Genomic DNA, 53,608 nt, shown 5'->3' on the forward strand with positions numbered 1-53,608 from the left:
CTGGATGCGGCCGGCGGGGACGGTGAAGGCGGCGGTGATCGGGGCGGGGGTCGGGAAGGTGTTCATCGTGTTCTCCTTGCGGCGTGTTGTTTCCGACAACGCAAAAGCTACGTTGCGTTCAAGGATCAGGCAACACATTCGTTGCGTCCGAACAGCATCACCGCAGGTGAATCCACGAAAATCATTGCAACAGCTCGAGAAGTAATGCAACGTCGCATCCGTGGTTCGTTGCGTTGATGTCGGGTGAACGCTATTCTGGCGGCATCGGAGGAACACGAAGGAGATCGCGATGCCCGGAGGCAGGCTCACCCAGCAGGACCGCCAGCAGATCGCGCTGGGGCTGGCCGACGGCCTCGCCTACGCCGAGATCGCCCGGCGCCTCGACCGCCCCACCTCCACGATCACCCGCGAGGTGATGCGCAACGGCGGCCCCGCCGGTTACCGCGCCGACCTGGCCCACCGCGCCACCGAACGCCGCGCGCACCGCCGCAGGCAGGCCGCGCCCCGGGACCCGGAGGCGGTCCCGCAGGTCGCCGGGCGCGACCCGGAGGCCGTGCGCGAGTTCGAGGAGACGTTCACCACCGTCTTCATGGCCGCGGGCACGCCGAAGATGATGTCCCGGGTGATGGCCTGCCTCTACACCACCGACTCCGGGAGCCTCACCGCGCCGGAACTGGCCCGGCACCTCCAGGTCAGCCCGGCGTCGGTGTCCAAGGCGATCACGTTCCTGGAGGAGCAGGGCCTCGTCCGCCGGGAGCGCGGCGAGAACCGGCGCGAGCGCTACGTCGTCGACGACGACGTCTGGTACCAGTCGCTGATCGCCAGTGCCCAGGCCCTCGTCCAGGTCACCGAGGCCGCACGGCAGGGCGTCACCGCGCTCGGGCCCGGCACCCCCGCCGCCGCCCGCCTGGAGGCCGCCGCCCGCTTCCTCGACTACGTCAGCGAGAGCCTGGCCCGCGCCGCCGAGCAGGCCCGCGAGGTCCTCTACACCACCACTGCAGCGACCTCGGACGGCACTGCCAGCGCCTAGGCATCTGAGTAGATGAGGCAGGCCGGATGAGCACGGACGTGGCACAGGCCACGCCGTTCGTCCTGGCCGGCGTCACGCTCGTGAGCTGGGTCGCGCGGCTGGGGCCGGTGGTGTCGCCGGCCGCGTGGTTCTTCGCGCGCCCGTCCCGCGGCGCGGCCCGGTCGCCCGCCCTCCGAAAAGCGATCATTGATCGGTTTTGGTGTTAGGGTCGGGCGGGCCCGGCCGGTGGGGGGAAGGGACGGCCGGGCGTCGCTCACTCCGCTCGCCGGGAGGCCCACGATGACCGCCGGTCCTCGCACCGCACCGCTGCCCGTCCGCCCGGCCCGCGCCGGCGACCCGGACGAGGTCCGCCGGATCTACGACATCTGCCTGCGGACGGCGGCCCTCGGCCGGGACGCGACCGGCCTGGTGGCCGACCCTCGGTTGCTCGGTGACGTCTTCGCCGGGCCTTACCTGGCCCACGCGCCCGACCTCGCCTGGGTCCTCGCCCCGGCGGAGTCGCCGCCGGTCGGCTACATCCTCGCCGTCGCCGACACCGTGTCCTTCGAACGCGAACTCGACCGCACCTGGTGGCCGCGCGTGCGCGCGCGGGCGGCGGACCGTCCCGCCGAGCCCGGCAGTCCCGACGCGTGGCTGCGCTCCTACGCCGACGAGCCGCCCCGCACCTCGGCGGAGCTCACCGACCGCTACCCCGCCCACTTCCACGTGGACCTGCTGCCCGAGGCGCAGGGCGGTGGAAACGGGCGGCGCCTGATCGCGACCGTCGTCGAGGCCCTTCGCGACCGCGGAGTGCCCGGCGTCCACCTCGGTGTCAACGCTCGCAACACGAACGCCCTGGGCTTCTACCTCCACATGGGCTTCGACATCCTGGACGACGGTCCGCAGACGAAGTTCCTTGGCATGCGCCTGGCCCCGCGTCCCCGATAGTCCGGCTTCGGGTGGCGCCGGCGGACGCGGCGCAGACGCACGCGATCGCGAACCACTGCGTCCAGGCGAGGTGCTCGCCGAGCAGGACGAGGCCGGCGACGGCGCCGGCGGCGGGTTCGAGGCTGACCATGACGGCGACCGTGCGCTCGGGGAGCCGGCGCAGCGCGGCCTGGTCGAGCGACCACGGCAGGACGGCCGACAGCACGGCGAGGCCGAGCCCCGCGGCGAGGACGCCGGGATGCGCGAGCGTGCCGCCGGCGGACGGCGCGAGAGGCAGCACGATCAGCGCCGCGACGGCCACTCCCCAGGCCAGCGGCGACCCCGGTTCCGCGCCGGCGCGCTTGTTGAGGACGAGGTAGGCCGCCATGGACGCGCCCGACCCGACCGCCAGGGCGATGCCGGACGCGGAGACGGGCGCGCCGCCCGGGCCGTCCATGAGGAAGACCCCGGCTCCGGCGAGGGCCGCCCACAGCAGGTCCACCGGCCGCCGCGCCTTGACCAGCGCGAGCGTGAGCGGGCCGAGGAACTGGAACGCCGACGCGACGCCCACCGGCAGCCGCTGCATCGCCGGGTAGATGAGGTGCATTCCGGCGATCGCCGCGCCCAGGGCGATGGTCAGCCCGAGCGAGCCGCGCGGGAACGGCGGGCGCCGCAGCAGGAGCAGGACGGCCGCCGCGAACCCCAGCCGCAGGACGACCACGCCCGCGGTGCCGGCGATCGCGAACATCCCCTTCCCGCAGGCCTGACCGGCCTGGATCGAGACGACGCTGCCCAGGACGAGCAGCGGGGCGGGGACGGGACGGCGCTCGGTTCCGGAGGTCATGCGGCCAGTTTGCGATCACTCCGATCGTGCGGGTCAATCGGAAGTTTCCGTGCGGAACCATGTTGAATGGCCGAATGATCGACCACCGGTTGCAGACCCTGCGCGTGCTGCGCGAGCGCGGTACCGTCACCGCCGCCGCCGAGGCGCTGCACCTGACGCCGTCGACGGTGTCGCAGCAGCTCAAGCAGCTCGCCCGCGATCTCGGCGTCGACCTTCTGGAGGCGCAGGGGCGCCGGGTGCGGCTCACCCCGGCGGCGCGCACTGTGCTGCGGCACGCCGACGTCCTGTCCGCGCAGTGGGAGCGGGCCCGCGCCGATCTCGCCGAGCACCGGTCGGGGACGTCCGGCCAGGTGCGGTTCTGCAGCGTGTCCAGCGCGCTGGCGGCGCTCGTCGCGCCCGCGGCGGCGCGGCTGCGCACCGAGCACCCCGGGCTGGCCGTCCACATGTCCGAGCAGGAGAGCGAGGACGCCGCGCACCTGCTCCTGTCGCACCGCGCCGACATCGCCGTGGTGATCCCGAGCGAGGAGGTCCCCGGCCCGGACGACGCGCGGTTCACCCGGACGACCCTGCTGGACGAGCCGCAGGACCTGCTGGTGCCGGCCGGGCACCGGCTCGCGGGGCGCGCCGCGGCCCGGCTCGCCGACGCGGCGGGGGAGGCGTGGATCGGGTATCCCGCCCGGCGCGACCAGCACCAGCTGCTGCTCGCCGCCTGCGCCGCCGCCGGGTTCGCCCCGCGCGTCGCGCACGAGGCGAACGAGTGGTTCGCGGTGTCGGCGCTGGTCGCGCACGGGTTCGGCGTCGCGCTGGTGCCCCGGCTCGCGCCGCTGCCGCCGGAGGACGAGGCCGTCCGGGTCGCGCTGCGCGGGGACGTGGTCCCGAAGCGGCGCCTCGTCGCCTGCGTCCGGCGGGGCAGCGAGCGGCAGCCGCCGATCGCGCGGGGCCTTGCGGCGCTCCGGAGCGCCGCCGCCGATCGGTGATCCGAGATGGCGACAAAAGGCCCATGTGCGCGTTTGAGGAACATGGAGGTCATGTCGGCCGTTTGCGTTGATCGTTGACTCTCCGTGTGCCAGTCTTGCCTGTGCTCTTTCCGGCAGCGGGCGGCCGGCCGCGGTCGAAGCGCCCGCGTCGCCGCTGCCGCGATGTCCGGTGCCGAATTCAGGTGGAGAAGGCTGCTGTGACGAAACGCCGGATGACCCGCGGCGCGCAACTGCCGGCGGCGGACGCCGGGGTTCGCCGGTGAGGTGGTGGAGGAGCGCACGGCCGGCCCCGCACCAGCCGCCGGCGCCGCAGCGGCCGCCCGTGCAGGAGCACGTCCACCAGCCCGTCCAGATGCCGGTGCAGCAGCCGGTCCAGGCGCACGGCCGGGCACCGGTTCAGCAGCCGGTGCAACAGCAGCCGGTGCAACAGCAGCCGGTGCACCAGCCGCCGATGCAGCAGCAGCCGCAACAGCAGCCGGTCCAGCACCCGATGGGCGTCCCCGCCCGGCATGCCGAGCAGGCGCCGGCTCCGGGAGTGGCGGGCCCGGGCCGGGTGAGCGACGCGGACGTGTGGCCGGAGCTGTGCGAGCGCTTCTGCCTGCAGTTCCTCGTCCTGGCGGAGAAGATGCGCCCGGCGATGGACCTGCTGGAGCGGCAGGAGGAGGACCCGGACCGGCTCGAAGCCCTCTACGAGATCGACCATGGGGTGACGCGAATGCGGCGGGCCGCGCGCGATCTGCGGGTGCTCGCGGGCCGGGGCGGTGAGGAGGCGTCGGGGGGCGACACGTCCCTGCTCGACGTCGTCCGGATGGCCGAGTCGTCCATCGAGCAGTACCGGCACGTGTCGATCCTGCGCGTGGTGGAGCTCGCGGTCCCGGCGTACGCGGCGGAGGACCTGGCGTCCCTGGTCGCGGCGCTGCTGGACAACGCCACCCGGTACTCGCCGGCGCGGGTGACCGTGAGCGCGCACCTGCTCGACAACGGCGCCGTGATGCTCCGCATCGAGGACGCGGGCATCGGCATGACCCCCGGGCAGCTGGACGGCCTCAACGCGGCGCTGGCCGGGCCGGTGCCGCCGATGACGGAGGAGACGTCCCGGCAGACGGGCTTCCCCGTGGTGCACCGGCTGGCCCGCAGGCACGGCATCGGCGTGCGGCTCGCGGGGCGGACGGGCGGGACGGTCGCCATGGTGACGATCCCGCCGTCGCTGCTCTGCGAGATCCCGGCGGGCGAGCCGCGCGCCGCCGGGGTCGCCGAGGGGGTCCCGGGGATGGCGCACCTGGCCATGGCGCACCGGGCGGAACGTCCGGCCGCGCCCGCCGCGTCCGCCGCCGCCGCGAGGACCCCGGCGGCGCCCGGCCGGGAGCCCCGGACCGAACCCGATCTCGGCGGCCTGCCGCGCCGCGAGCGGACGAGCCTGCGCCCTGTCGCCTCGCCCGTGTCGCCCGTCGCGCCCGTCGCATCAGCCGCGCCCGAGCCGGCGGACGCGCCGCAGGCGGACGATTCCGGGTCCGGGTCGTCCTTCGCGGCCGACCTGGACGCCTTCACGGCGGGAACCCGCCTGCCCACCCGCGACCCCGCCGCGGGGGCCGGCGGGACCGGCGGAACGGACGCGCCGGACGCGGCGGGCGGGACCGATGAGCACGACCGCGAGGAAGGACGGCAGTGAGCATCGCCTCCACGGGGCCGACCGGCCCCCAGGACTTCGGCTGGCTGCTCCGGCAGTTCGCCACGTCCACCCCCGGCGTGACGTTCGCGCTGATCGTGTCGTCGGACGGGCTGGCGCTCGTCGAGTCGGCCCCCATGCCGTCGGAGTTCGTCGACCCGATGGCCGCGCTGACCAGCGGGATGATCAGCCTGGGCAACAACATCGCCAAGCACGTCGGGGCCGGCGGCTGCGACCAGGTCATGCTGAAGTTCGGGTCCGGGCACCTGCTGTTCATGGGCATCGGGCAGCTCGCCGGGCTGGTGGTGCTGGTCGGGGAGGGCGCGAACCTCGGCGCGGTCGCGCACGAGATGACGAAGTTCGTGCACGGGGCGGGGCACGTCCTCACCCCGCAGATGCGCGACGACCTGCGTCGCATGTCCGAGCAGGCGATGCCGTGAGCACCGCCGCCGTGACCGCCGCCGCGGCGGCGACGGGCCTGCCGGGAGGTGGACCATGACGGCCAACCCGTGGGTGCGGCCGTACGTGCTGACCGGCGGCCGGACCCGGGGCCGGCGGCACCTGTTCGTGCACACCGTGGTGTCCGGCGCCGGCTACGACGCGGCGTTCGCCGAGCGGCTGCTGCCCGAGGCCAGGAAGCTGTACGAGCGGGCGCACGCCGCGAGCGAGTCGGTCGCCGAACTGTCCGCCCACTGCGGGGTGTCGCTCGGGGTCACCCGCGTCCTGCTCGCCGACCTGGCCGCCGGCGACCGGATCGTGATCGCCGCGGAGGGCGCCTCGCCGTACGACCCGCACGTCCTGGAGAGAGTGATCGATGGTCTACGCGAGCTCGCCTGACCCGGGGCCGGGGCCGGGGCGCGAACCCTGGCGCGGTGCGGCGCCCGGCGGCCGACCGGCCGCGCCCCGCACCTCGGTCAAGATCGTCGTCGCGGGCGGGTTCGGCGTCGGCAAGACGACGCTGGTGGAGGCCATCTCGGAGATCCCGGCGGTGAACACCGAGGCGTGGATGACGCAGGCGGCCAAGACGGTCGACCCGCTCGCGGACGCCGGCGCCAAGACGACCACGACCGTCGCGATGGACTTCGGCCGCGTCACCCTGGCCTCGGACCTGGTGCTGTACCTGTTCGGCACGCCGGGCCAGCCGCGGTTCTGGCCGATGTGGGACGACCTGTGCCGGGGCGCGAGCGGCGCGCTGGTCCTGGTGGACACGCGCCGGCTGGACGTGTCGTTCGCCGCCGTCAACTACTTCGAGAACGACTCCGACGTGCCGTTCATCGTGGCGGTGAACCTGTTCGACGGGCAGCAGACCCATCGGCTGGAGCAGGTCGCGGAGGCGCTGCGGCTGGACGCGGACGTCCCAATCGTCGCGTGCGACGCCCGCGACCGGCGCTCGGTCGTGCGGACGCTGACGACGACGCTCGGCCACACGCTCGACACGACCTCGGGCCGCGGGACCTTGGCGGCCCGGTGAACCCGGCCCCCTGACGGGGCCGTCGACCGCCCCGCACAAGGAGGAAGCTTTGCGAAGGATCCTGATCGTCGGAGCGGGGCAGGCGGGCCTGCAGCTGGCCCTCAGCCTCCAGTCGGCGGGCTACGAGGTCACGGTCATGTCGGCGCGGACGCCGGACGAGATCCGGAACGGCCGGATCATGTCGACGCAGTGCATCTTCTGGCCGCAGCTGCAGATCGAGCGCGACCGCGGGCTGAACCTGTGGGAGGACCGGGCTCCGGAGATCGTGGCGCAGCGGGTCACGGTGGCGGCGCCGCCCGGCACCCGCGCGTTCCAGACGCTGGGCCGCTGGGACCGCTACGCGCAGTCCGTCGACCAGCGGGTGAAGATGTCCGGCTGGCTGGAGCTGTTCGAGGAGCGCGGCGGCAACGTCGTCTACCACAGTGTGATGACGTCCGACCTGGAAGGGCTCAGCGCGCTGTACGACCTGACGCTCATCGCGGCGGGCAAGGGCGAGCTGGTGGAGCTGTTCGACCGCGACGCGGACCGTTCGCCCTACGACCGTCCGCAGCGGAAGCTGTCGTGCATCTACGTGCACGGGATGACGCCGTGGCCCGACCACCCCGAGCCGCATGTGCGGATCACCGCGACGCCAGGCGTGGGGGAGCTGTTCTTCATGCCGGGCTACACCAACACCGGGGCCTGCGACATCCTGCTCTGGGAGGCGGTGCCGGGCGGTCCGTTCGACGTCTGGGACGACCGTCCGGACCCGGCGGGGCACCTCGCGCGCACGCTGGACATGATGCGGCAGTACGCGCCGTGGGAGTACGAGCGCACCGTCGACGCGCAGCCGACCGACGCGCGCTGCACGCTGTACGGGGGTTACGCGCCGGTCGTCCGGCATCCCGTGGGGCGGTTGTCGGCCACTTCGCTGGTCCTCGGCATGGGCGACGTGGTGGTCGCCAACGACCCGGTGACGGGGCAGGGCTCCAACAACGCCACGCGCTGCGCCGAGATCTACTTCCAGGAGATCCTGCGGCACGGCGAGCGGCCGTTCGACGCCGAGTGGATGCAGCGGACGTTCGACGCGTACTGGGAGTACGCGAAGCACCCGACCGCCTACACCAACATGATGCTGGGGCCGCTGCCCGAGCACGTCCAGAAGGTGCTGGCGATCGCGGCGCAGAACGAGGAAGTCGCGTACCGGTTCGCCTACGGCTACGCCAATCCGGGCGATTTCTCGAACTGGCTGCTCGACCCGGCCAAGACCGAGGAGTACCTGGCGACCGTCGCCGGCTGACGTCGCGTTCTAGCGTGATCCGGGCCGTCCGTCCTGCGGGGCGGGCGGCCTTCCGCGTGCCGCTGTGCGCTGGAACACCGTCCCGGGTGTTGCATGGTCATGCAATGGGGTGCATACTTCTACTCATGTCCAAGGTGCTCACCTCTCTGCCTGTCGGCCAGCGCGTCGGGATCGCCTTCTCCGGCGGCCTCGACACCTCGGTAGCGGTCGCGTGGATGCGCGAGAAGGGCGCGGTGCCCTGCACCTACACCGCCGACATCGGCCAGTACGACGAGCCCGACATCGGCTCGGTGCCGGGCCGCGCCACCGCCTACGGCGCGGAGGTCGCCCGGCTGGTCGACTGCCGGGAGGCCCTGGTGGAGGAGGGGATCGCGGCGCTGGCGTGCGGAGCGTTCCACATCCGCTCCGCCGGCCGCGCCTACTTCAACACCACCCCGCTCGGCCGCGCCGTCACCGGCACCCTGCTGGTCCGCGCGATGCTCGAGGACGACGTCCAGATCTGGGGCGACGGCTCCACCTACAAGGGCAACGACATCGAGCGGTTCTACCGCTACGGCCTGCTCGCCAACCCGTCCCTGCGGATCTACAAGCCGTGGCTGGACGCCGACTTCGTGGGCGAGCTCGGCGGCCGGACGGAGATGTCGCAGTGGCTGCAGGAGCGCGGGCTGCCCTACCGCGACAGCACCGAGAAGGCCTACTCCACCGACGCCAACATCTGGGGCGCCACCCACGAGGCCAAGGCCCTGGAGCACCTCGACGCCGGCATCGAGATCGTCGACCCGATCATGGGCGTCCGGTTCTGGGACCCCGAGGTGGAGATCCTCGCCGAGGACGTCACCATCGGCTTCGCGCAGGGCCGCCCGGTGACGATCAACGGCAAGGAGTTCGCCTCCGCCGTCGACCTGGTGCTGGAGGCCAACGCCATCGGCGGCCGGCACGGCATGGGCATGTCCGACCAGATCGAGAACCGGGTCATCGAGGCCAAGAGCCGCGGCATCTACGAGGCGCCCGGCATGGCGCTGCTGCACGCCGCCTACGAGCGGCTCGTCAACGCCATCCACAACGAGGACACCCTCGCCACCTACCAGAGCGAGGGCCGCCGCCTCGGCCGGCTGATGTACGAGGGCCGCTGGCTCGACCCGCAGGCGCTGATGCTCCGCGAGTCGCTCCAGCGCTGGGTCGGCACCGCCGTCACCGGCGAGGTGACGCTGCGGCTGCGGCGCGGCGAGGACTACTCGATCCTCGACACGTCCGGCGCCTCGTTCAGCTACCACCCGGACAAGCTGTCCATGGAGCGCACCGAGGACTCCGCGTTCGGGCCCGTCGACCGCATCGGCCAGCTCACCATGCGGAACCTCGACATCGCCGACTCCCGCGCCCGGCTGGAGCAGTACGCGGGGCTCGGCATGGTCGGGGACGCCGCGCACCCGGCGCTGATCGGCGCCGCGCAGGCCGCCTCGACCGGCCTGATCGGCGCGATGCCCGCCGGCGGCGCGCAGGCGATCGCGTCCCGCGGCGAGACGTCCGGCGCCGACGAACTCCTCGACGCCGCGGCGATGGAGTTCGGCACCGACTGACGCAGATGCACGAAGCCCGTCCGGTTCACGCCGGACGGGCTTCGCGTGCGCGTGTCAGGACCTCGCCTTGGCGGTCTTGCGGTTGTTGGCCTTCTCGATGGCCTTGACGAGTTCCTTCTTGCTCATGGTGGAGCGGCCCGAGACGTCCAGCCGCTTGGCGACGTCGTAGAGGTGCTTCTTGGACGCGTTGGCGTCCACACCGCCCGCGGTCTTCCGCGAGGTGCCGACGCCGCCCTCGGCCTGCTTGTCCGACGGTCCCTTGGCGCGCTTCGCCTTCGGCTCCCAGTGGTCCCCGACCTTCTCGTGGGTGTGCTTGAGCGCGGAGTAGGCGACGCGGTGCGCCCGCTGTCCCTCCCCGTACTCCTTCGCGGCCGAGTCGTGGGCCTTGGCGAAGGTGCGCTGCGCCTTGGCGTCCGAGCGCTTGATGGTGTCGGGCAGCTCCTCCTTCTTGGCCTTGCCCTTGCTGGTGGTCTTCGGCATGGTGCTGCTCCTCCGTACGCGTTTCGCGTCCTTGCGCACGGCGTACCCACCCAGAGCGAACATCCACATGTGAGGACGGTCTCCGGCGACGCCGTCGGCCGAGGCCGGGACCCCTCCCGTGACCGCGCGGTTAGCGTGGCCTCCGTAACACGCGGAAAGGACAGGGGACATGACGCTGACGGCGCAGAACCCGGCGAGCAGGGTGCAGATCCTCCCCAGGGAGACCGGGAGCCTCGCCGCGGGGATCCCGCCGGCGCAGCCCGGCACGCTGTTCGTCATGGGCCCGGAGGGCGGGATGCGCGTCGCGCCCGACGCCGGGTTCGAGGTGGTGTTCGGCCGCTGCGAGCCGGACGTCCACGTCTGCGTCGGCGGCTCCGACACGCACGTGAGCCGCCGGCACGGCCGCATCGTCCGCGAGCAGTCGCGATGGGTGCTGTACAACTCCGGGCGGCTCGCGATCCGGATGAGCGGGGCGCCGCTGCTGCTCGGCGGGCACCGCACCGAGCTGCCGGTGTCGTACACGGCGCTGTTCATCGTCGCGCCGCGCCAGGAGCATTTGATGGAGGTGCGGATCGCGGCCGGACCGGGCGAGGGGCAGGGACGGTACGAGGATCCGACGCACGACCCCGACCTGTTCGAGCTGGACGAGGTGGAGCGGCTGGTGCTGGCCTGCCTCGGGCAGCGCTACCTGCGGCGGGAGCCCTGGCCGCAGCCGCTGACCTGGGAGCAGGCGGCCGACGAGCTGCGCCGGCTGCGCCCGCGCGAACGCTGGAACGCCAAGCGCGCCGCGCGCGTCGTGGAGAAGGTCCGCAAGCAGCTCAGCCCGGCGGTCGACGGGATCCTGGAGCGGGACGTGCCGCCGCCGCTCGGCAACACGATCAACCACAACCTGATCACCGCGCTGCTGCTCGGCACCGCCCTGACCGTCGACGACCTGGAGCTCCTGGACGGCCCGTCCCGGTGAACCGGGCCGCCGGACGGGTCAGGCGTCGTGCGGCAGGGCGGCGGCGGCCGTGCCGGCGAGGTCCGTCCCCAGCGAGCAGAGCCGCCGCATCGTCAGCTGCCCCTGGACCACCAGGTGCACCACCTCGGCGATGTCGTCGCCGTGCGGGCCGGGATAGGTCCGGTGGACGATCAGTACGAGGCACGACCGCTCCTCGCCGCCGTCGCCGTCCGGCTGGACGAAGGCGGGGCGGCCGTCCAGCCGGGTGGGGCGGCCGTCCCGGGCGTCGAGCGGGCCGCCCTGGTCGAACCGCAGCTTGACCTGGACGTCCCGGGTGGTGCTGTGCCATTCGCACCGCCACCGGCCGAACCCGACGTCGGGGTCTTCGGCGTCGATGCCCGGCACGGCGTCGAGGGCGCGGGCGTCCAGCATCAGGCAGGCGTCGCGCTGCGCCAGCGAGTTCGCGGGCAGCGGCGGCGAGCGGCGGGCGATCGGGCCGCGGTGCAGGACGGCGGCGGCGCTCGCGGCGGCGGTGTCGGCGACGGCGCACAGCGGCGCGGTCCCGCCGTCCTGCCCGGCGGTGATGTAGACGCTGGTGCCCTGGTCGGGGGCGGGCAGCAGCAGCGTGCGGGCGCAGGAGTCGTGCTCGGCGGGCTCCTGGACGACGCCGATGCCCTGCACGTACGTCACCGGCCCGGTCGCCTCGGGGGCCGATGCCGTGTCGAGCTCCACCTTCACGTCGATGTAGTCCTCGTGGCTCCCGCGCGACACCAGCACGTCGCACCGGTTGAAGTTGCCGTAGTGCGCGTCGAGCCGGGGCTCGCCGAACCGGCCGAGCGCGGCGGGCGCGGTCAGCGCGCAGGGGTCGGCGCTCCGCTGGTCGCCGATGCGGGCGGCGGGGGTCGTGGACGAGACGGCCGGCCGCTCCTTGCCCGGCGACGGCGTCAGCACGAGCGCGAGCACCACGGCGGCGGCCACGACGAGGGCGCCGAGCGCGCTGAGCCCGCGGTGGGCGCTGACGAAGCCCAGCGTTCCCCGGATCAGGGAGGCGCGCGCCTCGTCCGGCGCCGTGTCGGGGGCGCCGAGCGTCGGGGCCGCGTAGTCCGGCAGCTCCACGCGCGCCGTGCCGGCCGCCTCGTCGAGCCGCCGCCGCACTTGCTCAGGCGGCGGCCGGGCCGCCGGATCGTCCCGGAGCATCGAGGTCAGCAGGTCGTGGAGTGGGGCGGCCTCGGCGGCGAGGCCGGCGCCCCGCTGCGGCGGTGCCCCGCTGATCAGCGCGTGCAGGGTGGCGCCGAGGGAGTACACGTCCGACGCGGGCTCGGGCCGGCCCAGCGGAACCTCGGGCGCGGCGTAGGCGGGGGTGTGGGCGACGCCACCCGGGCGCATCGCCGCCCCCTCGGTGCGGAACGCGGCGCCGAAGTCGGCCAGCTTCGCGGTCCTGTCCTCGGCGACGACGATGTTGCCCGGCTTGACGTCGCAGTGCACGATCCCGGCGGCGTGCAGGGCCTCCAGCGCGCCGGCGATCTGCGCGCCGATGCGGGCCGCGACCGCCGGCTCGACCGGCCGCCATTTCGCCAGGCTGCCGCCCGGCACGTACTCCATCACCAGCCAGGGCGTCACACGGCCGCGCTTGCGCACCGGGACCACGTCGTACAGCGTGACCACGTTCGGATGGTTGAACGCCGCGAGCGCCCGCGCCTCGGCCCGGACCCGGCCGAACGCGGCCGTGCGCCCGTCCGTCAGCGCCCGCTTCAGCACCACCTGCCGGTGGAGTTCGGTGTCCTCGGCGAGCCAGACCTCGCTCGTCCCGCCGCGCGCGGGTCCATGGACGAGCCGGTACCGTCCGGCGATCCTCGCTCCCCACCGCACCGTGCTTCCTCCCGCCAGACCGAAAGCCGCGGAAAGAACAACCTATTGCGTGACCCATCGGTCACACACCGTTTCTCCGGATGCCGATCGGGATTCGCAGGCACTACCGCAGTTGGTCGCGGCGGCGGGTCAGGTAGGCGGTCTCGGCGGTGTTGCCCGCCAGTTCGATGGCTTTGTCGTAGGCGGCGCGTGCCTGCCGGCTGTGGCCGAGGCGGCGTAGGAGGTCGGCGCGGGTGGCGTGGTAGGCGTGGTAGTCGGCGAGGGTGTCCTGGAGCTGGTCGATGGCCGTGAGTGCGGCGTCGGGGCCGTGGAGTTCGGCGATGGCGATGGCGCGGTTGAGGGTGATGATGGGTGAGGGGTCCAGGTGGAGGAGTTGGTCGTAGAGGGCGACGATCTGTGACCAGTCGGTGTCGGCTGCGTCGCGGGCGGAGGTGTGCACGGCGTTGATCGCGGCGAGGATCTGGTAGCGGCCGGGGGCCGTGCCGGTGGCGGCTGCGGCGAGACGTTCGCGCACCAGCCGGTGCCCTTCGGTGATCAGGGCGGTGTCCCAGGTTGCGCGGTCTTGTTCGGCGAGGGTGACCAGTTCGCCGTCGGGTGAGATGCGGGCGGTGCGGCGGGCTTCGGTGAGCAGCATCAGCGCCAGCAGTCCGGCTACTTCGCCGTCGTGGGGGAGGAGGGCGCGGATGAGGCGGGTGAGGCGGATCGCCTCGGCGGTCAGGTCGTGGCGTAGCGGGTCGGTGTCGGGGCCGGTGGCCAGGTAGCCCTCGTTGAACACCAGGTACAGCACGGCGAGGACGCCGGTGACGCGTGCGGGGAGGTCTTCTGCGGAGGGCATCCGGTAAGGGATGCGGGCTGCTTTGATTTTGGCTTTGGCGCGGGTGATCCGCTGTTCCATGGCGGTTTCGCGGACCAGGAAGGCGCGGGCGATCTCGGGGACGGTCAGGCCGCCGAGCATGCGCAGGGTCAGTGCCAGGCGGGCTTGCATGGCCAGGGCGGGGTGGCAGCAGGTGAAGATCAGCCGGAGCCGGTCGTCGTCGATGGCGCCGGCAGGCTCGGGCGGGGCGTCGTCGTGCACCATCTGAGCCTCCCTGTGCTTGTCGTCGCGTTTGCTCTCCCGCCGGATCCGGTCGATGGCCTTGCGGTTGGCGGTGGTGGTCAGCCAGGCACCGGGGTTGGGCGGCACGCCGTCGGCCGGCCACCGCTCGACGGCGGTCGCGAACGCCTCGGCCGCCGCCTCCTCGGCGATGCCGAGGTCACCGAAACGCCTGGTCAGGGAGGCGACCACCCGCGCCCACTCCGCGCGGTGGACGCGGGTCACCGCCTCTTCGGCGTCGCTCACAGGAACGGCCGCACCTCGATCTTCCGATCGCAGACCTTCGACGCCTCGGCGGCGAGCTTGAGCGCCACGTCCAGGTCGGGGGCCTCCCACACCCAGACGCCGGCGAGGTACTCCTTCGACTCCACGAAGGGGCCGTCGCTGAACACCGCCTGCTCGCCCCGGTTGTCGATGACCGTGGCCGTCTCGGTGTCCGCGAGCCCGCCCGCGAAGACCCAGTGGCCCTCGGCGATCAGCCGTTCGTTGAACGCGCTGATGGCGGGCTGCCTGTCCGTGCTGCCGGGATCGGCCTTGTCGTCGATCACGGATACCAGGTAACGCATCTGACGATCATCCCCTGTGCTGGAGAGCCTGCGTGCGGAAACAACGTGGTTCGGTGGTACCACTGACGGCCCGCCGCGCGTTCCCGCTTTGGGGGGAGATGCCCGACAATGGCGGTGATCGCCGTTGATTCGGCTGGAAAGAGGTTCGCGATGGACGGCTCCGGGACGGCGCGGCCGCCGGCCGCGGTGGACACGACCACGCCGAGCGTGGCCCGCATGTACGACTACTTCCTCGGCGGCAAGGACAACTACGAGTGCGACCGCGTCGCCGCCGATCAGGTCAGGCAGGCGCTGCCGACGGTCGAGGGCGTCGCGCGGGCGAACCGGGCCTTCCTGCAGCGGGCGGTCCGGTTCGTCGCCGGAACCGGCATCGACCAGTTCCTCGACCTCGGCACCGGGCTGCCGACGCAGGGCAACGTGCACGAGGTCGCCCGCGCGGTGCGGCCCGGCGCGCGGGTCGCCTACGTCGACAACGACCCGATGGTGGCCGCGCACGCGCGGGCGCTGCTCGCCGCCGACGACCGGACCGCCGTCGTCCAGGCCGACCTGCGCGAACCCGGCACGGTGCTGGACGATCCGCAGGTGCGGGAGCTGATCGACTTCGGCCGGCCGGTGTGCGTGCTGTTCGTCGCCGTCCTGCACTTCTTCCCCGACGAGGGGAATCCGGCGGGGATCGTCCGGCGTTTCACCGATGCGCTGCCGGCCGGCAGCCACGTGATCCTGTCGCACGCGGCGGTGGAGGAGCGGCGCAACGTGAACGTCGGGGAGACCTACCGTTCGCAGTCGGCGAACGCCGCCCTGATCGCCCGGACGCGCGGCGAGGTGGCGGGGCTGCTGGACGGCCTGACGATCCTGGAGCCCGGCGTGGTGCCGCTGCACGAATGGCGGCCCGACGGCGGCGAGTACGTCACCGGCGCCGGCTGGACCGCCGTGGCCCGCAAGGAGGCCTGACCGGCGCGTCCGGGGTGGCCGGTGGTGCTTTTCCCAGGCTCGCCTCGTAGCGTGAACTGGACACCGGAACCCACTGGCAGGAGACACATGAGCCGTCGACCCGCCGCCGCGCCCCTGCCGGGTGCGGGCGAGGCAGCGCAGGAACCGGAGCCGAGCGGGGGGCCCGCCTTCACCCGCGGGGCTCTCGTGAAGCTGCTGGTCCTCGGTGCGGCGCTGCTCGGCGTCGGGGTGCTGGTGGCGGTGGCCGGCGGCGCGGTGTGGGGCGACGTCAGCGCGTGGGTCGACTCGCTCGGCTGGTGGGGCCCGATCGTCTTCGCCGTCTGCTACGCGCTGGCGGTGACGGCGCTGGTGCCGGGTTCGGTGCTGAACGCCTCCGCCGGGGCGCTGTTCGGCGTCGCGGTGGGCGTGGGCTCGGTGCTGGTCGGGGCCACCGCGGGCGCCGCGCTCGCGTTCGTGATGGCCAGGGCGCTGGGACGTCCCGCGGTGGCCCGGTACGCCGGGTCCGGGCGGCTGGCGCGGCTGGACGCCTACCTGTCGCGCCGCGCGTTCGAGTCGATCCTGGTGCTGCGGATGGTCGGGCTGTTCCCGTTCGGCGTGGTGAACTACGGCGCCGGCGTGGCGGGCGTCCGGTTCGGGCCCTACATCGCGGGCACCTTCGTCGGGATCGTCCCCGGCACCCTCGTCTACACCGGGCTCGGCAAGGCGCTGCGCGAGCCCGGTTCCCCCATGGTGTGGATAGCGCCGGTCGGGCTGGTCCTGCTCAGCGGGTTCAGCTGGTGGCTGTCGCGGTACGTCCGGTCTCGGGCCGAGCGCGCCGAGGCGGCCGGCGTGCGCGCCCTGGCCGAGGCCGACGACTAGCGCTTGACCTTCACACCAGTGTGAGGGTCTAGCGTCGTGGCCGACGAAGGGGGAGGACATGCCGGGAGCAGTGGTCATCGGGGCGGGGCCGGGGATCGGCCGGGCCGTCGCGCGGCGGTTCGCCCGCGAGGGGATGCCGATCGCCCTCATCGGACGGAACGCCGGGAAGCTCGCCGAGATCGAGGACGCCGCGGCGCCCGTCGTCCGGCTGGCCGCCGACGCCGCCGACGAGACGGCGCTGCGCGGCGCCCTCGACGCGGCGGCGGCCGAGTTCGGCGTCCCGGACGCCGTGGTCTACAACGCGGCGCTCGTCCGGCCGGACCGGGTCGGCGAGCTGTCCGCCCGCGAGCAGCTGGACGCCTGGGCGGTCAACGTCGGCGGGGCGCTGACGGCCGCCGCCCGCGTCGCGCCGGACATGGCGCGGCGCGGGAGCGGCACGTTCATCGTCACCGGCGGCATGCCGGAGCCGAAGCCGGAGTACGCCAGCCTCTCGCTCGGCAAGGCCGGGGTGCGGACGCTGGTGACCCTGCTCGACCAGGAGTACGGGCCGTCCGGCGTCCACGCGGCGAGCGTGACCGTGGACGGTCCCGTCGCCGCGGGGACCTTCTTCGACCCCGACCGCATCGCCGAGCACTACTGGCGCCTGCACGTCCAGCCGCGCGGCGAGTGGCAGCGGGAGATCGTCCACACCCCGGGCTAGGTCACCAGGGGAGGCGGCCCTCGGCGTCGAAGTAGCCGCCGGTCGGCCCGTCCGGCGCCACCCGGGCCATCCGGACGATGATCTCGGCGCCCTCCTCGACGGTCTGCGTGCCGGTGCGCCCGTTCAGGTCCGTCTTGGTGAACCCGGGCTCGACCGCGTTGATCCGCATCTCCGGGAACGCCTTCGCGAACTGCACCGTGATCATGTTGACGGCGGCCTTGGACGCCGGGTAGGCGACGCCCGGGTAGGCGTACGCGGGCGAGGCCGGGTCGGTGACCCGTGCCAGCGAGGCGAGCCCGCTGGACACGTTCACGATGACCGGGCCCTCCGACTTGCGCAGCAGCGGCAGGAACGCGTGCGTGACGCGCACCACGCCGAACACGTTGGTCTCGAAGGACGTCCGCATCAGGTCGGCCGTGACCTCGGCGGCGCCGGGCACGCCGTTGTCGGGCAGCCGGGCCTCGATCCCGGCGTTGTTGACCAGCACGTCGAGCCCGCCGTCGGCCTCGATGGCCTTCGCGGCGGCCTCGACGGACGCGTCGTCGGTCACGTCGAGGACGACGAGCCGCGCGCCCAGCTCGTCGGCGGCGCGGCGGCCCCGCTCGGCGTCCCGGCTGCCGATGTAGACGGTGTGGCCCGCCGCGATGAGCCGCCGCGCGGTCTCGTGGCCCAGGCCCTTGTTCGCTCCGGTGATCAGTGTTGTCGTCATGTGTCCAGGTTGCGGCGCGGCGGCGCGGTCAGCCAGTCGTCCCCTCTTCCTGGGAACGGCGGTACCAGGCAGGCGCGCGGTGCGGGCGGGCAGACTGGTGGCATGGCACCCGGGAAGTTCGGCAGGACGCTGCACCGCTGGCGCGACCGCGTCGCGCCCGAGGCGGCCGGCCTGCCCGCCGGCGGGCACCGCCGCACGGCCGGGCTGCGCCGGGAGGAGCTGGCGCAGCTGGCCGGGATCTCCGTCGACTACGTGACGCGCCTGGAGCAGGGCCGCGCGTCCAACCCGTCGCCGCAGGTCGTCGAGGCGCTGGCGCGGGCCCTGCGGCTGTCACCGGCCGAGCGCGAGCACATGTTCCACCTGGCCGGGCTGGTGCCGCCGGGGCCGGACGCGGTGCCCGCGTACATCACCCCGAGCGTCCAGCGGCTGCTGGACCGGCTGGCCGGCACGCCCGTCGCGGTCTACGACGCGGCCTGGACGCTGCTGCTGGCCAACCCCATGTACACGGCGCTGATGGGCGAGACGTCCGGGTGGCGGGGGTTCGAGCGCAACGGCGTGTGGCGCAACTTCCTCGGACCGGAGAACCGCGTCCGGTACACGCCGGAGGAGCTGCGCGAGCAGCAGGCCGCGCTGGTCGGCGACCTGCGCGCGTCCGCCGGCCGCTACCACGCCGACCGGGGGCTGCAACGGCTGATCGCGGAGCTGCACGCGACGAGCGAGCGGTTCGCCGAGCTGTGGGACTCCGGCACCGTCGGCCGGCACGACGCGTCCCGCAAGACCATCGACCATCCCCGGGTGGGGACGCTCACGCTGGACTGCGACGTGCTGAACGTGACCGGCAGCGACCTGCGGATCATGATCTACACGGCGGAGCCGGGCACCCCGGACGCCGAGCGCCTCGCGCTCCTCAGCGTCCTCGGCACCCAGTCCCTGGTCGGCTGACCGCCCTCGGACGGCGGTGAGCGGGCCTCGGAGGAGCTTGGAGGGCTATCCGGCGGCCTGGTCCGGGTCGGCCCTGGCGATGCCGCCGGACTGCCGTTCCAGGCTGGTCATGGCGGTCGTCGCGGACCCGGCGGCAGGACTCTTCGCGGAGCCGTTCGCCGAACCGTTCGCGGAGCCGTTCGCCGAGCCGTTGGCCGAGCCCGAGCCGTTCGCGGAGCTCTTCGCCGAGCTCCCCGCATGCTCCGGCTCGGCGGGGGCCTCGCCGTCCGCCGCGTCCGGGCTCCCGTCCACCTCGGCACCGGCGTCGGGCGCGGAGGCGGGCCGATTCCGCCGGATCAGCTGGCCGCCCGCGTAGACCGTCCCGTTGCCGGCCCAGACGAGGCCGGTCCCCAGGAGGGTGCCCATGGCCACCACGACCCCGGCCACGACGTCCAGCACGTAGTGGTTGGCGGTCACCACGACGACGATCGCGGTGGCGATCGGGTGCAGCACCGCGAGCCAGCGCGCGCGGTACCGCCACAGCAGCGCCATGATCACGGCCGCCACCCAGACGGCCCATCCCATGTGCAGGGACGGCATGGCGGCGAACTGGTCGGCCTTCACCCCGCCGGGGCTGTGGACGGTGCCGAAGCCGGCCATGGCCACCGAGTCGACGAAGCCCTCGTCCGGCAGCAGCCGCGGCGGCATCACCGGCAGGAGGAAGAACACCACCAGCCCGACGAGGTTCATCAGGACCAGGGAGTTGCGCGCGGGCCGGTAGACGCCGGGGCCCGCGAGGTAGCACAGCAGCAGGACGCCCATGGTGAAGCCCGTGTGCATGTGCTGGTAGATCCAGACGGCGACCTCTGACAGATCGTGATGTCTGGTCAACCATCGGTTAACGTGAAGTTCGACGTCCAGGCCGAGGTGGTCCTCTATGCTCAGCACGTCCCGGCCATGGGCGAGCGCCGGCCCGTACCGGGTGTCGGCCAGCGACCGGACGTAGCCGTAGACCTCGAGCAGCACGAAGACGATCGCCAGCTCGCCGATCAGCCACGGCCGTTTGCGGCGCGGCCGGCGGACGCCGGTGTCACGGCCGGTGCGACGCCCCTCGGGGCGCAGGAGTAGCGCGCGGACGGCTCAGCCCTCTTTCCCACGGACGGCCCGGCGGGACCCTGCGCGAGCCGCTCAACGGCCGACCGTACATGCCTTCCGCCCCTCGTGGCACACCGGGGTCCGATCATCGCCCGCGGTCCGCCCGCGTTACGGCCTTCCCCCGGCCGGTCACCGGACGGGCGAGACACGGTCACGAAGTGCTGAAAGCCAGGTCAAATAGGGTGCACAGGGCGCTTCCCGTCGATCCGGGCCACCGCCCGCCGGTCAAAACCGTATAACGATCGGTTTTCTCGTCCGTAAGCATTGACGTACAGAAACCGATCAGATTACGGTTTTCGTTCAGCGGCGGGCGCCGCCGCGACCCCGCGCGGCGCCGTCCCGCGGACAGTCCCGCCGGTGACGCCGGTCCCGGCCCTCCAGACGGAGAGATCATGAAGAGGTACTCCCCCCGGATCGCGGCCGCGGCGGCCTGCGCCGCGGCCGCGCTGGCGCTGACGGGCTGCGGAGGCGGCGGCTCGGCGAGCGGCGGCGCGTCCGAACTGGACATCGCCACGCTGACCAGCGCGCAGAGTCTGGACCCGGCCGACGCGATCGGCAGCGCGCTGCCCTACTTCCAGGCCGTCTACGACACGCTGATCAAGCGGGACGCCGACGGCTCGTACAAGCCGATGCTCGCCACCCGGTGGTCCTACGACGCGGCCAGGACCAACCTCTCGATGACCCTGCGCAGCGGCGTGAAGTTCAGCGACGGGACGGCCTTCGACGCGGCGGCGGTCAAGGCCAACATCGACCACTTCAAGAACGGCGGCGGGGGCGGCGCCAAGTACGCGAAGACGATCAAGGACGTCAAGGTCGTCGACCCGGCGCACGTGGTGCTGGAGCTGTCCCGGCCCGACCCCGGGCTGCTGTTCTACCTCAGCGACGCGGCGGGCCTCATGGCGAGCCCCGCCAAGCTCAAGGACGGCAGCCTGAAGACGGCCCCGGTCGGCACCGGCCCCTACGTGCTGGACAAGTCCAAGACCGCGGTCGGGACCAAGTACGTCTTCGACGGCAAGAAGGACTACTGGGGCGAGAAGGCGAAGTTCGACACGCTGACGATCAGCGTGTTCGACAACGAGACGGCCGTCGTCAACGGGCTGAAGACCGGGCAGATCGACAGCGCGGTGCTCCAGGACGCCGGCCAGCAGCAGGCCGTCTCCTCCGACGGCAGGCTGACCAGGACGCCGTTCACCTTCGACTTCCAGGGGCTGCTGCTGTTCGACCGGGGCGGCGCCCGCACCCCGGCGCTCAAGAAGCCCGAGGTGCGGCAGGCGATCAACTACGCGCTGGACCGCAAGACGATGCTCGACAAGATCCGGCAGGGCGGCGGCGAGATCACCGACCAGGTGTTCGGCCCGGAGACCAAGGCCTACGACAAGGCCCTCGACACCGCCTACCCGCACGACCCGGCCAAGGCCAAGCAGTTGCTCGCCGACGCCGGATACGGGGGCGGGTTCACGCTGAAGCTGCCGCGCGTGCCGTCGATGAGCGACGCCCTGACCTCCTCGATCCAGACCGACCTCGGCGCCGTCGGGATCAAGGTCTCCTGGGACCAGCTGGACGCCGCCGGCGCCGTGCAGAAGGTCTACCGCGACCGCGCCTACTCGGCCATGGTCATGAGCATCGGGCAGTCGTCCGTCGACTGGCTGACCGTCCAGGACCTGGTGACGCCCGGCGCGTTCAACATGTTCGGCACGACCGACCCGACGGTCCAGAAGCTGCTGGGGCAGGCGCAGGCGGGCGACGACACCACCGCCGGAACGGCGCTGCGCGAGCTCAACAAGCACCTGGTCGACGAGGCCTGGTTCGCGCCCTTCTACCGGATGCGGTACCTGCTGGTGTCGGGGAGCGGCGTCAAGGCGGTGACGCAGTCCGGGATGGCCGTGCCGTCGATCTACGACTACTCGCCGGCCTCGTGACGGGCGCGGCGTCCGTCCACCGGCGCTGACATGGCGAAACGGGGGCCGTACGAGAAGGGCCAGGCCAAGCGCAAGGAGATCCTCATGGCCGCGCTGGAGGTGTTCGCGGCGGAGGGCTACCGGGGGACCTCCCTGCGCAAGGTCGCGGACCGGTGCGGCCTCAGCCTGCCCGGCCTGATGCACTACTTCGAGTCCAAGGAGGACCTCCTCACGCAGGTGCTGCGGATGCGGGACGAGACGGCCCGGCTGCGGCACCCGGACCACACCCCGGAGACCTACCGGCGGATCGTCCGGGAGGGGACGGCCACCCCCGGGCTCGTGGAGCTGTTCGTGTCCATGGCGGCGGCGGCCGGCGACCCCCGGCATCCGGCCCACGTCCACTTCGCGGAGCGCTACCCGGCGATCCGCGAGCAGGTCGCCGCGTTCCTGCGGCGCTGCATGGACGAGGGATGGATGCGCTCGGACGTCCCGCCCGACCGGCTCGCGGCGCTGTTCGTCGCGGTCGCCGACGGCATCCAGATGCAGTGGCTGGTGGATCGCTCCATGGACATGGAGCAGCCGATCGGGGACGTGATGCGGCTGCTCAAGGCCGCCGGGCCCCCAGCGGAAGGAGGAGGCCGATGCTGAGGTTCGTGGCGCGGAGGCTCGTGTCGGGAGCGGTGCTCCTGCTCGTGATCTCCCTGCTGTCCTACCTGCTGCTGTCGATCCCCGACAACGACGTCGGGCGCCAGCTGCTCGGGCAGGGCGCCGAGCAGTCGGCGGTCGAGGCCAAGAACGCCTCGCTCGGGCTCGACCGGCCCGTGCCGGCGCAGTACGCCGACTGGCTGTCGCACGCCGTCCGCGGCGACCTCGGCACGTCCTGGTTCACCAGCGAGGACGTGACGCAGACGATCGCCAACCGGCTGCCGGTGACCATCAGCCTGATGCTCGGCGTCACGCTGGTGACGGCCGCCGTGTCGTTCCTGCTCGGCGTGTGGGCGGGGGTGCGGCGCGGCGTCGCCGACCGGTTCGTGCAGGTGCTGGGCGTCGCCGGGTACGCGCTGCCGGGCTTCCTGGTGACGCTGGTGCTGGTCCTGGTGTTCGCGGTCAAGCTCGACTGGTTTCCGGCGATCGGCTACACCCCCATCGACGAGTCGCCGGGCGGGTGGCTGTCCACGATCACGCTGCCGGTGGCGTCGCTGTCGGTCGCGTCGGTCGCGGGCGTGTCGCAGCAGGTGCGGGGCGCGGTCATCGAGGTCCTGCGCCAGGACTACATCCGGACGCTGCGCGCCCGCGGGCTGTCGGCGCCGCGGATCGTGTTCAAGCACGTGCTGCGCAACGCCTCCGCGCCCGCGCTGGTCCTGCTCGGCCTGCAGTTCATCGGGCTGCTCGGCGGCGCCGTGCTGGTCGAGCAGATCTTCGGGTTGCCCGGCATCGGCAGCATGACCGTCTCCTACACCGCGCGCGGCGACATCCCGGTGGTCATGGCGCTGGTCATGCTCACGGTCATCGGGGTCGTCCTGATCAACCTGGTGACCGACATCCTGATCGGCTGGCTGAACCCGAAGGCGAGAGCGTCATGAGCGAAGCGAACCGGGGGGTGTGGGGGGTCGACCCCCCACAAGAGGCACGCATGAGCGGGATTGTCGAGGTCGGGACCGCGGGCGGGGGCGTCGCGGTGCGGCGGCGGGGCGTCCTGCGCCGGCTGCTGACCAACCCGCTCGGCGCCGTGTCCCTCGTCCTGCTGGCGCTGCTGGTGCTGGCCGTGGCGCTGGCGCCGCTGCTCGCCCCGCAGGGCCCGCAGACCGCCTCGCTCGGCGACGCGTTCGCCGGGGCGAGCGGCGCGCACCCGCTCGGGATGGACTCGGCGGGCCGCGACATCCTGTCCCGCGTCCTGTACGGCGGGCGCAACACGCTCGGTGGCGCCGTCCTCAGCGTGGCGATCGCGCTGCTGCTGGGCGTGCCGTCCGGACTGTTCGCCGGCTACTACGCGGGGGCGTTCGACTCGGCCGCCACCTGGGTCGCCAACCTCGTGATGGCGCTGCCCGCGATGGTGGTGCTGCTGGCGTCCCGCGCGATCCTCGGCTCCAACCCGTGGGTCCTGATGATCGTGCTCGGGTTCCTCGTCGCCCCGCAGTTCTTCCGCATGGTGCGCGGGATCGTCGCGGACGTGCGGGGCGAGGCGTACGTGGACGCGGCGCGGGTGTCCGGGCTGTCGGACACCCGGATCGTCGTCCGGCACGTCCTGACGGTGGTGCGCGGGCCCGTCATCATCCAGGTCGCCCTGGTCGCCGGCCTCGCCATCGGCCTGCAGGCCGGGCTGGAGTTCCTCGGCGTGGGCAGCGGCTCCACCGCGACCTGGGGCGCGATGCTCAACGAGGCGTTCCAGAACATCCAGCGCGCCCCGATCCTGATGCTGTGGCCGGGGCTGGCGCTCGGCGTGACCAGCGGCGCGCTCGTCCTGCTGGCGACCGCCCTGCGGGACGCCCTGGAGGACCGCGCCGGGACCCCGGCGCGTCCCCGCCGGCGCCGCGCCGCCACCGCACCCGCTACTGAAAGCGCGAGCGGCGGCGACCGGGCCGAGCTGCTGTCGATCCGCGGGCTGGCCGTCGCGTATGCCCGCCCCGACGGCACCGAGGCGGAGGTCGTCCACGGCATCGACCTGGACGTGCGTCCGGGCGAGATCGTCGGGCTGGTCGGCGAGTCGGGCTCCGGGAAGACGCAGACCGCGTTCTCGGTGCTCGGGATCCTGCCGGACGGCGGGCGCGTCAGCCGCGGCAGCGTCATCGTCGCAGGCCAGGAGGTCGCCGGGCTGCCCGAGCGGCGGCACCGCGCGCTGCGCGGGACGACCGTCGCGTACGTGCCGCAGGAGCCGATGAGCAACCTCGACCCGGCGTTCACCATCGGCAGCCAGCTCACCGAGCCGATGCGGCACGTCCTGGGCCTGTCCCGCAGGCAGGCCGCCGAGCGCGCCCTGGACCTGCTCCGCATGGTCGACATCCCGGACCCCGAGCAGGTGCTGCGCCGCTACCCGCACCAGATCTCGGGCGGCATGGCGCAGCGGGTCCTCATCGCCGGGGCGATGTCCTGCGACCCGGAGCTGCTCATCGCCGACGAGCCCACCACCGCGCTGGACGTCCGCGTCCAGGCCGAGATCCTCGACCTGCTGCGCCGCCTCCAGGCCGAACGCGGCCTCGGCGTCCTGCTCGTCACCCACAACCTCGGCGTCGTCGCCGACCTGTGCGACCGCGTCGCGGTGATGAACGCCGGGCGGATCGTGGAGACCGGCGCCACCGACCGGGTCCTGCGCGACCCGCGGGACCCCTATACCCGCCGGCTGCTGGACGCCGTCCTGGACGACGCGCCCCCGCGCGCGCCCTGGCGGCCCGCCGAAGCGAGGAGCGAGACCGCGTGAACACCGCATCCCCGAACGGCGAGGCGCTGCTGTCGCTGCGCGACGTCCGCGTGTCCTTCCCCGGCAAGCGGCGCCGCGCCCGCACCGAGGTGCTGAAGGGCGTCGACCTGGACGTCCGGCCCGCCGAGACGCTCGGCCTGGTCGGCGAGTCCGGGTCCGGGAAGACGACGATCGGCCGGGCGATCCTCGGCCTGGTCCCCGTCGCGTCCGGCACGATCACCTTCGGCGGCGAGCGCATCGACACCGCGTCCGCCGCCCGCCGGCGGGCCCTCAGCCGCGACCTCCAGGTGATCTTCCAGGACCCCTACACGTCCCTGAACCCGTCGCTGACCATCGGCGACACCCTCGCCGAACCCCTCATCGCCCAGGGCGGCGACGCCCGCGGCACCCGCGCCCGCATCGCCGCGCTGCTGGACCGCGTCCACCTGCCCGCCGACGCCGCCGGCCGCCTCCCGCGCGAGTTCTCCGGCGGCCAGCGCCAGCGGATCGCGATCGCCCGCGCGCTGGCGCTCCGGCCCCGGCTGATCGTCTGCGACGAGCCCGTCTCCGCGCTGGACCTCACCACCCAGCGCACCATCCTCGACCTCCTGCTGGAGATCCAGGACGACACCGCCGTCGCCTACCTGTTCATCTCGCACGACCTCTCCGTCGTGCGCGCCATGAGCCACCGCGTCGCCGTCATCCACCACGGCCTGATCGTGGAGACGGGCGACTCCGCCCAGGTCACCACGGCCCCCGAACACCCCTACACCCGCACGCTCCTCCTCTCGGCCCCGGTGGCGGACGTCGCCGAGCAGCGCCGCCGCCGCGAGCGCCGCGCCGCCTCGGCGCCGTCTCCGGATCGTTAGAACGTGTTCTTGTCTTGCGCGGGCGGAGCGGTCAGGCTGGGGCGCATGGACCTGGAAGCCCTGGAAGAGATCCGCCGGCTCAAGCACCGCTACCTGCGCTGCGTCGACCTCAAGCAGTGGGACGAGTTCGCCGGCCTGTTCGCCGCCGACGCCGTCGCCGAGTACGACACCCCGGTGCTCGGCAAGACCCTGCGCCTGGAGGGACGGGCCGCGATCGTCGACTACATGCGCGCCAACCTGGGGCCGGACAAGATCAGCGCGCACACCGCGGGCAGCCCGGAGATCGACCTGGACGGGGACCGCGCGACCGGCGTCTGGTCGCTCGACGACACCATCATCATCCCCGGGCACCGGCTGCTCATCCGCGGCGCCGCGTTCTACCACGACGTCTACCGGCGCGGCGACGACGGCCACTGGCTGGTCGAGAAGACCGGGCACAAGCGCACCTACGAGTACATGGTGTCGCTGGACGACGTCCCGAGCCTGAAGTTCACGACCCCCGCCGACGGCTCCCGGTGATCGGGACCGTCCGTTGACCCGGACGTAGAACGCGTTCTAGCGTCCGTCTCCAGCACCGCCCGCCGCCCGTGCCGGCGCGCGCCCATGAACTCGCGTCCCCAGGAGAGCCCCGTGGCCACCGACGCAACAGACCGTTCCGACGCCGCGACGCGCCCGTTCGCCGACGCGGTCCTCGAGGCCGAGCAGATCATCCGCAACGCGCCGCACGTCAAGACCGACCAGGACCTCGCCGAGGGGCTGGACTACCTCGCCGGCAGCATCAAGGCGTGCCTGCACATGGTCGGCGCCTTCCAGCACGACCACCCGTTCTTCGCCTCGTCCACCGGCCCGTACACCAAGCTGGGCCTCGACAACCCCGACACGCTGTACTTCCACGCCTACATCAGGGACGACGCCGAGTACGTCGTCACCGGGCGCCGCGGCACCACCGCCGACCTCAGCTTCCAGATCATGAACGGCGACTACTCGCCGACGCAGTCGCCCGACAGCCTCACCGCGTTCGACGACCGGAAGCTGGACATCGCCGCGGACGGCTCGTTCCGGCTGACGTTCGGGCCGCCGAAGGACGGCGCCGGGGACGACTACGTCGCGTTCGCCCCCGGGTCCGCGATGCTGATCGTCCGCGAGGTGTTCAGCGACTGGGAGAACGAGAAGACGGGCGAGATCCGCATCCACCGGGCCGACACGCTCGGCACGTCCCCGGAGCCCGTCCCGTCCGACCGGATGGCGCGGCGGTACGCGGTCGCGGGGAAGATGCTGGTGTCCAGGATCAAGACGTTCCTGGCCTTTCCCGAATGGCACTACCTGCAGTTGCCGGTCAACACCCTGACCGAGCCGCGGTCGACGCCCGGCGGGCTCTCGACGCAGTTCTCGTCCGTCGGCCATTACGACCTGGACGACGACGAGGTCATGGTCATCACCGCGCCCGCCGCCGACCCGGCGGTGGCGCCGTACATGGGCTTCCAGCTCGGCAGCATGTGGTACATCTCGCTGGATTACATCAACCACCAGACGAGCCTCACCCGCGACCAGGCGCGCGTGGACGAGGACGGGAAGATCCGCTACATCGTCAGCGAGCGCGATCCCGGCCTCGCCAACTGGATCGAGCGGACCGGTCACCGCCGCGGCTATCTGCAGTTCCGCTGGCAGCGGCTCACCCGCGACCTTTCACCGGACGACGGCCCGACCGCGGAAATCGTCAAGTTCGACGAACTGCCCCGCGTTCTCCCGTACTACGAGAAGCAGCGCGTCACCGCGGAGGAATGGGCCGAGCGCATTGCCGCCCGCCAGGTCGCCGTCGCGCGAAGGATGCTCGGCTGATGGCCTCGGAACTGCTCAAGGACAAGGTCGTCGTCGTTTCCGGTATCGGCCCCGGACTGGGACGCGGCCTCGCCTTGCAATGCGCCAAGGCCGGCGCGGACATCGTGCTCGCGGCCCGCAACGAGACACGGCTCGCCGAGGTCGCCAAGGAGGTCGATGACCTCGGCCGCCGCGCCGTCACCGTGCCGACCGACATCAACGACCCGGCGGCCTGCGAAAGGCTCGTGGAAACGGCGCGGACGTCGTTCGGACGCGTCGACGGGCTCGTCAACAACGCCTTCGCGACCCCGCCGCTGCGCGATCTGATGAAGGTCGACATCGACGCCGTCCGCGCCGGGTTCGAGACGAACGTCCTCGCCGCCCTCCGCCTGACCAGGCTGCTCGTCCCCGACCTGGAAGAGCGCGGCGGCTCCGTCGTGATGATCAACTCGGCGGTGCTGCGGCATTCACGGCGCACCTTCGGCGCCTACAAGATGGCCAAGGCCGCGCTTCTGGCGATGACGCAGAACCTCTCCACCGAACTGGGGCCGCGCGGCATCCGGGTCAACACGATCGCGCCCGGCTACATCTGGGCCGACAACCTCCAGTGGTACTTCAACCATCTCGCCGAGAAGCGCGGCGTCCCGATGCAGCAGGTGTACGACGAGAACGCGGCCACCACCGACCTGCGCAAACTGCCGGAACCCGACGAGGTCGCCGACGCCGTGGTGTTCATGCTGTCGCCGCTGGCCCGCGCGGTCACCGGGCAATGCCTGGACGTCAACTCCGGCGAATGGCACCACTGAGGAAGGCCCCGTGTTGGGAAGGCCCCGTGTTGAGGAAGGCACAGCGATGAGCGCAGGCCGCGACAGCGTCGGCACGGTCGAGGACCTTCACGCGTCCGCGAGCAAGGTCACCGGCATGACGGAGTTCGGCGACGACGACTACCTCGACGGGCTGAAAGTCCTGCTGGACTCGATGACGAGGGACGCCGGGCTCACCCCGGCCGGCAACAAGGCGCAGCGGGCGATGCTGCGCGGCGCGCTCGCCGCCCGGCAGTTCTCCGAAGCGGCCTGGAAACGGCACCCCGAACACGCGGACGTGCCGATCGAGCGGCCGGTCTTCGTCACCGGCCTGCCCCGAACCGGTACCACGGCCCTGCACCGCCTCCTGACCGCCGACCCGGCCCACCAGGGACTCGACCTGTGGCTCGCGGAAGTCCCGCAGCCCCGGCCGCCCCGCGAGAAATGGGCGGACGACCCCGTCTTCCAGGCGATCGACGCCGGATACCGCCGGCACCACATCGAGAACCCCGAATTCATGGGCGTCCATTACATCTCGGCGGACTCGGTCGAGGAATGCTGGCAGCTCCTGCGGCAGAACATGCTGTCGATCTCGTTCGAATGCCTCGCGCACCTGCCGACGTACTCGTCCTGGCTCGCCGGGCAGGACTGGACTCCCGCCTACGTCCGGCACCGCCGCAACCTCCAGCTCATCGGCCTGAACGACGCCGGCCGCCGCTGGGTGCTGAAGAACCCGAGCCACCTGTTCGCGCTGGACGCGCTCATGGACGTCTACCCCGACGCCCTCATCATCCAGACGCACCGGACGCCGCGCACCGCGATGGCGTCCATGTGCAGCCTCGCCGCGCACGCCACCGACGGCTGGTCCGAGGTGTTCACCGGCGCCACGATCGGCCGCGACCAGCTCGACCTGTGGAGCCGCGGCCTGGACGCGTTCCGCGCCGAACGCGCGAAGCACGACCCCGCGCAGTTCGCGGACGTCCACTACGACGACTTCGTCCGCGACCCGATCGGCACCGTCGAATCCGTCTACGCGCGCTTCGGCCTGCCGTTCACCGACCAGGCCCGCGCGGCGATGGCGGACCTGCACAACGAGAGCACCACCAGCGCCGCCAAGCCGGCGCACCGCTACTCCCTGGAGGACTTCGGCCTGTCCGCCGCCGAGGTCGACGCCCGCTTCGCCGACTACATGAGCGACCTGCGCGCCTGACGACGCCTGCGCACGACGGGCCCGCCGGGAACCATCCCTCAATTACTACAGTTGTAGGAACGAGTGCGGACGGTCCGCACGGCGACGTGAGGGAAACGATGGCTCTCTGGAACAGGCTCCGCGAATCCACCCAGACGATGCAGGCGCAGCTGCTCACCAAGAAGAACGAACTGACGAGCGGAGCGTTCCGTGACGCGAGCATGGCCATGTGCGCGCTGGTCGCGGCGGCCGACGGCGGCGTCGACGCGGCCGAGCGGCAGCGGACGGCCTCGCTGATCATGGGCAACGAGGTGCTGCAGAACTTCCCGGCCGACGACCTGCAGCGCCGCTTCGACGACTACGTCGCGAAGCTGACCGCCGACTTCGACTTCGGCAAGGTCGCGGTGCTGCAGGACATCGGCAAGGTGAAGAAGAAGCCCGCCGAGGCCCGCGCCGTCATCCAGATCGGCATCGTCATCGGCGGCGCGGACGGCGACTTCGACGACGCCGAGAAGGCGATCGTCCGCGAGGCGTGCTTCGCCGTCGGCCTCCCGCCCGCCGAATTCGAGCTGTAGTCACCGCCCGGCCGGCCGGGGCGCGGCGAACGTGGCGGCCCACGGCTCGTTCCGGATCTCCAGGGCGTTGATCAGCTGGCCGATCATCCGGTACCACCCGGCGAGAACCAGCAGCTCCAGCAGCTGGGGCTCGTCGTAGGACGCGGCGAGCCCGTCCCACGTCTCCGGTGACAGCCGGGCGGAGTCATGCAGCTCGTCGACGGCCCGCACGAGCGCCCGCTCCCGCGCCGACCACGGGGCGGGGTCTCCCGTCACGGTCGCGTCGATCTGCTCCGCCGTCAGCCCGGCCGCCTCTCCGAACGTCGCGACGTGCACGCCCCACTCGTACTCGCACCCGGCCCGCGCGCACGTCCGGTCGATGACGATCTCGCGGTCCCGCGCGGGCAGCCGCCCGTGCGCGAGCAGGCCCGCGCCGAGGACCCGCATGCGCGACGCCAGCTCCGGATTGCGGTGCAGGACGCGGAACAGCGCCAGCGGTTCATGCGCCGCGCCGGGCGGCATCCACTTGCGCAGTGCCTGGTCGATCTCCGGTGCGTACGGGGGTTCGAGCGGTGCGATGCGCGCCATGGCGCCTCCCTGGAGTGCTTCGTTTTCAGAAGCATCATTGCGCTTCGAAAACAGAAGCACAAGACCTCGGCGTCACTCCAGCTCCGCGGCCCACCGCTCGGACCAGCGCGACAGGGGCCCGAGCGCCTCCCGCGCGTCCGCGCCGAGCGGGGTGAGCTCGTACCGCCCGTCATCGGCCTGCCGCACGAGCCCCACCTCGGCCAGCTCGACCAGCCGCTGCCGCAGCACGCTCGACGACATCCCGTCGCAGCGCTGCTGCAGCGGCCGGAACCCGAGCGGCCCCTCGTGCAGCTCCCACACGATCCGCAGCGTCCACCGCCGCCCGAACAGATCGAGCGCCGCCATGATCGGCCGCCCCGACGCCGACCCCCGCACGGGCCTGCCCGGCCTCGCCATGCCCCGCCCCCTCATTTCGGTTTCCGAAACGCTACCGCCCACGGAGCCGAAGCTCGCCGACCTGGTGATCCTGGACGCCGACCCGCTCGCGGACATCCGTAACACCAGGCGCATTCACACACTCGTCGTCAACGGGCGCCTGATCACTCAGCAAGAGCGGGCCGGCCTCCTAGGGGAGGTCGAGAAGGCGGCCGGCTCCGAACAGCCCCCGGCGAAGGGCACGGCGATGGCCCATGGTTGCGGCTGCCTGGGAAAGCCTCTGTGACGGGACATAACCGGCCCGTGGCCCGCGGACTCAGGTTGGTATTTCCCACGGGGCGGGGCGCGGGGCGGGCACTGTTCAGGAATCGTTCCACCATTCCAGATTCGCGGCCGCATGGGCCACCGGCTCGATGTTCTCCCAGCATTCGGCGATCAGCCCGTCCTCGATCCGCCAGATGTCGACGACGGCGATCTCCGGGCCGCCGTCGGGAAGGCGCCGCCGGGAGTGCAGCACGACGTGGTCGCCGTCGGCCAGCAGGTGCTGGACCTCGACCTGCATGCGGGCGAGCGGCCCGATGAGCGTCGTCTGCACGGCGGCGAGCCATTCCGCCTTGGTCGAGGACGTCGCGTCCGGACGGTGGTGGACGAAGCCGTCGCTCAGCAACGGTTCGAGCGTTTCCACGCCGCCCGTCTCGATCAGTTCCGCCAGTGCCCGCTGAATGATGCCCTTGTTGTCGTCGGTCATGGGTGCAGTCTTTCCGCGGCCTCGGGAATTGTCGATGAAATCGCATTTCATGGCGTCCGGCGCCACGATGAGTACGCTTCGGGACCATGCACACGGTCGGGGAACTCCTGCGGCAGTGGCGGCACCGCCGCCGGCTCAGCCAGCTCGACCTGGCGATCGCGGCGGACGTCTCGCCCCGCCACGTCAGCCTGGTCGAGACGGGCAAGTCCAACCCGAGCGCCGACATGGTCGTCCGCCTCGCGGACCAGCTCGACGTGCCGCTGCGCGACCGCAACCGGCTGCTGCTCGCGGCCGGCTTCGCGCCCCGGTACCCCGAGCGGCCGCTCGACGACGGTGCGCTGACGGCGGCCCGGAACGCGGTCGAGCGGGTCCTCCGCGCGCATGAGCCGTACCCGGCGCTGGCCTTCGACCGCCGATGGAACATCGTGACGACCAACCGCGCGCTCGAACCGTTCCTCGCGGACGTCGATCCTGAGCTGCTGCGTCCGCCGGTCAACCTGGTGCGGCTCGGCCTCGACCCGCGCGGCCTCGCCGCCCTGGTCGTCAACCTGACCGACGTGCGCGCGGTGTTCCGCTCGCGGGTCAGGCGGCAGCTCGCCGCCGCCCCCGACCTCGAACTCACCGCCCTCTACGAGGAACTGCTGGCGCCCGGCCCCGAGGACGGCCCGCCGCCCGAGTCCGACGTCATGATCCCTATGATCGTCCGCTTCGGCGGGCGGGAACTGCGGCTGTTCTCGACCATCACCACGTTCGGCACCCCGATGGACATCACGCTGGACGAGGTCGCGATCGAGTCCTACTATCCGGCGGACGCCGAGACCGCCGCCTACTTCGAAGCGCCCACTGGCGGTGCCCGCCGGGCTACTGCTTTCTGACCTGCGGTGATGTCGGCCCGGGGGGCGGGGGAGTCCAGCCGCGGGCGAGGATCCCGAAGATCGTTTCCACGGCGGCGCGGCGGTCCCCGCGGCCGCGGGTGAGGGACGGGATCTCCAGGACGAACCGGGCGAGCGTCGCGCAGGCCAGGTCGTCGTGGGGGACGCCGCACTCCTCGGCGATGGCCGCGGTGAGGGCGTCGGTGTACCGGGTCCACATGCGTTCCGAGTAGGCGCGCAGCGCCGGGGTCGAGTCGACCAGGTCGACGAAGCCGGCCCGTTGCGGGTGCTCCGCGATCGGCGGCCAGGTGGCGAGGACGTGCCGGCGGAGGGCGTCGAGGACGCTCTCGCCGTCGCGGCGCCGCCGGACCGCGCCGACCAGCTCGGACTCATGGTCCTCGTCCTGGTCGAAGACCAGCGCCTCCTTGCCGCTGAAGTGCTTGAACACCGTGGACGGGGAGACGTCCGCCGCTTCCGCGACGTCGTGGACGCTCACCTGGTCGTAGCTGCGCTCGAGGAAGAGGCGCAGCGCGGCGTCGGCGATCGCCTGCCGGGTGGCGGCCTTCTTGCGCTCGCGGCGGCCCGCGGGGGACGTGGTCATGAGGCGAGTGTATCCGATGATGTAGCGAGTCGATTAGTTGACTCGATGCACTTTTATACTTAGTCTCCGTTCTGAGCGAGTCCCAGGAACGACGGAAGGAACAGCCATGAACTCTCCCGAACCCGCCCGTGCCAGGATCAGCGTCATCGGCGCGGGTCCCGGCGGCCTGACCTGCGCGCGCATCCTCCAGCGGCGCGGCATCGCGGTCACCGTGCACGACCGCGACGAAGGCCCCGACGCGCGTGACCAGGGCGGCACCCTCGACCTGCACGCCGACAACGGCCAGATCGCCCTGCGCGAAGCCGGCCTCCTCGACGCGTTCTTCGCGCTGGCGCGTCCCGAGGGGCAGGAGATGCGCCAGTTGGACCCGTCCGGCGTGCTCAGGTCCCATCACGTCCCGGAGGCCGGTGAGCTCTTCAAGCCGGAGATCGACCGCGGCGACCTGCGTGCCCTCCTGCTCGACTCTCTGGAGCCGGGCACCGTCCAGTGGGGCCGCGCCCTCGAAAGCGTCAGCGGCCCCGCCGGCGGACCGCGGCGACTGCACTTCGGCGACGGCACCACCGTCGAGGCCGACCTGGTCATCGGCGCCGACGGCGCCTTCTCCCGGGTGCGCCGGGCCGTGTCGGCCGCCGTCCCCGAGTACAGCGGCGTGAGCTTCCTGGAGGCATGGTTCTCCGACGTCGAGAACCGGCACCCCGAGATCGCCGAACTGGTCGGCGCCGGAGGCGCCGCCGCGGCCGACGGCGACCGCGGCCTGTTCGCGCAGCGCAACAGCCGAGACCACATCCGCGTCTACATCATCCGGCGGGCCCCGGCCGACTGGATCGCCGCGAGCGGCCTCAACGCCGGCGACACCGCCGGCATCCGCGCCCTGCTGCTCGACGAGTACGCCCACTGGTCGCCCCGCCTGCGCCGGATGATCAGCGACAACGACGGCCGCTACGTCGACCGCCCGATCTTCGCGCTCCCCGTCCCGCACACCTGGGAGCACGACCAGGCGGTGACGCTGCTCGGCGACGCCGCGCACCTCATGCCGCCCCTCGGCGTCGGCGTCAACCTCGCCATGCTGGACGCCTGCGAACTCGCCCTCGCCCTCGCGGACGCCCCCACCGTCGCCGACGCCGTCCGCCTCTACGAGAAGACGATGCTGCCCCGCTCCATCGAGACGGCCGGGATGCTCGAAGGCGCCGCCGAACACCTGCTCTCCGCCGACATCCCCGACTTCAGCGACAACACCCCCCGCTGAACACCCCCTACCCCAGGCTAGACCCGCACGGCGTCCAGACGGCCGTCCGCTTCGCCGCGGCCAGTCACGAGACCGCGCCGCCGGGCACGATGAGGGAATCCATCCCCCAGGCATAAAGGTCCCCGGCCTCGGCTCGGAAGAGGCGGGGGAAGGGCTGGTCACCCGGGTCGTCCGGTTCCCCGGGCCTGATCACGATCGGCTCCCACACGTGAACGGTCGTCTCCGAGGTGCCGCCGCCATCCTGGGCGGACATCCTGACCTCGCCGGTCTCCAGGTCCCACTAGATCGTAGGGAGATCGGGTTCAGGTCAGAACTGCGCGCGGTGTCTGCCGGTGTAGCGGGGACGGCGTGGGATCGCCAGCGCCGTCGCCGAACTCGCCAGCACCGCCGCGCCGACGGCGACCGCCGCCATCACGAGAGCGGTCACGGCGTCGCTCCCGGCGTCCCGCTCAGCAGCGTCTTGATCGCCAGGGCGGCGTCCGTGATCTGGTCCGCCTCCGCGATGGGGTGGCGCCATCCCGTCCAGAACCACGGCCGCCCCGCGTCCTCCGCGCGCGGCCCGACGGTCAGGACGGTGCACGGGTGGACGGTGCAGCAACCCTCCGCGTCGGGGTTCTCCACATGAAGGCCGTCCGGCGTGAACCACGCGCTCAGCCCGTGAGCGCGCAGAACGGTCCCCAGCGCTTCGAGTCGCGCCCTAGCATCGAGGTTCATGGGTCGTTCGCCTCCCTGGGCGTCCGGTCCTAGCCCCGTCCGGACGGTGCAACGTCCGGGCGGGGCGCTTTTCATGTACGCCTTTCAGTGTTCCACAGTGTTCTACTCCGTGCTAGCTCGGTCGGACCGTATGTGCCGTTCTAGCTCGTCCGATGCCGTTCTACCGTGGGTGGGTGAGCATCGACATGGATGGTCCCGACCCGCTTTACGTCCAGATCGCCGACATTCTGGAGACGCGCATCGCGGCGGGGGCCATCGGGCGGCGGCTGCCGAGTGTCCGTGCGATCTCGGAGGATTTCGGAGTGGCTCACGCGACGGCGGCGCACGCCGTCCAGGAACTCGCGCGGCGCGGCGTGGTCAAGACGACGCCCGGCAGGGGGACGTTCGTGCTGCGTCCCGCCGGTGGCCCGGACGACGGTGACGGGTAAGCGGTCGCGGCGCTGACGGGTGGCCGGGTGCGGTCGTTGGGGGCGGCGATGAGTTTCGGCGGGGTGGGCGGTCTGTCATGGTCGGGTGGACGGCCGCGGGAGCGGATGCGGGCCGCCCGACGGGAAGGCCACGAGAAGCTCGGGAGAACACCATGCGCACTCTGATCAGCACCGCCTTCGTCTCGCTCGACGGGGTCGTGGAGGCGCCCGGCGGGGAGCCGGGGTACCGGAACTCCGGGTGGACGTTCAAGGACGTCGAGTTCCTGCCGGAGGCCTACGAGATCAAGGGGCGGGAGCAGCAGGAGGCCGCCGCGATGATGATGGGCCGGGTCAGCTACGAGGCGTTCAGCCCGGTCTGGCCGTCCATGGAGGAGTTCGCCGAGTACAAGGTGATGCCGAAGTACGTCGTCTCCACCACCCTCAAGGAGGACGACCTGGTCTCCGGCTGGGGCGACACCACGATCCTGCGCTCGGTGGACGAGGTCGCCGCGCTCAAGGAGACCGAGGGCGGCCCCATCATCGTCCACGGCAGCGCCACCCTCGGCCGGGACCTCTCCGACGCGGGCCTGATCGACCGCTACCACCTGCTGGTCTTCCCGCTGCTGCTCGGCGCGGGCAAGCGGCTGTTCAGCGACACCGACAAGGACGCGCAGAAGCTGAAGCTCGTCGAGCACGAGGCGTACGCGAACGGGATCCAGAAGAACGTCTTCGACGTCGTCCGCTGACGGCCCGCCCCCGGCTACGCGGCCTGCGGCGGGGCTTCGGCGAGCGCGGCGGTGAAGAACGCGGCGAGCTTCTCCGCCACCGGTCCGACGTACCGCTCGCGGTCGTAGAGGTCGACGTGGCTCGCGCCGTCCACCCAGTGGATCTCCTTGGGGCCGGTGGCCTTCTGGAAGGCCTCGACGGTCATCCAGGAGGTGACGGCCCGCGTCCCGGCGATCATCAGCAGGGGGCGCGGGCCGATCAGCGGGACGGAGGCGAAGGCGTCGAAGGCGGCGATCCGGTCGACGCTGGTCCAGTCGAGGACCGCCGCCGAGCGCGGGTGCGCGGCGCGCGGGGTCCGGTAGTAGGCGAAGCCTTCGGCGCCGTGCTCGCCGCCGAGCCGGCGGGCCTCCTCGGCGGTCGCGGGGAACAGGGGCAGCGCTCCGGGGTCCTCGCCGCGGGCGATGGCGGTGCGGGCGTTGGCTGCGGCGTCGAGCATGCCCTGGAAGGCGTCCGGGTCCTGGGTGCCGTCGGCGCCGAGGCGGAACTGGCGGGCGATGTCGACGGCGCTGACGGTGGCGGTCGCCTGGATGCGGTGGTCGCCGGCGGTGGCGGGCAGGACGTAGCCGCCGGAGGCGCAGATGCCGAGCGCGCCGATGCGTCCGGCGTCGATCTCCGGCCGCGTGGTGAGGAACGAGACGGCGGCCTTGAGGTCCTCGATCCGCTGGGCCGGGTCCTCCAGTCCGCGGGGTTCGCCGCCGCTCTCGCCCTGGTAGGCGGCGTCGAAGGCGAGGGCCGCGAAGCCGCGGGCGGCGAGCAGGGACGCGTAGAGGCCCGCGGTCTGCTCCTTCACGCCGGTGCCGGGATGGCCGACGACCACACCCGGCCAGGGGCCGCGGGCGGGCGTGTCGGGGAGGTGCAGGTGGCCGGCGAGGGTGATGCCCGCGCTGTCGAATGCGACGTCGATCTTCGGCATGGGGTGCTCCAGTCCTTCGTGGGATCGCTGCCGGTGGTTCCGGCGGCGTGATTCCACGGTGGCGCTCCCACGGGACGCCCGTAAGAGGCGGGTTCTTGCCTGGGAAGGAACCTGCCCTCCCAGCGGCGTCCCCCGACCGCCGACAATGGACGGTATGACCGCTTCATCGCAGGCCGGCGACCTCGGGGTCTTCCTCAAGGCGCGCCGGGCCCAGCTGACACCGCGCGACGTGGGCCTGCCCGAGGACGACGGGCGCCGCAAGGTGGCGGGCCTGCGCCGGGAGGAGGTCGCCCGGCTCGCCGCGATCAGCGTCGACTACTACACCCGGCTCGAGCAGGGCCGTGTCCGCGCGTCCGCCGGGGTGCTCGCGACCCTGGCCGGTGCCCTGCGCCTGGACGAGGACCAGCAGACCTACCTCTACGAGATCGCGGGCAAGGCCGACGCCCGCCCGCGCCGCCGCCGCGCCGCGCAGAAGGTGCGGCCGGCGGTGCGCCGCCTGCTCGACCGGCTCCCGGGGACGCCGGCGGTCGTGCTCGGCAAGCGGATGGACGTCCTGGCGTGGAACGATGCCGCCGGCGCCCTCTACCCCGATTTCGCCCAGGTGCCCGCGGGTGAACGCAACTACGTCCGCCTGCTGTTCACGCGCCCGGGCTTCCGCGGCATGCACCTGGACTGGCGGCACGATGCGCGCGACGCCGTCGCGGCCCTGCGGATGGAGGCGGCCAAGGACCCCGACGACCCCGATCTCGCGCGGCTCGTCGGGGAACTGTCCGTCCAGGACACCGACTTCCGCACCTGGTGGGCCGAGCACCGCGTCAACTCCGCGGGCCACGGCACCAAGCGCTACCGCCACCCGGTGGTCGGCGATCTCACGCTCGACTGCGACACCTGGAACAGCCCGGACGACAGCGGTCAGCGGCTCATGGTCCTCACCGCGGAACCGGGGACGCCGTCCGACGACGCACTCCGCATCCTGCTGTCCTGGGCGCCGCAGGACAGCCCGGCTCCGAGCCCCGGCGCCTAGCACTGCGGCGTCGCGGGTCAGTCGAGGCAGAACTCGTTGCCCTCGGGGTCGGCCATGATGATGTGGCCGGCGCCGAGCGGCGGAGCGGGCTCGTGGCGCTGGAGGCGGGCGGCGCCGTGCGGGACGAGGCGCTCGGCCTCGGCCTCCAGGGCCGCCATCCGCTCGTCGCCGGTGAGGCCGGGAGCCGCCCGGACGTCCAGGTGGACGCGGTTCTTGACCTGCTTGCCCTCCGGGACGCGCTGGAAGAACAACCGCGGACCGGAGCCGTCGGGGTCGGTGACCGCCGAGGCGTCGTTGCGGCGTTCGGGCGGCACGCCCATCGCGTCGAGGGCCTCGTCCCAGGTCGGGAAGTTCCCGGGCGGGTCCTGGAGCCGGTAGCCGAGGGCCTCGGCCCAGAACGCCGCGAGGGCGGCCGGGTCGGCGCAGTCGAAGGTGATCTGGATCTCGCGGGCCATGTCAGTTCGCCTTCCGGTGCAGGTAGAGGTCGCGGAGCAGGCAGACCTCGGACAGATGGTGGATCATCTCGCGGTTGATGTGCAGGACGAGCGCCGCCATCGGACGCTCGCTCCAGGGCGTCTCGGCCTCCCCGCACGGGCGGGCCAGGCCGGATTCGCCGAGTGATTCGACCCCGGCCGTCCACGCGGCGTACTCGGCGTCGAGCTGGGCCAGCGCCTCGGACGCGGTCGTGGCGTACTCGAACGCCTCGTAGCCGGTGGCGGCGCGGCCGAAGTGCGCGGCGTTCCGGACGGCGAGGACGCCCACGATGACGTGCCCGAGGCGCCAGGCGATCGTCGTGAACGGCGCGGGTTCCGGTGGCGGGAACGCGAAGTCGATGGTCAGCGCGCCGGATCCGGCCTGCACCGGGGCGGTGCCGGTGCCGCGCGGGCGGACGCTCCAGCAGTCGGGTGCGGGCTCCCAGAAGTACTCGTCGTCGGTGAGGCCGTCGAGGCGGGGGCGCAGCAGGTTCGTCCAGTGCCAGGTCAGCTGTTCGCGCAGCAGGGGATTCCAGGTCTGCTCGGTCATGCGGCCAGCCTGGCGCAGATAGCGGACAGCTTCGTTCCGTTATCGCCAAGGTCATTCCAAGGAACAGGGCCCGATGCTCTTGTTTATCTGTACGACCGTTCGTATTGTTTTCTCATGGATCGTGACCGCATGTTCGCGCTGGCGCAGGAGCTGGCCGTCGCCAAGAGCCGCCAGGACGTGCCGGCGGCGATGAAGCTGCTGCACCCGGAGATGGTGCTGGAGACCCCGGCGTTCGGAACGACGGCCCGCGGCCATGCGGAGAACGAGAAGGCGCTGCGCCGGTTCTTCGCCTCGTTCCCCGACTACGACGTCGCGTTGCAGGGGCACGCGGCGGACGCCGAGAACCTCGTGTGCTGGGGGACGGTCCGGATGACCTGGACGGGCGACCGCTTCGGCGTGGTGCCCGACGGCGGGCGCGCCGAGCTGCCGGTGTTCATCCGGTTCGCGTTCAAGGACGACCTGATCGCCGGCGAGTACTTCTTCTTCGACCTGTCGGAGCTGTGCGCCCAGTCGGGCGTCTCGGCCGACGCCGTCCGGCGCCGGCTCTTCGCCGCCGCCTGAACCCCCACCGAGAAAGGTGATGCGCATGGTCGCGGACCCGCGCGTGAAGGACGTCGGAGAGATCCGCACGGAGTTCCTCTTCGACATCGTGGTCGATCTGGACCCGCCACTGGACTTCGGCCGCGGACCGGCCGGCCGGCGCATGCTGTTCGGCTCCGCCGGCGGGACGTTCGAGGGCCCGGAGCTGCGCGGGGACGTGCTCCCGAGCGGCGGCGACTGGGCCCTGTTCCGCTCCGGCGGGACGATGGCCCTGGACGTCCGGCTCGCGCTCCGGACGGACGACGGGGCCCTGATCCACATGGCCTACGGCGGCCGCTTCATCACCCCGCCGGAGCTGGGCGCCGAGATGGCCGACGCCGCCGGGAGGCACCGGGTCGACCCGTCCCGGTACTACTTCAGGACCAGCCCGCTCTTCGAGACGGGAGCCGAGCGGTACGCATGGCTGAACGACATCGTCTGCGTGGGCTCGGGCTACTTCGTCGAGGGCGGTATCGCCTACAAGGTCGCCCGGGTGGCGTGAGCGGGGACGCCGGCGTCCGCGCGGAGGCGCCGGGCGAGGGCGTACAGGAGATAGACCATCACGGCGGCGATGACGGCCAGGCCGACCGCGTCGGGGACGTTGTCCGTGTTGGCCACGAAGCCGAACGCGGTGTGCGCGACGAGGGCGCCGGAGATCGCGGCGAGGCGGTGGCGGTCCGTCCAGCCGCCCGTCCGGGCCAGGTAGAAAGCGGTGCCGGCGGCCAGCAGTGCGGCGGCGGCCATCGGGACCGGGACCCACGCCCGGGGGACGAACGCGGAGTGGTCCGCGCCGGCGAAGGGGAACAGCAGAGCGAGGAAGGCGAACGACGCGAGGCCGCAGACGGCGCCGAGCTTCCACGGCGCGGGCGGGACGCCGGGTAGGGGCGGGCGGCGGAGGCGGGGGAGCACGGCCAGGGCGACGAAGGCGAGCACCGCACAGAGCGCCAGGATGATCAGGGCCGTGTCGCCCGGCAGCGTGTAGTGGGGGTCCTCGGACGGCGGGACGGAGACGCGCAGCAGGCCCGCCCCGACGGCTGCGACGACCCCCGTGATGATCACGCCGCCGCGGCGCAGGTACGGCGCCCGGCCGTGGCGGCGGAACACCAGCTCGACCAGCGCGATCGGGACGAGGACGCTGAACACCGCGTGGTAGGGCAGGTTCAGCTCGGTGTACGGGGCGTTGATCCCGAACGGCCTCGGCCCCCAGTCCGCCGCGTCGTACAGGTGCGGGCTGGTCAGGCTCTGCAGCGCCAGCCCCTCCTCGACCAGCCCGTAGACGAGGCCCATCGCCAGGACGCTGCTCCACCCGCCCCCGAGGCGGCGGACCAGCTCCCGGATCAGCAGCACGCCGGCGCCGTAGATCGGCACGTACAGCAGCACGAGCCAGATCATCCGGACCGGGACCGTGCCGAGGGTGAGCTCGGCGACGGCGGGCGCGACCAGGACCAGGGTCCACGCCGCCCGCCGGGAACGCGGCTGCGATGTCATGCCGCCAACGCTAGGAACGCGCGGCGCCGGGCGCTTCCAACGAAGGATCGGTCTCGGCGCTCCGACTTTAGTCGCAGGGGCGCGGCCGGACGAGGCCGAGGTCATAGGCCAGCACGACCACCTGCACGCGGTCGCGCAGCCCGAGCTTGCGCAGGATGCTGGAGACGTGCGTCTTCACCGTCGCCTCGGTGACGACGAGCCGTTCGGCGATCTCGGCGTTGGACGCGGCGCGCGCGATGAGCTCGAGCGTCTGCATCTCGCGGCCGGTCAGCGCGGCGAGCGCGTCCGGGCGGACGGGCGGGCGCGGCTCGGTGGCGGTGAACCGGTCGAGCAGCCGCCGCGTGACCGACGGCGCGAGCAGCGCCTCCCCGCGCGCGACGACCCGGACCGCCTCCGCCAGGTCGGCCGGCCGGACGTCCTTGAGCAGGAACCCGGCGGCGCCCGCGCGCAGCGCCGCGTACAGCGGCTCGTCCAGGTCGAACGTCGTCAGGATGATCACCTTCGGCGGGTCCGCGGCCGCGGTGATGCGCCGGGTGGCCTCGATGCCGTTCAGGCCGGGCATCCGCACGTCCATCAGCACGACGTCGGGTGCGAGGCGGGCGGCGAGGCGGACGGCCGACTCCCCGTCCCCGGCCTCGCCGACCACGGTCAGGTCGTCCCGCGCCTCGATGATCATGCTGAACCCGGCCCGCACGAGGTCCTGGTCGTCGGCGATCAGCACGCGAACGGTCACGGGTGCGCCCTTCCGCCGGGGGTTCTAATGGCGGGCCTCCTTCACCGGCAGCGAGGCCCGCACGCGGAACCCGCCGGACGGGTCGGGCCCGGCCTCGAACGTGCCGCCGAGCAGTGCGGCGCGCTCCCGCATCCCGGCGATCCCCTGCCCGCTCCCGGCGAGGGCGGTGCCGCCCCTCTCGCCCGCGCCGTCGTCGAGGACGTCGACGTCCAGGCATCCGCCGGCCAGGCGGAGGACCACGTCGGCGCGGCCGGCGCGGGCGTGCCGCAGCGTGTTCGTCAGAGCCTCCTGGACGATCCGGTAGACCGCGAGGCCCACGCCGGACGGAACGTGCACGTCGCCCATCCCCTCCCGGTGCAGCCGCACGTGCAGCCCGGTTCCGGCGACCGAGGAGATGAGCCGGTCCAAGTCTCCCAGGCCGGGCACCGATCCGGCAGGGTCCGTGCCTTCGGCGTCCCGCATCGACCGCAGGAAGTGCCGCAGCTCCGCGAGCGCCTGCCGTCCCTCGGCCTCCAGGCTCCGGACGGCCCGCCGCGCGAGGTCGGGGTTCGCGTCGAACACGTCGTCGGCGGCGGCCGCCTGCACGACCATCACCGACACGGTGTGCGAGAGGACGTCGTGCAGTTCCCGGCCGATCCGCGCCCGCTCCTCCAGCGCCGCCCGCCGCGCCTCGGAGTGCCGGCGCGCCGCGCCCGCCCGTCCCAGCGCGCCCCAGCTCCACGCGAGCAGGGCGGCGACGGGCCACACCGCGACCATCCGGCCCTGCGCCGCCGCGACGGCGGCGGTCGCGGCGGCGACCGCGCCCATGCCCCACAGCGAGACCCGCGCGGGCCGCAGCCAGGCGAACACGCACAACACGACGAAGACGATTCCGGGCCCGATCTCGGGGCCCAGCGCCTGGACCCCGGCGCCCGCGGCGGCCGCCACCCCGAGCGCGGCCTCGGGACGCTCCCGCATCAGCCATGCCGCCGCCGCGCCCTGCACGGCCAGCAGCGCGACGACGATCCCGCGCTCGGACCAGCCCAGGTCCAGGAACGGGACGGCTCCCGCCGCGCCGATCGCGCACACCACGGCGACCGTCCGCCACCAGGACGGCAACACCGCCGCATACCGATCCCGCACGCTCGCCGACGCTACCAATCAGGCCCCCCAAACGGGACCGGACCGGAACCGCCGGGCCGTCCGCGGCCGTACAAGGAACAGGGCACTTGCCGGTGATGGTCTGCTTGTTGTTATCTGCGGTGCTTCGGGAGGTCTCCTGGGGAATCGGGGCGATCCGCCGAAGGGACGGTGACACGCGTGGGCGAGGACGTGGACCTGCTGGTCCGGGCGGCGCAGGACGGCGACCCCGAGGCCACGGAGCGGCTGGTCGCCGAGCACCTGCCGCTGCTCTACAACGTGGTCGGCTGGGCCCTCGACGGCCACGCCGACGTGGACGACGTCGTCCAGGACTCGGTGCTGCGGGCGCTCGGCGGGCTGGACGGCCTGCGCGAGCCCGGCCGGTTCCGCTCCTGGCTCGTGTCCATCGCGATGAACCAGGTGCGCCGCCGCTGGTCGTCGCTGCAGCGCGGCACCCCGATGGACCCGGAGGCCATCGCGCGGGTCGCCGCGTCCGAGGCCGACTTCGCGGAGGCCGCCGTGCTGCGGCTGGAGCTGTCGGGCCAGCGCCGCGAGATCGCCGAGGCGACGCGCTGGCTGGACGCGGGCGAGCGCGACCTGCTCGGGCTGTGGTGGCTGGAGGCCTCCGGGCACCTGGCCCGCGCCGAACTGGCCGACGCGCTGGGCCTGTCGGCGGCGCACGCGGCGGTCCGGGTGCAGCGGATGAAGAAGCAGCTCGCGACGTGCCGCGCCGTCGTCCGGGCCGTGGCGGCGGAGCCGCGCTGCGAGGCGCTCGGCGCGGTGCTCGCGCGGTGGGACGGGCTGCCGTCCCCGCTGTGGCGCAAGCGCGTCGCCAAGCACGTCCGGGGGTGCCGGGTCTGCGGCGCCCGGCAGGGCGACCTCCTGCCGCCCGAAGCGCTGCTCGCTGGCCTGGTGATGGTGCCGCTGCCCGCCGCGCACCCGCTGCACTCCTTCGCGACCGCCCTGTCCGCCGGTTCGGCCGGCGCCGGCACGGCCTCCTCCGCCGGGGTTCCGTCCGGGGCCGCCGGTGCGGCGTCGTCCGGGACGGGCGGCGCGGCCAAGGGCGGCGGGTTGGCGGCGGCGAAGTGGGGGGCGGGCGCCGCGGTGGCCGGCGTCACGGGCGCGGCGGTCATCTTCTGGAGCATGCAGGGCTCGCCCGGAGAGCAGCCGCGCCGCGACGATCCGCCGGTCGCGGCGCAGCGGACGCCGTCGTCCCGCACGCCCAAGCCGGAACCCGGCTCCACGTCGGTCAAGGAGAGCATCGCGCGGCCGTCCAAGAAGCCAGCCAAGGCCCCGGTGTCGTCGATCGAGCAGCAGGTCGTCCGGCTGGTCAACCAGAACAGGGCCAAGGCGGGATGCCGCCCGCTGCGCGTCTCGCCGGCCCTGCACAAGGCCGCCCAAGCGCACACGCAGGACATGGCGTCCCGGCGCGCCCTCGACCATCGCGGAGCCGGCGGCGGCGACCCGGGGGACCGGATCACCGCCGCCGGTTTCCGCTGGAGCGCCTGGGCGGAGAACATCGCGCAGGGCCAGGCGACCCCGCCCGCCGTCGTGGCGTCCTGGATGAACAGCGCGGGGCACCGGGCCAACATCCTCAACTGCCGCCTGACGATGATCGGGGTGGGCGTCGTGCACGGGTCCGGCGGGCCGTGGTGGACCCAGGACTTCGCGACGCCCGCCTGAACGGCACCCGTTCCAGCAGCACCCGACTGGGCGGCGCCGTCCCAGGTCAGCGGCTCGTGCCGAAGTCCTGCGTCCAGAACGGGCCGCCGCTCAGCACCACGCCGACGCCGATCTCCTTGTAACCGCAGTTGAGGATGTTCGCGCGGTGCCCGGCGCTGTTCATCCACGCCTGCATCACGCTCGCCGGGGTCGACTGCCCCTTGGCGATGTTCTCCCCGTAGGAGGACCAGCGGTATCCGGCCGCGGTGATGCGGTCGCCCGGGTCCTTGCCGTCGGGGTTGGTGTGCTCGAAGAAGTTCCGGGCGTGCATGTCGGCCGAGTGGCCCTGCGCGGCCCGCGCCAGCTTGCTGTTGACGGTCAGCGCGCGGCAGCCGTGCTTCGCGCGCTCGGCGTTCACCAGCGTGACGACCTGCGAGGCGTAGCGTCCGGCGGTCCCGCCGACCGGCGCGGCCGGGGCCGCCGGCTTGGCGGGCGCGGGCTTGGCCGAACGATGGTGCGTGGCGCGCGGCGTCGGCTTGTGCGACGGCTTCGCCTTCTTGCGGGGCTTCGGCTTCGCCGTCTTGGTGGGCGAGGGCCGCGGCGCGTCGGCGACCGGACGCGGCGGCGCGGCGCTCGGCGACAGCGACGAACCGCTCGCGGTGGGGGAGCCGTCGGCGCCGCCCCCGAACGCGCCGGCGGCCGTCCCGGCGACCCCGCCGATCACCAGCAGGCCCGCCGCCCCCGCCGCCGTCCAGACGGCGACGCGGCGGGACGCCCGGCGCGGCCGCCGTGCGGGGCGGGGCCGTCCGCCGCCGTGGGCATGGGGGTTGCTCATGGCGATGCCACATCCTTCTCTGTCATCGGTGTGCGAACGGGCAGCAGACCCCGCACCCTACGGGCGATAACAGAAAAATCATGGCTTGGTGTGGATCGTCCCCCGCCGGGCCGCCCGGCTCGGCCAAGAAAGCGGCAAGACCGCATGTCGAACGGCCCGCGGACGGTGGCCGCGCTCTCTGATTGACCATCGGAGGGCACAGGGTGCCTCCGTTTCCGGGGAAGAAGGAGTCACGCCGTGACGAGATGCTGGATGGCCGCCATCGCCGCCGCCGGGGCGGCCACCATGACGACCGCCTCCGTGGCCTGGCCCGCGACCGCGGGGAGCGCGTCCGCCGGGCACGCGCCGGCCGGGCACGCGCCGGGCAAGGGCCGCTGGGTCCTCCTGGACTCCGAGGACTTCGACCGTCCGCTGCACGTCGACGGGGCCGCGTGGCGGCTGGACCCGCAGGGCAAGCGCAGCCCGTGGAACGTCGACGCGTTCGACGACGACGGCGAGGCCTGGACGAAGATGAGCGGCCCGCTGTTCAAGAAGCAGCTCTCCACGCTCAACGTGTTCCGCAAGCGCGTCGCGTTCGGCCGCCACGGATGGCTCACCGCCGAGGTCGCCGCCCTCGACAAGGACCACGACGGCCGCCCCGACTCGCGCCCCGGCCTTTCCACCACGACGCTGCCCGGCGGGCAGAAGGCCGCCCGGATCTCGGAGCCGAGCTGGGACGCGGGCGTGCTGATCCGGCCGACGCGCCCGCTGCCGCCGCATTACCGCGTGGAAATGACGCTGCGCGGCATCGACTTCGGCGGGAAACGGCACGGCACCTTCGACTACAACGGCCGGCACAACGGCTACACCAAGGAAGCCTGCAAGACCCGCTACCCGTGGACGTTCACCGGGGCGCTCCCCGGCAAGTCGCGTTGCCAGTACCACGACGTGACGCGGGAGAACGGCTTCTACTACATGACGATCCTCGACTACGCGACGCCCGCGCCGCACGGCAACCCCGACATCCATTTCCGGCGCAAGGTCATCATGGACGGCTACTACAGCGACCAGCCCCGCTGGAAGAGCGCCGCGACCTGCAACCCGAAGACCCGCAAGATGTACCGGACGTTCACCGGCACCCTCAACGGCGTCAACGCGCTGTTCGCCCGCGGCGACAAGTTCATCGGCGGTCCCGACAACGACATCAGCACCGAGTACTACGCCAAGACCGCCTGCGGGAACGCGTCGCTCGACAAGCCGTACGGGCCCGGAAAGCGGTTCAGCGGGCATCTGACGAGCGCGGAATTGCAGCCGCAACTGCTGCCGAAGGCGTCCTACCGGTTCGCCGTCGAGCGCGACCGCACCGGCTACACCCTGGAGATGAGCGGGCCGTTCCTGCACATCGGGCAGGCCACGCTGCGCGTCCACCACGACTTCATCGAGCACGGCCGCCCGATCTGGCACTACAACCAGACGCCCGGCGAGTACGACGGCCGTTTCGACCGCAAGCTCGTCCACAAGGGCCCCGCCGGCACGTACGTCACCAAGCACACGTGGCCGAAGGGCTCGGCCTACCCCGACTCGTTCGTCATCGGCGACCCGCACCTCAACTACTACGAGGGCGAGGCGGTCGTCGACGACATCCGCCTCTACGTCCCGCGCAAGGGCGGGTGACCGCGGGCGGACGATCTCGCTTAGGACCTGATCAGGAACGGCTTAACAGCTCACTAAGAGCGGCCTGACGTGCGGCGGAACGCCCTAGTTTGGCGCCGTTGCCCCCGATCGCCAGTCCTGAGGAGGACCGCCATGCCACCCACCCCCCGGCGCCGACGCAAAGGACGGGGATACTTCGCCGCCGCCGGAACGGTGGCCGCGGCCGGTGCCGTCGCCGGCGCGCTGGTGCTGCTGCCGGGGACGGCGAGCGCCGAGGCCATCAAGGCGTCCTACGCCAAGGTCAGCGACTGGGGGACCGGCTACACCGCGCAGTACACGGTCACCAACGCGGGCACCGAGACCACCCACGGCTGGGACCTGGCGTTCGACCTGCCGTCCGGCGCCCGGCTCACCAGCCTGTGGAACGGCCGGTACAGCGTGGCCGGCCGGCACGTGACGGTGCGGAACGAGGAGTGGAACGGCGACCTCGGCGCCGGGCGGTCGGCCGTGGTCGGGTTCGCCGTGGACGAGGCGGCGGGGACCGGCGACCCCACAGGCTGCAGCATCGGGGGCGCGGCCTGCGAGGCGGCCCCGGCCCCGTCGCCGACGCCGAGCGGCCGCCCGTCCGGCACGCCCGCGCCGAGCCCGAGCCCGAGCCCGACGGCGACGCGGACGGCGAGCCCGTCGCCCAGCCCGTCAAAGACGGTGACGCCCACCCCGACCCCGACGAAGACGACCCCGGCCCCGGACGCCGGCGACGGGACAACGGTGTTCGCCCCCTACGTCGACACGGGCCTCTACCCGCCCTACGACCTGAAGGCGGCGGGCAGCGAGGCGGGCGTCAAGGAGTTCAACCTGGCCTTCGTGGTGTCCGGCGGCGCCTGCACGCCCACGTGGGGCGGCGTCGAGGACCTGGACGCCAACAAGGTCGCGCAGCAGATCGGCGCGGTGCGGCAGGCGGGCGGCGACGTCCGCGTGTCGTTCGGCGGCGCCAGCGGCAGCGAGCTCGCGCTGTCGTGCTCGACCTCCGGCGCGCTGGCCGCCGCCTACGGCAAGGTCGTCGACCGGTACGCGCTCACCAAGGTCGACTTCGACGTCGAGGGCGGCGCCCTGACCGACGACGCCGCCAACGACCGCCGCGCCAAGGCGATCGCGTCGCTGCAACACGACCACCCGGGGCTGCGGGTGTCCTTCACCCTGCCCGTCCTCCCGCAGGGCCTCACCCAGGACGGCGTGGACCTGCTGAAGAACGCGGCCGGCAACGGCGTCCAGATCGACGCGGTGAACATCATGGCGATGGACTACGGCGACGGCGCCGCCCCGGACCCGTCCGGGAAGATGGGCGACTACGCCATCGACGCCGCGACCGCGACGCAGCAGCAGGTCAAGGGCGTCCTCGGGCTCGGCGACGCGCAGGCGTGGCGGCGGGTCGCGGTCACCCCGATGATCGGCGTCAACGACGTCGCGACGGAGGTGTTCACCGTGGCGGACGCCCGCAAGGTCGCGGCGTTCGCGAAGAGCAAGGGCATGGCGTGGGTGTCGATGTGGTCGGCGACCCGCGACAAGCCGTGCGCGGGCGGCGCGAAGAACTACGCCGACCCGACGTGCAGCGGCATCGTCCAGCAGCCGTTCGACTTCGCCCGCGCCTTCGGGGGCTGACCATCGGGACGTTGGGCATCACCGCGGACGGCTCACTCGCGGGAGTGCCGCCGGGTGCGACGCCCCGCCCGGCGTCCTGCCCTGCGTCCCGCCCTGCGCCCCGTCCTGCGGGAGGGCGGCCTGGACTCGGTGCGCAGCCACAGTTCGATCTGCGCGCCGCCCAGCGGCGCGGCGCCGATGTTCAGCGAACCGCCGGTCGACTCGGCGAGCCGGCGGGCGATGTCGAGGCCGAGACCGGTCGAGCCGGCGCCGCTGGCGCCGCGCCGCAGCGCCTCCTCCGCGTCCGGGATGCCGGGCCCGGCGTCCCCGATCAGCAGACCGGTGGAGTACCGGCCGCGGTGCAGCGCGACCGACAGCGCGGTGCCCTGCGGGGTGTGCCGGAAGACGTTGCCGAGCAGCGCGTCCACGGCCGCGACCAGGTCGTCCTCGCCGGCCGGCACCGGCGCGGGACCGTCCGGCAGGGCCACCTCGCAGTCGCGGCCCTGGTCGGCGGCGAGGGCCGACCAGAACTCCAGCCGGCGCCGGACCACGGCGGCGGCGTCGCAGCCCGGCCGCCCGCCGGCCGGCCGCCGCGCCGTCGCGATGATCTGGTCGACGGTCTCCTCCAGCCGGCTCAGCGCGTCCTGGCTGTGCGCCATCCGGTCCGGGTCGGCGGGGTTGGCGGCCAGCCCGTTGAGGTTCACCCGCAGCGCGGTCAGCGGCGTGCGCAGCCGGTGCGACAGGTCGGCGGCCGACTCGCGCTCGGCCGCCAGCAGCCGGACGAGCCGGTCCGCCATCCGGTTGAAGGCCGTCCCGGCGTCGCGCAGCTCGTGCGGCCCGCCGGGCGCGACGCGGGCGGCGAGGTCGCCGTCGCCGACCCGGGTCACCGCGTTCGCCAGCCCCTCGGCGGCCCGCACGACCCGGACGGCGAGCCGGTCGGCCATCGCGACCGACACCAGCACCAGCGCGACCGCGACGAGCCCGAGGATGGTCCGCGACCGCGCCACCCCCGGTTCAGCTCCGCGTCCGGCACGTACACCTCGATGACGGCGACGCGGTCGGCGTCCAGCAGCGCGGGGGTGAGCAGGACCGTCCCGCCGGACGCGGGCGCGGTGAACGCGCGGCGGAGGCGGCGCGCCTTCGCCACGTCGGCGGCCGCGGCGTGCGCCGCGCCGATCGCGGCGCCCTGCGGCGGGTGCAGCGCGAGCCGTCCGGCGGCCCCGGCGGGCGTGGAGCCGACCGCGTCGGCGAGCGGGGCGGGCGCGGCGGTGACGGTGAGGACCGGTTCCAGGGACGCGGCCTGCTGCGCGGCGGCGGCGAGCGCCCGGTCGTGCGCCATCTGCCCGACCAGCAGCCCGAGCGGGACGACGAACGACAGCGCCACCATGGCGGTCACGGCCGTCGCGATCCGCGCCAGCGCACCTCTCATCGGCTCCCTCCCGGGTCCGGTCGCCCGGGCGGCCGCTCCGGCGGGTCGCCCCGGCGCGGGACGGCGCGGCGCTTCCGCGGCTTGCGTTTCATCCGGATACCAGGGCGAATTGGTCGCGGTGGGGGAGATACTAGGCCAATGCGGGTTCGTTTTCGTTTCACCGCCGTGTGGATCGCCACCACGGCGGCGGGCATCGCGATCAGCTGGGCCGGGGTCGGCCACGCGCTGCGCGGCACCACGCTGCCCGCACCGGACCTCGCGGCCAACGTTCCCGTGCAGCGCGGCCGTCCGCCCGCCCCGCCGCCGGCCGCGTCGCCGTCCGCGTCGGCCTCGGCTCCGCGCCGTTCGGTGTCGCCCACGGCGTCCGCCGGTGCTCGCGGCACCGCGCCCGCGTCGCCGGGCCCGAGCCCGTCGGCGTCGGCGTCCGGGAAGGTCCGCACGTACGTGGTGCGGTCCGGACGCGTCGTGCTGTCGCTGACCTCGACGTCGGCGCGGCTCGTGTCGGCGGTGCCCGACAGCGGGTTCGAGGCGAAGACGTGGCGGAAGGCCGGCTGGCTGCGCGTCGACCTCACCGACGGCGCGCACGGCTCCGCGGTGTTCGCCACCTGGAACGGCCATCCGCCGATCGTCCAGGTCTACGAGTACTGAGCCGCCGCCCGTTCACTCGGGGCCGGTGAGCATGACGCCGACGCCCCGGACGGTGTGCAGGTAGCGGGGCGCGGCGGCGTTCTCGCCCATCTTGCGGCGCAGCCACGACAGGTGCACGTCGATGGTCTGGTCGTCGCCGTAGGGCTGCTGCCACACCTTCGCCAGCAGCTCCCGCCGGCCGACGACCCGCCCCGCGTTCTCCGCCAGGTACCCCAGCAGGTCGAACTCGCGGCGCGACAGCCGCAGCGGAGCGCCCCCCATGGACGCCTGGCGCCGTTCGAGGTCGACGCGGAGCTCGCCGAGCACGACGGCGTCGCGGCGCAGCCGCCCGCGGGCGCGGCGCAGCACCGCCTCCACGCGGGCGTGCAGGTGGTCGGCGGAGAACGGCTTGACCACGTAGTCGTCGGCGCCCGCGCCGAGCAGCCGGATGATCTCGGCCTCGCCGTCCCGCGCGGTCGCCACGATCACCGGCACGTCGGAGACGGCGCGCAGCATCTTCAGCGCCTCGCCGCCGTCGAGGTCGGGCAGCCCGAGGTCCAGGACGACGACCTCGGGGGCGGCGGCGGTCGCCTCGCGCAGCGCGTCCAGCGCCCGTCCCGCGCTGCGGACCGCGTGCCCCAGCCCGGTCAGCTCGCGGATCAGCGCGCGCCGCACGTGCTCGTCGTCTTCCACCAGCAGGATCGAGGCCACAGCTGGACGATAGGCCATCGTCCCGGCGCACCGGAACGAACCGCGCGCCGACGGGCCGGGCACAACACCGCCGATGGCGCTTAACACTTAATCAGCGCTTGATTAAGAGTTACATAAGGGTCGCTTATCGCAGCCCTTTCCGGTGATTCACGAATGTGCCGCGAGTTAATGTCATTGGTGGACGACAACGGGGGCGGAAGCTGTTCCGCGCGGTTTCTGGGGGGCTCATGGTCACCGACGCCGGGACGCACGCGCGGGCCGCCGGCGGGACGCGCCGGAGGCGGCGCGCCCGCCGTCGCCGGCAGCGCGGACGGCACGCGGGCGGCCCGCCGGCCGTCTTCCCGCGCGCGCCCGCGCCGCTGCGCCGGCTGGCCGCCGCCGTCTGGCTGGCGGACGCCGCGCTCGCGGTCACGGCCCTGTTCTGCTGACCGGAGCCGGTCTCACTCCACGACGGCCGGATTGTAGGACGGCGGGTCGCCGAGCATGCCGCGGTGCGAGCGCGGCCGGGAGCCGTCGGTGTCGACGACGCCGAGCTCCTCGCCGAGCTCCGCTCCGATGAGCACCTGCCCGGTCCATTTCATCGGCTCCGGGGACCGGGCGAGCGCGTCGATGACCCGGCCGCTGAATTCCGGCGACTCGGCCCCGGCGGCGAACGAGGCGTACTTGTCGGGGACGCCGTCGAAGAGCGCCTTGTTCCGCTCGGTCTTGAGCAGGCCCATCCACAGCGAGATGACGGCCACGTTGTAGGGCCGGAAATCGACCGCCATGTCGTGGGCCATCTTGTCCACGGCCGCCTTTCCGGCGCCGTAGGCGGGGCCGTGCATGTAGCAGTGGCCGCCGAATGACGAGGTGTTGACGACGAGACCGCCGTCGCCCTGGATCAGCAATGGCGCGGCGTAGTAGGTCGCCACGTACGCCGACCGCATTCCCACGTCGAACATGCTCTGCAACGCCAGCGGCTTCTCCCAGAACGGGCCCTTGCGGGTCAGGCCGTCCGGGATCGTGAACGCGTTGTTGACCAGCACGTCCAGCGTGCCGCTCTCCCGCCCGACCTGCTCGAACAGGGCCCTGACCTGGTCGTCGTCGGAGTGGTCGCAGACCACCGGGACGCCGGTGCCGCCGCGCGCGGTGATCTCCTCGGCGGTGGCGAACACCGTGCCGGGCAGGTCCGCGTCGCCCTCCGCGCGGGTGCGCCCGGTCACGTACACCGTCGCCCCGGTCTCGCCGAGGGCCAGCGCGATGCCCTTCCCGGCGCCGCGGCTGGCGCCGGTGACCACCGCCACCCGGTTCCCGGTCAGGCCCATTCGTCGCTCCTCGCGAGGAATTCCAGCATGGTCG

General features: G+C 73.0%; 63 protein-coding genes (1 of these 63 cut by a window edge). 38 read left to right on the top strand and 25 right to left on the bottom strand.

All coding sequences use genetic code 11. The features are described from left to right. The first annotated feature begins 289 nt into the window (after positions 1–289). The 3 genes from ACA514_RS40705 (at position 290) to ACA514_RS40715 (ending at position 1,957) form a co-directional block, all read left to right on the top strand. Positions 290–1,030 (top strand): helix-turn-helix domain-containing protein, encoded by a 741-nt coding sequence (locus tag ACA514_RS40705; protein WP_375046655.1) that lies wholly within the window; start codon positions 290–292, stop codon positions 1,028–1,030. Positions 1,031–1,056: 26 nt separating this feature from the next. Further along, a complete protein-coding gene (locus tag ACA514_RS40710; protein WP_375046656.1) occupies positions 1,057–1,236 on the top strand; it encodes a hypothetical protein in 180 nt (59 codons plus the stop codon). Positions 1,237–1,309: 73 nt separating this feature from the next. Next, positions 1,310–1,957, top strand: a complete 648-nt coding sequence (locus ACA514_RS40715; protein ID WP_375046657.1) for a GNAT family N-acetyltransferase — start codon at positions 1,310–1,312, stop codon at positions 1,955–1,957. Here the strand turns inward: ACA514_RS40715 and ACA514_RS40720 are convergent. Continuing rightward, positions 1,842–2,780: a DMT family transporter gene (locus tag ACA514_RS40720; RefSeq protein ID WP_375046658.1), complete on the bottom strand. Its 939-nt coding sequence runs from the start codon at positions 2,778–2,780 to the stop codon at positions 1,842–1,844. The genes ACA514_RS40715 and ACA514_RS40720 overlap by 116 nt on opposite strands. Before the next feature lie 74 nt (positions 2,781–2,854). Here ACA514_RS40720 and ACA514_RS40725 point away from each other — a divergent pair, with 74 nt between their 5' ends. Continuing rightward, entirely contained in the window at positions 2,855–3,757 is a 903-nt protein-coding gene (locus ACA514_RS40725) for a LysR family transcriptional regulator (protein ID WP_375046659.1), read from the top strand. Between the two features lie 178 nt (positions 3,758–3,935). Here the strand turns inward: ACA514_RS40725 and ACA514_RS40730 are convergent, their stop codons facing one another. Then, complete coding sequence (locus tag ACA514_RS40730) at positions 3,936–4,268, bottom strand: hypothetical protein (RefSeq protein ID WP_375046660.1); 333 nt, start codon at positions 4,266–4,268, stop codon at positions 3,936–3,938. 42 nt (positions 4,269–4,310) lie between these two features. On the opposite strand from ACA514_RS40730, the gene ACA514_RS40735 reads away from it, so the two are divergent. From ACA514_RS40735 to argG, 6 genes are all read left to right on the top strand, one after another. Next, complete coding sequence (locus ACA514_RS40735; RefSeq protein WP_375046661.1) at positions 4,311–5,426, top strand: sensor histidine kinase; 1,116 nt, start codon at positions 4,311–4,313, stop codon at positions 5,424–5,426. Then, complete coding sequence (locus tag ACA514_RS40740) at positions 5,423–5,863, top strand: roadblock/LC7 domain-containing protein (protein ID WP_344268911.1); 441 nt, start codon at positions 5,423–5,425, stop codon at positions 5,861–5,863. Before ACA514_RS40735 ends, ACA514_RS40740 begins: the two co-directional genes overlap by 4 nt. A gap of 55 nt (positions 5,864–5,918) precedes the next feature. Next, positions 5,919–6,260 (top strand): DUF742 domain-containing protein, encoded by a 342-nt coding sequence (locus tag ACA514_RS40745; RefSeq protein WP_344268914.1) that lies wholly within the window; start codon positions 5,919–5,921, stop codon positions 6,258–6,260. Next, positions 6,238–6,894: an ATP/GTP-binding protein gene (locus ACA514_RS40750; protein WP_375046662.1), complete on the top strand. Its 657-nt coding sequence runs from the start codon at positions 6,238–6,240 to the stop codon at positions 6,892–6,894. Before ACA514_RS40745 ends, ACA514_RS40750 begins: the two co-directional genes overlap by 23 nt. Before the next feature lie 49 nt (positions 6,895–6,943). Next, a complete protein-coding gene (locus ACA514_RS40755; RefSeq protein ID WP_375046663.1) occupies positions 6,944–8,173 on the top strand; it encodes a styrene monooxygenase/indole monooxygenase family protein in 1,230 nt (409 codons plus the stop codon). 125 nt (positions 8,174–8,298) lie between these two features. Next, positions 8,299–9,750: an argininosuccinate synthase gene (gene argG / locus ACA514_RS40760; protein WP_375046664.1), complete on the top strand. Its 1,452-nt coding sequence runs from the start codon at positions 8,299–8,301 to the stop codon at positions 9,748–9,750. A 54-nt stretch (positions 9,751–9,804) separates the two neighbouring features. Here argG and ACA514_RS40765 read toward each other — a convergent pair whose 3' ends face one another. Next, entirely contained in the window at positions 9,805–10,230 is a 426-nt protein-coding gene (locus ACA514_RS40765) for a ChaB family protein (protein WP_375046665.1), read from the bottom strand. 169 nt (positions 10,231–10,399) lie between these two features. Here ACA514_RS40765 and ACA514_RS40770 point away from each other — a divergent pair, with 169 nt between their 5' ends. Beyond that, on the top strand, positions 10,400–11,194 hold the full coding sequence (locus tag ACA514_RS40770) for a hypothetical protein (protein WP_375046666.1): 795 nt from the start codon (positions 10,400–10,402) through the stop codon (positions 11,192–11,194). An 18-nt stretch (positions 11,195–11,212) separates the two neighbouring features. Here ACA514_RS40770 and ACA514_RS40775 read toward each other — a convergent pair whose 3' ends face one another. The 3 genes from ACA514_RS40775 to ACA514_RS40785 form a co-directional block, all read right to left on the bottom strand. Continuing rightward, complete coding sequence (locus tag ACA514_RS40775; RefSeq protein ID WP_375046667.1) at positions 11,213–13,042, bottom strand: serine/threonine-protein kinase; 1,830 nt, start codon at positions 13,040–13,042, stop codon at positions 11,213–11,215. A 103-nt stretch (positions 13,043–13,145) separates the two neighbouring features. Continuing rightward, on the bottom strand, positions 13,146–14,381 hold the full coding sequence (locus ACA514_RS40780; protein WP_375046668.1) for an RNA polymerase sigma factor: 1,236 nt from the start codon (positions 14,379–14,381) through the stop codon (positions 13,146–13,148). Next, positions 14,378–14,701 (bottom strand): YciI family protein, encoded by a 324-nt coding sequence (locus ACA514_RS40785; RefSeq protein WP_375046669.1) that lies wholly within the window; start codon positions 14,699–14,701, stop codon positions 14,378–14,380. The genes ACA514_RS40780 and ACA514_RS40785 overlap by 4 nt, the downstream gene beginning before the upstream one ends. A 150-nt stretch (positions 14,702–14,851) precedes the next feature. On the opposite strand from ACA514_RS40785, the gene ACA514_RS40790 reads away from it, so the two are divergent. The 3 genes from ACA514_RS40790 (at position 14,852) to ACA514_RS40800 (ending at position 17,210) form a co-directional block, all read left to right on the top strand. Next, a complete protein-coding gene (locus ACA514_RS40790) occupies positions 14,852–15,652 on the top strand; it encodes an SAM-dependent methyltransferase (RefSeq protein ID WP_375046670.1) in 801 nt (266 codons plus the stop codon). An 87-nt stretch (positions 15,653–15,739) separates the two neighbouring features. Beyond that, positions 15,740–16,510 carry a TVP38/TMEM64 family protein gene (locus ACA514_RS40795; protein WP_375046671.1) on the top strand — a complete coding sequence of 257 codons (771 nt, stop codon included), beginning with the start codon at positions 15,740–15,742 and terminating at the stop codon, positions 16,508–16,510. Between the two features lie 58 nt (positions 16,511–16,568). Then, the gene (locus ACA514_RS40800) at positions 16,569–17,210 is read left to right on the top strand and encodes an SDR family NAD(P)-dependent oxidoreductase (RefSeq protein WP_375046672.1); all 642 of its coding nucleotides are present in this window, start codon (positions 16,569–16,571) and stop codon (positions 17,208–17,210) included. Between the two features lies 1 nt (position 17,211). Here ACA514_RS40800 and ACA514_RS40805 read toward each other — a convergent pair whose 3' ends face one another. After that, positions 17,212–17,919, bottom strand: a complete 708-nt coding sequence (locus tag ACA514_RS40805) for an SDR family NAD(P)-dependent oxidoreductase (RefSeq protein ID WP_375046673.1) — start codon at positions 17,917–17,919, stop codon at positions 17,212–17,214. A gap of 102 nt (positions 17,920–18,021) precedes the next feature. Between ACA514_RS40805 and ACA514_RS40810 the strand changes: the two genes are divergently transcribed. Beyond that, a complete protein-coding gene (locus tag ACA514_RS40810; protein WP_375046674.1) occupies positions 18,022–18,861 on the top strand; it encodes a helix-turn-helix transcriptional regulator in 840 nt (279 codons plus the stop codon). Between the two features lie 45 nt (positions 18,862–18,906). Here the strand turns inward: ACA514_RS40810 and ACA514_RS40815 are convergent, their stop codons facing one another. Continuing rightward, entirely contained in the window at positions 18,907–19,866 is a 960-nt protein-coding gene (locus tag ACA514_RS40815; RefSeq protein WP_375046675.1) for a phosphatase PAP2 family protein, read from the bottom strand. Between the two features lie 521 nt (positions 19,867–20,387). Between ACA514_RS40815 and ACA514_RS40820 the strand changes: the two genes are divergently transcribed. The 10 genes from ACA514_RS40820 to ACA514_RS40865 all read left to right on the top strand — a co-directional run bounded on the left by ACA514_RS40820 (position 20,388) and on the right by ACA514_RS40865 (position 30,541). Then, positions 20,388–21,914, top strand: a complete 1,527-nt coding sequence (locus ACA514_RS40820; RefSeq protein ID WP_375046676.1) for an ABC transporter substrate-binding protein — start codon at positions 20,388–20,390, stop codon at positions 21,912–21,914. Positions 21,915–21,944: 30 nt separating this feature from the next. Next, positions 21,945–22,541: a TetR/AcrR family transcriptional regulator gene (locus ACA514_RS40825; protein ID WP_375046677.1), complete on the top strand. Its 597-nt coding sequence runs from the start codon at positions 21,945–21,947 to the stop codon at positions 22,539–22,541. Then, the gene (locus tag ACA514_RS40830; protein ID WP_375046678.1) at positions 22,535–23,476 is read left to right on the top strand and encodes an ABC transporter permease; all 942 of its coding nucleotides are present in this window, start codon (positions 22,535–22,537) and stop codon (positions 23,474–23,476) included. The genes ACA514_RS40825 and ACA514_RS40830 overlap by 7 nt, the downstream gene beginning before the upstream one ends. 50 nt (positions 23,477–23,526) lie before the next feature. Next, entirely contained in the window at positions 23,527–25,308 is a 1,782-nt protein-coding gene (locus ACA514_RS40835) for a dipeptide/oligopeptide/nickel ABC transporter permease/ATP-binding protein (RefSeq protein WP_375046679.1), read from the top strand. Further along, positions 25,305–26,156, top strand: coding sequence for an ATP-binding cassette domain-containing protein (locus ACA514_RS40840; RefSeq protein ID WP_375046680.1), 852 nt, complete (start codon positions 25,305–25,307; stop codon positions 26,154–26,156). Before ACA514_RS40835 ends, ACA514_RS40840 begins: the two co-directional genes overlap by 4 nt. 45 nt (positions 26,157–26,201) lie before the next feature. Further along, complete coding sequence (locus ACA514_RS40845; RefSeq protein WP_375046681.1) at positions 26,202–26,675, top strand: nuclear transport factor 2 family protein; 474 nt, start codon at positions 26,202–26,204, stop codon at positions 26,673–26,675. A gap of 111 nt (positions 26,676–26,786) precedes the next feature. After that, positions 26,787–27,995, top strand: a complete 1,209-nt coding sequence (locus ACA514_RS40850; RefSeq protein WP_375046682.1) for a hypothetical protein — start codon at positions 26,787–26,789, stop codon at positions 27,993–27,995. Further along, entirely contained in the window at positions 27,995–28,780 is a 786-nt protein-coding gene (locus ACA514_RS40855; protein WP_375046683.1) for an SDR family oxidoreductase, read from the top strand. The genes ACA514_RS40850 and ACA514_RS40855 overlap by 1 nt, the downstream gene beginning before the upstream one ends. 46 nt (positions 28,781–28,826) lie before the next feature. Continuing rightward, positions 28,827–29,987, top strand: coding sequence for a sulfotransferase (locus tag ACA514_RS40860; protein ID WP_375046684.1), 1,161 nt, complete (start codon positions 28,827–28,829; stop codon positions 29,985–29,987). 98 nt (positions 29,988–30,085) lie between these two features. Beyond that, positions 30,086–30,541: a tellurite resistance TerB family protein gene (locus tag ACA514_RS40865; protein WP_375046685.1), complete on the top strand. Its 456-nt coding sequence runs from the start codon at positions 30,086–30,088 to the stop codon at positions 30,539–30,541. Here the strand turns inward: ACA514_RS40865 and ACA514_RS40870 are convergent, their stop codons facing one another. Together ACA514_RS40870 and ACA514_RS40875 are read right to left on the bottom strand one after the other, a co-directional pair. Beyond that, on the bottom strand, positions 30,542–31,108 hold the full coding sequence (locus tag ACA514_RS40870) for a carboxymuconolactone decarboxylase family protein (RefSeq protein WP_375046686.1): 567 nt from the start codon (positions 31,106–31,108) through the stop codon (positions 30,542–30,544). It abuts the gene before it with no gap. A 72-nt stretch (positions 31,109–31,180) separates the two neighbouring features. After that, entirely contained in the window at positions 31,181–31,453 is a 273-nt protein-coding gene (locus tag ACA514_RS40875; RefSeq protein ID WP_375046687.1) for a winged helix-turn-helix transcriptional regulator, read from the bottom strand. Here ACA514_RS40875 and ACA514_RS40880 point away from each other — a divergent pair. Next, a complete protein-coding gene (locus tag ACA514_RS40880; protein ID WP_375046688.1) occupies positions 31,452–31,769 on the top strand; it encodes a hypothetical protein in 318 nt (105 codons plus the stop codon). The genes ACA514_RS40875 and ACA514_RS40880 overlap by 2 nt on opposite strands. 75 nt (positions 31,770–31,844) lie before the next feature. Here the strand turns inward: ACA514_RS40880 and ACA514_RS40885 are convergent, their stop codons facing one another. Further along, positions 31,845–32,231: a nuclear transport factor 2 family protein gene (locus tag ACA514_RS40885; RefSeq protein ID WP_375046689.1), complete on the bottom strand. Its 387-nt coding sequence runs from the start codon at positions 32,229–32,231 to the stop codon at positions 31,845–31,847. An 86-nt stretch (positions 32,232–32,317) separates the two neighbouring features. Between ACA514_RS40885 and ACA514_RS40890 the strand changes: the two genes are divergently transcribed. Further along, a complete protein-coding gene (locus ACA514_RS40890; protein WP_375046690.1) occupies positions 32,318–33,106 on the top strand; it encodes a helix-turn-helix domain-containing protein in 789 nt (262 codons plus the stop codon). Here ACA514_RS40890 and ACA514_RS40895 read toward each other — a convergent pair. Then, positions 33,093–33,704, bottom strand: a complete 612-nt coding sequence (locus ACA514_RS40895) for a TetR/AcrR family transcriptional regulator (protein ID WP_375046691.1) — start codon at positions 33,702–33,704, stop codon at positions 33,093–33,095. The two genes, ACA514_RS40890 and ACA514_RS40895, sit on opposite strands and share 14 nt — an antisense overlap. A 106-nt stretch (positions 33,705–33,810) precedes the next feature. Between ACA514_RS40895 and ACA514_RS40900 the strand changes: the two genes are divergently transcribed. Next, positions 33,811–34,950 carry an FAD-dependent oxidoreductase gene (locus tag ACA514_RS40900; protein ID WP_375046692.1) on the top strand — a complete coding sequence of 380 codons (1,140 nt, stop codon included), beginning with the start codon at positions 33,811–33,813 and terminating at the stop codon, positions 34,948–34,950. 423 nt (positions 34,951–35,373) lie between these two features. Here ACA514_RS40900 and ACA514_RS40905 read toward each other — a convergent pair whose 3' ends face one another. Then, the gene (locus ACA514_RS40905; RefSeq protein WP_375046693.1) at positions 35,374–35,664 is read right to left on the bottom strand and encodes a hypothetical protein; all 291 of its coding nucleotides are present in this window, start codon (positions 35,662–35,664) and stop codon (positions 35,374–35,376) included. Positions 35,665–35,837: 173 nt separating this feature from the next. On the opposite strand from ACA514_RS40905, the gene ACA514_RS40910 reads away from it, so the two are divergent. Both ACA514_RS40910 and ACA514_RS40915 read left to right on the top strand, forming a co-directional pair. After that, positions 35,838–36,092 carry a GntR family transcriptional regulator gene (locus ACA514_RS40910; RefSeq protein ID WP_375046694.1) on the top strand — a complete coding sequence of 85 codons (255 nt, stop codon included), beginning with the start codon at positions 35,838–35,840 and terminating at the stop codon, positions 36,090–36,092. A gap of 152 nt (positions 36,093–36,244) precedes the next feature. Continuing rightward, the gene (locus ACA514_RS40915; protein ID WP_375046695.1) at positions 36,245–36,817 is read left to right on the top strand and encodes a dihydrofolate reductase family protein; all 573 of its coding nucleotides are present in this window, start codon (positions 36,245–36,247) and stop codon (positions 36,815–36,817) included. 14 nt (positions 36,818–36,831) lie between these two features. Here the strand turns inward: ACA514_RS40915 and ACA514_RS40920 are convergent, their stop codons facing one another. Continuing rightward, positions 36,832–37,770: an alpha/beta hydrolase gene (locus ACA514_RS40920; protein ID WP_375046696.1), complete on the bottom strand. Its 939-nt coding sequence runs from the start codon at positions 37,768–37,770 to the stop codon at positions 36,832–36,834. A gap of 154 nt (positions 37,771–37,924) precedes the next feature. Here ACA514_RS40920 and ACA514_RS40925 point away from each other — a divergent pair, with 154 nt between their 5' ends. Further along, a complete protein-coding gene (locus tag ACA514_RS40925; protein WP_375046697.1) occupies positions 37,925–38,794 on the top strand; it encodes a helix-turn-helix domain-containing protein in 870 nt (289 codons plus the stop codon). A gap of 17 nt (positions 38,795–38,811) precedes the next feature. Here ACA514_RS40925 and ACA514_RS40930 read toward each other — a convergent pair whose 3' ends face one another. Next, positions 38,812–39,249: a VOC family protein gene (locus ACA514_RS40930; RefSeq protein ID WP_375046698.1), complete on the bottom strand. Its 438-nt coding sequence runs from the start codon at positions 39,247–39,249 to the stop codon at positions 38,812–38,814. Between the two features lies 1 nt (position 39,250). Further along, entirely contained in the window at positions 39,251–39,817 is a 567-nt protein-coding gene (locus ACA514_RS40935; RefSeq protein WP_375046699.1) for a DinB family protein, read from the bottom strand. A gap of 114 nt (positions 39,818–39,931) precedes the next feature. Here ACA514_RS40935 and ACA514_RS40940 point away from each other — a divergent pair, with 114 nt between their 5' ends. Together ACA514_RS40940 and ACA514_RS40945 are read left to right on the top strand one after the other, a co-directional pair. Next, positions 39,932–40,378 carry a nuclear transport factor 2 family protein gene (locus ACA514_RS40940; protein ID WP_375046700.1) on the top strand — a complete coding sequence of 149 codons (447 nt, stop codon included), beginning with the start codon at positions 39,932–39,934 and terminating at the stop codon, positions 40,376–40,378. A 25-nt stretch (positions 40,379–40,403) separates the two neighbouring features. Then, positions 40,404–40,898 carry a DUF3237 domain-containing protein gene (locus tag ACA514_RS40945; protein ID WP_375046701.1) on the top strand — a complete coding sequence of 165 codons (495 nt, stop codon included), beginning with the start codon at positions 40,404–40,406 and terminating at the stop codon, positions 40,896–40,898. Here the strand turns inward: ACA514_RS40945 and ACA514_RS40950 are convergent. The 3 genes from ACA514_RS40950 to ACA514_RS40960 form a co-directional block, all read right to left on the bottom strand. Beyond that, positions 40,874–41,884 carry a hypothetical protein gene (locus ACA514_RS40950; RefSeq protein WP_375046702.1) on the bottom strand — a complete coding sequence of 337 codons (1,011 nt, stop codon included), beginning with the start codon at positions 41,882–41,884 and terminating at the stop codon, positions 40,874–40,876. The genes ACA514_RS40945 and ACA514_RS40950 overlap by 25 nt on opposite strands. A gap of 67 nt (positions 41,885–41,951) precedes the next feature. Next, positions 41,952–42,617 (bottom strand): response regulator, encoded by a 666-nt coding sequence (locus tag ACA514_RS40955; protein ID WP_375046703.1) that lies wholly within the window; start codon positions 42,615–42,617, stop codon positions 41,952–41,954. 24 nt (positions 42,618–42,641) lie between these two features. After that, positions 42,642–43,739 carry a sensor histidine kinase gene (locus ACA514_RS40960; protein ID WP_375046704.1) on the bottom strand — a complete coding sequence of 366 codons (1,098 nt, stop codon included), beginning with the start codon at positions 43,737–43,739 and terminating at the stop codon, positions 42,642–42,644. A 177-nt stretch (positions 43,740–43,916) separates the two neighbouring features. Here ACA514_RS40960 and ACA514_RS40965 point away from each other — a divergent pair, with 177 nt between their 5' ends. Next, the gene (locus ACA514_RS40965) at positions 43,917–45,419 is read left to right on the top strand and encodes a sigma-70 family RNA polymerase sigma factor (protein ID WP_375046705.1); all 1,503 of its coding nucleotides are present in this window, start codon (positions 43,917–43,919) and stop codon (positions 45,417–45,419) included. 46 nt (positions 45,420–45,465) lie between these two features. Here the strand turns inward: ACA514_RS40965 and ACA514_RS40970 are convergent, their stop codons facing one another. Then, positions 45,466–46,233, bottom strand: a complete 768-nt coding sequence (locus ACA514_RS40970) for a CAP domain-containing protein (protein ID WP_375046706.1) — start codon at positions 46,231–46,233, stop codon at positions 45,466–45,468. Positions 46,234–46,470: 237 nt separating this feature from the next. Between ACA514_RS40970 and ACA514_RS40975 the strand changes: the two genes are divergently transcribed. Continuing rightward, entirely contained in the window at positions 46,471–47,886 is a 1,416-nt protein-coding gene (locus ACA514_RS40975; RefSeq protein ID WP_375046707.1) for a hypothetical protein, read from the top strand. Between the two features lie 132 nt (positions 47,887–48,018). Beyond that, entirely contained in the window at positions 48,019–49,524 is a 1,506-nt protein-coding gene (locus ACA514_RS40980; protein ID WP_375046708.1) for a cellulose binding domain-containing protein, read from the top strand. Between the two features lie 32 nt (positions 49,525–49,556). On the opposite strand, the gene ACA514_RS40985 is transcribed toward ACA514_RS40980, so the two are convergent. Together ACA514_RS40985 and ACA514_RS40990 are read right to left on the bottom strand one after the other, a co-directional pair. Then, positions 49,557–50,447: a sensor histidine kinase gene (locus ACA514_RS40985; protein WP_375046810.1), complete on the bottom strand. Its 891-nt coding sequence runs from the start codon at positions 50,445–50,447 to the stop codon at positions 49,557–49,559. After that, positions 50,387–50,932, bottom strand: a complete 546-nt coding sequence (locus ACA514_RS40990; RefSeq protein WP_375046709.1) for a hypothetical protein — start codon at positions 50,930–50,932, stop codon at positions 50,387–50,389. The genes ACA514_RS40985 and ACA514_RS40990 overlap by 61 nt, the downstream gene beginning before the upstream one ends. Before the next feature lie 138 nt (positions 50,933–51,070). Here ACA514_RS40990 and ACA514_RS40995 point away from each other — a divergent pair, with 138 nt between their 5' ends. After that, positions 51,071–51,580 (top strand): hypothetical protein, encoded by a 510-nt coding sequence (locus ACA514_RS40995; RefSeq protein WP_375046710.1) that lies wholly within the window; start codon positions 51,071–51,073, stop codon positions 51,578–51,580. 12 nt (positions 51,581–51,592) lie between these two features. Here the strand turns inward: ACA514_RS40995 and ACA514_RS41000 are convergent, their stop codons facing one another. After that, on the bottom strand, positions 51,593–52,270 hold the full coding sequence (locus ACA514_RS41000; RefSeq protein WP_375046711.1) for a response regulator transcription factor: 678 nt from the start codon (positions 52,268–52,270) through the stop codon (positions 51,593–51,595). 227 nt (positions 52,271–52,497) lie between these two features. Here ACA514_RS41000 and ACA514_RS41005 point away from each other — a divergent pair, with 227 nt between their 5' ends. Further along, entirely contained in the window at positions 52,498–52,698 is a 201-nt protein-coding gene (locus ACA514_RS41005; RefSeq protein WP_375046712.1) for a hypothetical protein, read from the top strand. A gap of 12 nt (positions 52,699–52,710) precedes the next feature. On the opposite strand, the gene ACA514_RS41010 is transcribed toward ACA514_RS41005, so the two are convergent. Then, on the bottom strand, positions 52,711–53,574 hold the full coding sequence (locus ACA514_RS41010; RefSeq protein ID WP_375046713.1) for an SDR family NAD(P)-dependent oxidoreductase: 864 nt from the start codon (positions 53,572–53,574) through the stop codon (positions 52,711–52,713). Then, positions 53,565–53,608: the 3' portion of an alpha/beta fold hydrolase gene (locus tag ACA514_RS41015; RefSeq protein WP_375046714.1), read on the bottom strand. The gene runs 931 nt beyond the window's last position; only the last 44 of its 975 coding nucleotides appear in the window; its start codon lies beyond the right edge, outside the window — the gene reads right to left on this strand; it ends in the stop codon at positions 53,565–53,567. The genes ACA514_RS41010 and ACA514_RS41015 overlap by 10 nt, the downstream gene beginning before the upstream one ends.

Origin of the sequence: Actinomadura sp. NTSP31 (assembly GCF_041951385.1) — a bacterium.
Lineage (GTDB): Bacteria > Actinomycetota > Actinomycetes > Streptosporangiales > Streptosporangiaceae > Spirillospora > Spirillospora napierensis.

Bases quoted from the DNA above. Each gene is read 5' to 3' on its own strand.
- ACA514_RS40705 (WP_375046655.1), top strand. From the start codon at position 290: ATGCCCGGAGGCAGGCTCACCCAGCAGGACCGCCAGCAGATCGCGCTG.
- ACA514_RS40710 (WP_375046656.1), top strand. From the start codon at position 1,057: ATGAGCACGGACGTGGCACAGGCCACGCCGTTCGTCCTGGCCGGCGTC.
- ACA514_RS40715 (WP_375046657.1), top strand. From the start codon at position 1,310: ATGACCGCCGGTCCTCGCACCGCACCGCTGCCCGTCCGCCCGGCCCGC.
- ACA514_RS40720 (WP_375046658.1), bottom strand. From the start codon at position 2,780: ATGACCTCCGGAACCGAGCGCCGTCCCGTCCCCGCCCCGCTGCTCGTC.
- ACA514_RS40725 (WP_375046659.1), top strand. From the start codon at position 2,855: ATGATCGACCACCGGTTGCAGACCCTGCGCGTGCTGCGCGAGCGCGGT.
- ACA514_RS40730 (WP_375046660.1), bottom strand. From the start codon at position 4,268: ATGCCGGGCGGGGACGCCCATCGGGTGCTGGACCGGCTGCTGTTGCGG.
- ACA514_RS40745 (WP_344268914.1), top strand. From the start codon at position 5,919: ATGACGGCCAACCCGTGGGTGCGGCCGTACGTGCTGACCGGCGGCCGG.
- ACA514_RS40750 (WP_375046662.1), top strand. From the start codon at position 6,238: ATGGTCTACGCGAGCTCGCCTGACCCGGGGCCGGGGCCGGGGCGCGAA.
- argG (WP_375046664.1), top strand. From the start codon at position 8,299: ATGTCCAAGGTGCTCACCTCTCTGCCTGTCGGCCAGCGCGTCGGGATC.
- ACA514_RS40765 (WP_375046665.1), bottom strand. From the start codon at position 10,230: ATGCCGAAGACCACCAGCAAGGGCAAGGCCAAGAAGGAGGAGCTGCCC.
- ACA514_RS40770 (WP_375046666.1), top strand. From the start codon at position 10,400: ATGACGCTGACGGCGCAGAACCCGGCGAGCAGGGTGCAGATCCTCCCC.
- ACA514_RS40785 (WP_375046669.1), bottom strand. From the start codon at position 14,701: ATGCGTTACCTGGTATCCGTGATCGACGACAAGGCCGATCCCGGCAGC.
- ACA514_RS40790 (WP_375046670.1), top strand. From the start codon at position 14,852: ATGGACGGCTCCGGGACGGCGCGGCCGCCGGCCGCGGTGGACACGACC.
- ACA514_RS40795 (WP_375046671.1), top strand. From the start codon at position 15,740: ATGAGCCGTCGACCCGCCGCCGCGCCCCTGCCGGGTGCGGGCGAGGCA.
- ACA514_RS40800 (WP_375046672.1), top strand. From the start codon at position 16,569: ATGCCGGGAGCAGTGGTCATCGGGGCGGGGCCGGGGATCGGCCGGGCC.
- ACA514_RS40805 (WP_375046673.1), bottom strand. From the start codon at position 17,919: ATGACGACAACACTGATCACCGGAGCGAACAAGGGCCTGGGCCACGAG.
- ACA514_RS40810 (WP_375046674.1), top strand. From the start codon at position 18,022: ATGGCACCCGGGAAGTTCGGCAGGACGCTGCACCGCTGGCGCGACCGC.
- ACA514_RS40820 (WP_375046676.1), top strand. From the start codon at position 20,388: ATGAAGAGGTACTCCCCCCGGATCGCGGCCGCGGCGGCCTGCGCCGCG.
- ACA514_RS40825 (WP_375046677.1), top strand. From the start codon at position 21,945: ATGGCGAAACGGGGGCCGTACGAGAAGGGCCAGGCCAAGCGCAAGGAG.
- ACA514_RS40830 (WP_375046678.1), top strand. From the start codon at position 22,535: ATGCTGAGGTTCGTGGCGCGGAGGCTCGTGTCGGGAGCGGTGCTCCTG.
- ACA514_RS40835 (WP_375046679.1), top strand. From the start codon at position 23,527: ATGAGCGGGATTGTCGAGGTCGGGACCGCGGGCGGGGGCGTCGCGGTG.
- ACA514_RS40845 (WP_375046681.1), top strand. From the start codon at position 26,202: ATGGACCTGGAAGCCCTGGAAGAGATCCGCCGGCTCAAGCACCGCTAC.
- ACA514_RS40855 (WP_375046683.1), top strand. From the start codon at position 27,995: ATGGCCTCGGAACTGCTCAAGGACAAGGTCGTCGTCGTTTCCGGTATC.
- ACA514_RS40860 (WP_375046684.1), top strand. From the start codon at position 28,827: ATGAGCGCAGGCCGCGACAGCGTCGGCACGGTCGAGGACCTTCACGCG.
- ACA514_RS40865 (WP_375046685.1), top strand. From the start codon at position 30,086: ATGGCTCTCTGGAACAGGCTCCGCGAATCCACCCAGACGATGCAGGCG.
- ACA514_RS40870 (WP_375046686.1), bottom strand. From the start codon at position 31,108: ATGGCGCGCATCGCACCGCTCGAACCCCCGTACGCACCGGAGATCGAC.
- ACA514_RS40880 (WP_375046688.1), top strand. From the start codon at position 31,452: ATGATCGGCCGCCCCGACGCCGACCCCCGCACGGGCCTGCCCGGCCTC.
- ACA514_RS40875 (WP_375046687.1), bottom strand. From the start codon at position 31,453: ATGGCGGCGCTCGATCTGTTCGGGCGGCGGTGGACGCTGCGGATCGTG.
- ACA514_RS40885 (WP_375046689.1), bottom strand. From the start codon at position 32,231: ATGACCGACGACAACAAGGGCATCATTCAGCGGGCACTGGCGGAACTG.
- ACA514_RS40890 (WP_375046690.1), top strand. From the start codon at position 32,318: ATGCACACGGTCGGGGAACTCCTGCGGCAGTGGCGGCACCGCCGCCGG.
- ACA514_RS40895 (WP_375046691.1), bottom strand. From the start codon at position 33,704: ATGACCACGTCCCCCGCGGGCCGCCGCGAGCGCAAGAAGGCCGCCACC.
- ACA514_RS40900 (WP_375046692.1), top strand. From the start codon at position 33,811: ATGAACTCTCCCGAACCCGCCCGTGCCAGGATCAGCGTCATCGGCGCG.
- ACA514_RS40905 (WP_375046693.1), bottom strand. From the start codon at position 35,664: ATGAACCTCGATGCTAGGGCGCGACTCGAAGCGCTGGGGACCGTTCTG.
- ACA514_RS40915 (WP_375046695.1), top strand. From the start codon at position 36,245: ATGCGCACTCTGATCAGCACCGCCTTCGTCTCGCTCGACGGGGTCGTG.
- ACA514_RS40920 (WP_375046696.1), bottom strand. From the start codon at position 37,770: ATGCCGAAGATCGACGTCGCATTCGACAGCGCGGGCATCACCCTCGCC.
- ACA514_RS40925 (WP_375046697.1), top strand. From the start codon at position 37,925: ATGACCGCTTCATCGCAGGCCGGCGACCTCGGGGTCTTCCTCAAGGCG.
- ACA514_RS40930 (WP_375046698.1), bottom strand. From the start codon at position 39,249: ATGGCCCGCGAGATCCAGATCACCTTCGACTGCGCCGACCCGGCCGCC.
- ACA514_RS40935 (WP_375046699.1), bottom strand. From the start codon at position 39,817: ATGACCGAGCAGACCTGGAATCCCCTGCTGCGCGAACAGCTGACCTGG.
- ACA514_RS40940 (WP_375046700.1), top strand. From the start codon at position 39,932: ATGGATCGTGACCGCATGTTCGCGCTGGCGCAGGAGCTGGCCGTCGCC.
- ACA514_RS40945 (WP_375046701.1), top strand. From the start codon at position 40,404: ATGGTCGCGGACCCGCGCGTGAAGGACGTCGGAGAGATCCGCACGGAG.
- ACA514_RS40950 (WP_375046702.1), bottom strand. From the start codon at position 41,884: ATGACATCGCAGCCGCGTTCCCGGCGGGCGGCGTGGACCCTGGTCCTG.
- ACA514_RS40970 (WP_375046706.1), bottom strand. From the start codon at position 46,233: ATGAGCAACCCCCATGCCCACGGCGGCGGACGGCCCCGCCCCGCACGG.
- ACA514_RS40980 (WP_375046708.1), top strand. From the start codon at position 48,019: ATGCCACCCACCCCCCGGCGCCGACGCAAAGGACGGGGATACTTCGCC.
- ACA514_RS40985 (WP_375046810.1), bottom strand. From the start codon at position 50,447: ATGGCCGACCGGCTCGCCGTCCGGGTCGTGCGGGCCGCCGAGGGGCTG.
- ACA514_RS40990 (WP_375046709.1), bottom strand. From the start codon at position 50,932: ATGAGAGGTGCGCTGGCGCGGATCGCGACGGCCGTGACCGCCATGGTG.
- ACA514_RS40995 (WP_375046710.1), top strand. From the start codon at position 51,071: ATGCGGGTTCGTTTTCGTTTCACCGCCGTGTGGATCGCCACCACGGCG.
- ACA514_RS41005 (WP_375046712.1), top strand. From the start codon at position 52,498: ATGGTCACCGACGCCGGGACGCACGCGCGGGCCGCCGGCGGGACGCGC.
- ACA514_RS41010 (WP_375046713.1), bottom strand. From the start codon at position 53,574: ATGGGCCTGACCGGGAACCGGGTGGCGGTGGTCACCGGCGCCAGCCGC.